This is a genomic window from Amycolatopsis sp. NPDC058986 (genome assembly GCF_042741125.1).
Classification (GTDB): domain Bacteria; phylum Actinomycetota; class Actinomycetes; order Mycobacteriales; family Pseudonocardiaceae; genus Amycolatopsis.
Genome location: NZ_JBHYJW010000059.1, coordinates 1 through 56658, shown reverse-complemented (window position 1 = coordinate 56658; position 56658 = coordinate 1). Strand labels below are relative to the sequence as shown.

51 protein-coding genes (1 of these 51 only partly in view) are annotated in these 56658 nt (G+C 70.6%); 28 read left to right on the top strand and 23 right to left on the bottom strand.

The genetic code is table 11. From position 1 onward, the window contains the following. Positions 1 to 982, bottom strand: partial view of an SGNH/GDSL hydrolase family protein gene (locus ACFW0G_RS36575; protein ID WP_378330072.1) — the 5' portion only. The gene continues 317 nt to the left of window position 1, outside the view; only the first 982 of its 1299 coding nucleotides appear in the window; its start codon is at positions 980 to 982; the stop codon falls past the left edge of the window. Positions 983 to 1259: 277 nt separating this feature from the next. Next, positions 1260 to 2054, bottom strand: a complete 795-nt coding sequence (locus ACFW0G_RS36570) for a hypothetical protein (protein ID WP_378330071.1) — start codon at positions 2052 to 2054, stop codon at positions 1260 to 1262. A gap of 101 nt (positions 2055 to 2155) precedes the next feature. Between ACFW0G_RS36570 and ACFW0G_RS36565 the strand changes: the two genes are divergently transcribed. Further along, on the top strand, positions 2156 to 5206 hold the full coding sequence (locus ACFW0G_RS36565) for a tetratricopeptide repeat protein (protein WP_378330070.1): 3051 nt from the start codon (positions 2156 to 2158) through the stop codon (positions 5204 to 5206). Positions 5207 to 5234: 28 nt separating this feature from the next. On the opposite strand, the gene ACFW0G_RS36560 is transcribed toward ACFW0G_RS36565, so the two are convergent. The 3 genes from ACFW0G_RS36560 to ACFW0G_RS36550 all read right to left on the bottom strand — a co-directional run bounded on the left by ACFW0G_RS36560 (position 5235) and on the right by ACFW0G_RS36550 (position 7481). Beyond that, positions 5235 to 6515 carry a helix-turn-helix domain-containing protein gene (locus tag ACFW0G_RS36560; RefSeq protein ID WP_378330069.1) on the bottom strand — a complete coding sequence of 427 codons (1281 nt, stop codon included), beginning with the start codon at positions 6513 to 6515 and terminating at the stop codon, positions 5235 to 5237. Positions 6516 to 6615: 100 nt separating this feature from the next. Beyond that, complete coding sequence (locus ACFW0G_RS36555; RefSeq protein ID WP_378330068.1) at positions 6616 to 6792, bottom strand: hypothetical protein; 177 nt, start codon at positions 6790 to 6792, stop codon at positions 6616 to 6618. Positions 6793 to 6914: 122 nt separating this feature from the next. Further along, positions 6915 to 7481 carry an NUDIX domain-containing protein gene (locus ACFW0G_RS36550; protein WP_378330067.1) on the bottom strand — a complete coding sequence of 189 codons (567 nt, stop codon included), beginning with the start codon at positions 7479 to 7481 and terminating at the stop codon, positions 6915 to 6917. 292 nt (positions 7482 to 7773) lie between these two features. On the opposite strand from ACFW0G_RS36550, the gene ACFW0G_RS36545 reads away from it, so the two are divergent. Genes ACFW0G_RS36545 through ACFW0G_RS36530 form a run of 4 tightly spaced genes read left to right on the top strand, consistent with a single transcriptional unit; the run spans position 7774 to position 12697 of the window. Next, positions 7774 to 8859, top strand: a complete 1086-nt coding sequence (locus ACFW0G_RS36545; RefSeq protein ID WP_378330066.1) for a toll/interleukin-1 receptor domain-containing protein — start codon at positions 7774 to 7776, stop codon at positions 8857 to 8859. Then, on the top strand, positions 8846 to 11137 hold the full coding sequence (locus tag ACFW0G_RS36540; RefSeq protein ID WP_378330065.1) for a hypothetical protein: 2292 nt from the start codon (positions 8846 to 8848) through the stop codon (positions 11135 to 11137). The genes ACFW0G_RS36545 and ACFW0G_RS36540 overlap by 14 nt, the downstream gene beginning before the upstream one ends. Beyond that, positions 11134 to 12171: a hypothetical protein gene (locus tag ACFW0G_RS36535; protein ID WP_378330064.1), complete on the top strand. Its 1038-nt coding sequence runs from the start codon at positions 11134 to 11136 to the stop codon at positions 12169 to 12171. Before ACFW0G_RS36540 ends, ACFW0G_RS36535 begins: the two co-directional genes overlap by 4 nt. Further along, complete coding sequence (locus ACFW0G_RS36530; RefSeq protein ID WP_378330063.1) at positions 12155 to 12697, top strand: hypothetical protein; 543 nt, start codon at positions 12155 to 12157, stop codon at positions 12695 to 12697. Before ACFW0G_RS36535 ends, ACFW0G_RS36530 begins: the two co-directional genes overlap by 17 nt. A gap of 87 nt (positions 12698 to 12784) precedes the next feature. On the opposite strand, the gene katG is transcribed toward ACFW0G_RS36530, so the two are convergent. Beyond that, positions 12785 to 15025 carry a catalase/peroxidase HPI gene (gene katG, locus ACFW0G_RS36525; protein ID WP_378330062.1) on the bottom strand — a complete coding sequence of 747 codons (2241 nt, stop codon included), beginning with the start codon at positions 15023 to 15025 and terminating at the stop codon, positions 12785 to 12787. A gap of 30 nt (positions 15026 to 15055) precedes the next feature. Next, entirely contained in the window at positions 15056 to 15487 is a 432-nt protein-coding gene (locus tag ACFW0G_RS36520) for a Fur family transcriptional regulator (protein WP_378330061.1), read from the bottom strand. 397 nt (positions 15488 to 15884) lie between these two features. On the opposite strand from ACFW0G_RS36520, the gene ACFW0G_RS36515 reads away from it, so the two are divergent. Beyond that, the gene (locus ACFW0G_RS36515) at positions 15885 to 17063 is read left to right on the top strand and encodes a hypothetical protein (RefSeq protein WP_378330060.1); all 1179 of its coding nucleotides are present in this window, start codon (positions 15885 to 15887) and stop codon (positions 17061 to 17063) included. Positions 17064 to 17067: 4 nt separating this feature from the next. On the opposite strand, the gene ACFW0G_RS36510 is transcribed toward ACFW0G_RS36515, so the two are convergent. Both ACFW0G_RS36510 and ACFW0G_RS36505 read right to left on the bottom strand, forming a co-directional pair. Beyond that, the gene (locus ACFW0G_RS36510) at positions 17068 to 17325 is read right to left on the bottom strand and encodes a hypothetical protein (protein WP_378330059.1); all 258 of its coding nucleotides are present in this window, start codon (positions 17323 to 17325) and stop codon (positions 17068 to 17070) included. Between the two features lie 53 nt (positions 17326 to 17378). Further along, the gene (locus ACFW0G_RS36505) at positions 17379 to 18794 is read right to left on the bottom strand and encodes a PLP-dependent aminotransferase family protein (RefSeq protein ID WP_378330058.1); all 1416 of its coding nucleotides are present in this window, start codon (positions 18792 to 18794) and stop codon (positions 17379 to 17381) included. 37 nt (positions 18795 to 18831) lie between these two features. Here ACFW0G_RS36505 and ACFW0G_RS36500 point away from each other — a divergent pair, with 37 nt between their 5' ends. Next, complete coding sequence (locus ACFW0G_RS36500) at positions 18832 to 19737, top strand: DMT family transporter (protein WP_378330057.1); 906 nt, start codon at positions 18832 to 18834, stop codon at positions 19735 to 19737. A 146-nt stretch (positions 19738 to 19883) separates the two neighbouring features. Further along, positions 19884 to 23294 (top strand): TM0106 family RecB-like putative nuclease, encoded by a 3411-nt coding sequence (locus ACFW0G_RS36495; RefSeq protein WP_378330056.1) that lies wholly within the window; start codon positions 19884 to 19886, stop codon positions 23292 to 23294. A gap of 39 nt (positions 23295 to 23333) precedes the next feature. Here the strand turns inward: ACFW0G_RS36495 and ACFW0G_RS36490 are convergent, their stop codons facing one another. From ACFW0G_RS36490 to ACFW0G_RS36480, 3 genes are all read right to left on the bottom strand, one after another. Continuing rightward, entirely contained in the window at positions 23334 to 23609 is a 276-nt protein-coding gene (locus ACFW0G_RS36490; protein ID WP_378330081.1) for a DUF2087 domain-containing protein, read from the bottom strand. A 68-nt stretch (positions 23610 to 23677) separates the two neighbouring features. Continuing rightward, complete coding sequence (locus tag ACFW0G_RS36485) at positions 23678 to 24328, bottom strand: peptide deformylase (protein ID WP_378330055.1); 651 nt, start codon at positions 24326 to 24328, stop codon at positions 23678 to 23680. Positions 24329 to 24383: 55 nt separating this feature from the next. After that, a complete protein-coding gene (locus tag ACFW0G_RS36480) occupies positions 24384 to 25652 on the bottom strand; it encodes a vanadium-dependent haloperoxidase (RefSeq protein ID WP_378330054.1) in 1269 nt (422 codons plus the stop codon). Between the two features lie 133 nt (positions 25653 to 25785). Between ACFW0G_RS36480 and ACFW0G_RS36475 the strand changes: the two genes are divergently transcribed. The 7 genes from ACFW0G_RS36475 to ACFW0G_RS36445 all read left to right on the top strand — a co-directional run bounded on the left by ACFW0G_RS36475 (position 25786) and on the right by ACFW0G_RS36445 (position 30708). Then, the gene (locus ACFW0G_RS36475) at positions 25786 to 26373 is read left to right on the top strand and encodes an RNA polymerase sigma factor (protein ID WP_378330053.1); all 588 of its coding nucleotides are present in this window, start codon (positions 25786 to 25788) and stop codon (positions 26371 to 26373) included. Further along, a complete protein-coding gene (locus tag ACFW0G_RS36470; protein ID WP_378330052.1) occupies positions 26370 to 27053 on the top strand; it encodes a ubiquinol-cytochrome c reductase iron-sulfur subunit in 684 nt (227 codons plus the stop codon). Before ACFW0G_RS36475 ends, ACFW0G_RS36470 begins: the two co-directional genes overlap by 4 nt. A 21-nt stretch (positions 27054 to 27074) precedes the next feature. Further along, positions 27075 to 27488: a plastocyanin/azurin family copper-binding protein gene (locus tag ACFW0G_RS36465; protein ID WP_378330051.1), complete on the top strand. Its 414-nt coding sequence runs from the start codon at positions 27075 to 27077 to the stop codon at positions 27486 to 27488. After that, a complete protein-coding gene (locus tag ACFW0G_RS36460; RefSeq protein ID WP_378330050.1) occupies positions 27485 to 28438 on the top strand; it encodes a metallophosphoesterase family protein in 954 nt (317 codons plus the stop codon). The genes ACFW0G_RS36465 and ACFW0G_RS36460 overlap by 4 nt, the downstream gene beginning before the upstream one ends. Further along, positions 28435 to 28821: a hypothetical protein gene (locus ACFW0G_RS36455; protein WP_378330049.1), complete on the top strand. Its 387-nt coding sequence runs from the start codon at positions 28435 to 28437 to the stop codon at positions 28819 to 28821. Before ACFW0G_RS36460 ends, ACFW0G_RS36455 begins: the two co-directional genes overlap by 4 nt. A gap of 38 nt (positions 28822 to 28859) precedes the next feature. Further along, the gene (locus ACFW0G_RS36450; protein WP_378330048.1) at positions 28860 to 29324 is read left to right on the top strand and encodes a hypothetical protein; all 465 of its coding nucleotides are present in this window, start codon (positions 28860 to 28862) and stop codon (positions 29322 to 29324) included. A 478-nt stretch (positions 29325 to 29802) separates the two neighbouring features. After that, on the top strand, positions 29803 to 30708 hold the full coding sequence (locus ACFW0G_RS36445; protein ID WP_378330047.1) for a S1 family peptidase: 906 nt from the start codon (positions 29803 to 29805) through the stop codon (positions 30706 to 30708). Positions 30709 to 30713: 5 nt separating this feature from the next. Here the strand turns inward: ACFW0G_RS36445 and ACFW0G_RS36440 are convergent, their stop codons facing one another. Then, on the bottom strand, positions 30714 to 31232 hold the full coding sequence (locus tag ACFW0G_RS36440) for a MarR family winged helix-turn-helix transcriptional regulator (protein WP_378330046.1): 519 nt from the start codon (positions 31230 to 31232) through the stop codon (positions 30714 to 30716). A gap of 39 nt (positions 31233 to 31271) precedes the next feature. Between ACFW0G_RS36440 and ACFW0G_RS36435 the strand changes: the two genes are divergently transcribed. Further along, on the top strand, positions 31272 to 32216 hold the full coding sequence (locus tag ACFW0G_RS36435; protein ID WP_378330045.1) for a DMT family transporter: 945 nt from the start codon (positions 31272 to 31274) through the stop codon (positions 32214 to 32216). Here ACFW0G_RS36435 and ACFW0G_RS36430 read toward each other — a convergent pair. The 3 genes from ACFW0G_RS36430 to ACFW0G_RS36420 all read right to left on the bottom strand — a co-directional run bounded on the left by ACFW0G_RS36430 (position 32173) and on the right by ACFW0G_RS36420 (position 34029). Next, positions 32173 to 32514 (bottom strand): cupin domain-containing protein, encoded by a 342-nt coding sequence (locus tag ACFW0G_RS36430; protein WP_378330044.1) that lies wholly within the window; start codon positions 32512 to 32514, stop codon positions 32173 to 32175. The genes ACFW0G_RS36435 and ACFW0G_RS36430 overlap by 44 nt on opposite strands. A gap of 145 nt (positions 32515 to 32659) precedes the next feature. Then, positions 32660 to 32944 carry a MoaD/ThiS family protein gene (locus tag ACFW0G_RS36425; protein WP_378330043.1) on the bottom strand — a complete coding sequence of 95 codons (285 nt, stop codon included), beginning with the start codon at positions 32942 to 32944 and terminating at the stop codon, positions 32660 to 32662. 2 nt (positions 32945 to 32946) lie between these two features. After that, the gene (locus ACFW0G_RS36420) at positions 32947 to 34029 is read right to left on the bottom strand and encodes a WD40/YVTN/BNR-like repeat-containing protein (RefSeq protein ID WP_378330042.1); all 1083 of its coding nucleotides are present in this window, start codon (positions 34027 to 34029) and stop codon (positions 32947 to 32949) included. Between the two features lie 169 nt (positions 34030 to 34198). Here ACFW0G_RS36420 and ACFW0G_RS36415 point away from each other — a divergent pair, with 169 nt between their 5' ends. After that, positions 34199 to 34465 (top strand): ANTAR domain-containing response regulator, encoded by a 267-nt coding sequence (locus ACFW0G_RS36415; RefSeq protein ID WP_378330041.1) that lies wholly within the window; start codon positions 34199 to 34201, stop codon positions 34463 to 34465. Positions 34466 to 34510: 45 nt separating this feature from the next. Then, on the top strand, positions 34511 to 34954 hold the full coding sequence (locus ACFW0G_RS36410; protein WP_378330040.1) for an SRPBCC domain-containing protein: 444 nt from the start codon (positions 34511 to 34513) through the stop codon (positions 34952 to 34954). 6 nt (positions 34955 to 34960) lie between these two features. On the opposite strand, the gene ACFW0G_RS36405 is transcribed toward ACFW0G_RS36410, so the two are convergent. Both ACFW0G_RS36405 and ACFW0G_RS36400 read right to left on the bottom strand, forming a co-directional pair. After that, the gene (locus tag ACFW0G_RS36405; protein ID WP_378330039.1) at positions 34961 to 35281 is read right to left on the bottom strand and encodes a hypothetical protein; all 321 of its coding nucleotides are present in this window, start codon (positions 35279 to 35281) and stop codon (positions 34961 to 34963) included. Between the two features lie 50 nt (positions 35282 to 35331). After that, complete coding sequence (locus ACFW0G_RS36400) at positions 35332 to 36012, bottom strand: TetR/AcrR family transcriptional regulator (RefSeq protein ID WP_378330038.1); 681 nt, start codon at positions 36010 to 36012, stop codon at positions 35332 to 35334. Positions 36013 to 36185: 173 nt separating this feature from the next. Between ACFW0G_RS36400 and ACFW0G_RS36395 the strand changes: the two genes are divergently transcribed. The 4 genes from ACFW0G_RS36395 to ACFW0G_RS36380 are packed head-to-tail and all read left to right on the top strand — an operon-like array spanning position 36186 to position 41400. Continuing rightward, the gene (locus ACFW0G_RS36395) at positions 36186 to 37406 is read left to right on the top strand and encodes an oxygenase MpaB family protein (RefSeq protein WP_378330037.1); all 1221 of its coding nucleotides are present in this window, start codon (positions 36186 to 36188) and stop codon (positions 37404 to 37406) included. 29 nt (positions 37407 to 37435) lie between these two features. After that, the gene (locus ACFW0G_RS36390; RefSeq protein WP_378330036.1) at positions 37436 to 38635 is read left to right on the top strand and encodes an oxygenase MpaB family protein; all 1200 of its coding nucleotides are present in this window, start codon (positions 37436 to 37438) and stop codon (positions 38633 to 38635) included. A 3-nt stretch (positions 38636 to 38638) separates the two neighbouring features. Beyond that, entirely contained in the window at positions 38639 to 40909 is a 2271-nt protein-coding gene (locus ACFW0G_RS36385) for a molybdopterin cofactor-binding domain-containing protein (protein WP_378330035.1), read from the top strand. A gap of 14 nt (positions 40910 to 40923) precedes the next feature. Next, complete coding sequence (locus tag ACFW0G_RS36380) at positions 40924 to 41400, top strand: (2Fe-2S)-binding protein (protein WP_378330034.1); 477 nt, start codon at positions 40924 to 40926, stop codon at positions 41398 to 41400. Here the strand turns inward: ACFW0G_RS36380 and ACFW0G_RS36375 are convergent. From ACFW0G_RS36375 to ACFW0G_RS36360, 4 genes are read right to left on the bottom strand one after another with little or no spacing between them, the layout of a single operon-like run. Next, entirely contained in the window at positions 41352 to 42314 is a 963-nt protein-coding gene (locus tag ACFW0G_RS36375) for a phosphoribosylaminoimidazolesuccinocarboxamide synthase (RefSeq protein ID WP_378330033.1), read from the bottom strand. The genes ACFW0G_RS36380 and ACFW0G_RS36375 overlap by 49 nt on opposite strands. Further along, entirely contained in the window at positions 42311 to 44008 is a 1698-nt protein-coding gene (locus tag ACFW0G_RS36370) for a cobalt chelatase (protein WP_378330032.1), read from the bottom strand. Before ACFW0G_RS36370 ends, ACFW0G_RS36375 begins: the two co-directional genes overlap by 4 nt. Before the next feature lie 3 nt (positions 44009 to 44011). Beyond that, positions 44012 to 44965 carry an AAA family ATPase gene (locus ACFW0G_RS36365; protein ID WP_378330031.1) on the bottom strand — a complete coding sequence of 318 codons (954 nt, stop codon included), beginning with the start codon at positions 44963 to 44965 and terminating at the stop codon, positions 44012 to 44014. Beyond that, positions 44962 to 45786, bottom strand: coding sequence for an IclR family transcriptional regulator (locus ACFW0G_RS36360; protein WP_378330030.1), 825 nt, complete (start codon positions 45784 to 45786; stop codon positions 44962 to 44964). Before ACFW0G_RS36360 ends, ACFW0G_RS36365 begins: the two co-directional genes overlap by 4 nt. Positions 45787 to 45974: 188 nt before the next feature. Between ACFW0G_RS36360 and xsc the strand changes: the two genes are divergently transcribed. From xsc to ACFW0G_RS36340, 4 genes are all read left to right on the top strand, one after another. Beyond that, a complete protein-coding gene (gene xsc, locus ACFW0G_RS36355) occupies positions 45975 to 47729 on the top strand; it encodes a sulfoacetaldehyde acetyltransferase (protein ID WP_378330080.1) in 1755 nt (584 codons plus the stop codon). 78 nt (positions 47730 to 47807) lie between these two features. Continuing rightward, complete coding sequence (locus ACFW0G_RS36350; RefSeq protein ID WP_378330029.1) at positions 47808 to 48812, top strand: phosphotransacetylase; 1005 nt, start codon at positions 47808 to 47810, stop codon at positions 48810 to 48812. Positions 48813 to 48976: 164 nt separating this feature from the next. Continuing rightward, a complete protein-coding gene (locus ACFW0G_RS36345; RefSeq protein ID WP_378330028.1) occupies positions 48977 to 49696 on the top strand; it encodes a TSUP family transporter in 720 nt (239 codons plus the stop codon). Between the two features lie 51 nt (positions 49697 to 49747). Next, positions 49748 to 50539 (top strand): IclR family transcriptional regulator, encoded by a 792-nt coding sequence (locus ACFW0G_RS36340; RefSeq protein WP_378330027.1) that lies wholly within the window; start codon positions 49748 to 49750, stop codon positions 50537 to 50539. Here the strand turns inward: ACFW0G_RS36340 and ACFW0G_RS36335 are convergent. Next, positions 50526 to 53399 carry an FAD-binding and (Fe-S)-binding domain-containing protein gene (locus tag ACFW0G_RS36335; RefSeq protein WP_378330026.1) on the bottom strand — a complete coding sequence of 958 codons (2874 nt, stop codon included), beginning with the start codon at positions 53397 to 53399 and terminating at the stop codon, positions 50526 to 50528. The genes ACFW0G_RS36340 and ACFW0G_RS36335 overlap by 14 nt on opposite strands. Positions 53400 to 53516: 117 nt before the next feature. On the opposite strand from ACFW0G_RS36335, the gene ACFW0G_RS36330 reads away from it, so the two are divergent. Both ACFW0G_RS36330 and ACFW0G_RS36325 read left to right on the top strand, forming a co-directional pair. Continuing rightward, positions 53517 to 54791: a hydroxyacid-oxoacid transhydrogenase gene (locus ACFW0G_RS36330; protein ID WP_378330025.1), complete on the top strand. Its 1275-nt coding sequence runs from the start codon at positions 53517 to 53519 to the stop codon at positions 54789 to 54791. 210 nt (positions 54792 to 55001) lie between these two features. Further along, the gene (locus ACFW0G_RS36325) at positions 55002 to 56360 is read left to right on the top strand and encodes an MFS transporter (RefSeq protein ID WP_378330024.1); all 1359 of its coding nucleotides are present in this window, start codon (positions 55002 to 55004) and stop codon (positions 56358 to 56360) included. Positions 56361 to 56658: the final 298 nt, after the last annotated feature.

The window sequence follows — 56658 nt, the reverse complement described above, 5'->3', positions numbered from 1 at the left end:
TGAGCTGTTCCGCGGTCAGTGGGCTGCCGGGATGTACGCCGTGTCCACCGCCGCCGAGGTCGTTCGTGCCTTCGAGGACGATCACGCTGCGGACGCCGGGCTGCGCGAGCGCGTCGCGGTCGAACCGGGCCAGTGCGTTGACGCCGAGATTGATCCTGCCCCCGCTGGCGAAACCGGCGTCGGTGAGGACGCGGTTGCCGCCGATACCCTCGTTGACCACGGTCAGCCGCTCGCGTGGGTGTCCGGCGGCGAGGCGGCGGGCGAGGACGTCCGGCCAGCGCCGGTTGGCGTCCTTGGTGGTCGCGCCGCCTTCGGTGATGGAATCGCCGAACGCGACGACCGTGCCGGTGGCCGAGGTGGTCGAGACGTCGAGGCCGGCCAGGAAGAACGCCGAGGTCGTGGTGTCGGGATAGGCGGTGGCCGCGTCCTCAGCGGCGTGATTCCCGGCGGTGGACAGGTAACTGGTCTGATTCGCCCAGCCGTGCCAGGTCGTGGGGCCGGTGGGGGTGGGAAGGTAGAGGCTGACCACGACGTCGGTGCCGGCCGCCACGCGGAGCGCGACGGGATCGCTGGTGGCCTGCCCGCCCGGCGGGATGGTGAGGTCCGGCTTGCCGTCGAAGGACACCGCGCGCCGGGTCCCCGGCACCGTGGCGGCGCCGTTCGCGCGGACCGCGACCACCGCCGACCCGATGTCCAGCGGCGTCGTTCCGTACACATTGGACAGTCTGATGCGGACGGTGCCGCCCCCGGCGCTGGTGTGGACCACCAGGCGCAGCGTCCGGTCGGCGAAGCCGGTCGCCGAGATCCCGGTGCTGCCCGGCGGTCCCATCGCGGCGGCCCAGCCGCCGACCCAGGTGCCGCGGCCGTGCGCCGCGGTCGCGGCCTCGTCCGCCGCGCCCGGCGGGCCGGTCAGGAACGCGGTGATCAGGCCGAGCAGGGCCACGGTCGCGGCAGGGCCGCGCAGTCGACGAATTCCGCGCATGGTGTCTCCTGAATCCCGGAGATACATCGGATGTCTAGTCCGGAAGACTACGAACTGACCCTAAGACCGTCAAGAGTCCAGCGGAGTGACCGGATTAGACATCCGATGAGTGCTCGGTGTGGTCTCGGTCGTCCGGGCGTTGCCGACGTCCCGTTCGACGGGAAACGGGAAACCCGTGGCCGACGGCATTCGCGCCCGGCACAGTCGAACCGTGCCCCGGAAAACCGGGGCCGCACCGAGAAAATCCGGGTCCGGAGGAGTGGTCATGCGCATAGTGCTAACCCCGAAGGCGATGTTCCGCATCGTGCTGTCGTCCGCGGTGATCGCGTGCCTCGTCGGTCTCGGACTCGGTACGCGCTCCCAGCCGGAACCCGCTCCGGCGCCGGGGCACGCCGCCATGGCGGCATTCGATCGACCGGTGTCCGGGTGACCCGGTTTCGAGCGCGGTGAACCCGGTGACCTGGCGGGGAAGATCGACGTCGCCGCTCCGGCCCGCCGCGACCACCGTGCTGGTGAGCGTGCTCGCGAAGGCGCGGACCGCTTCGCGCTGGCTCGCCTCGCCGGTGCTCAGGTACGCGCGGTGGGTGCCGATCCGGCCGATGGTGGCCCGGTCGGCGTCCCCGACGCCGAACGCGACGATTCTCGGCCGGGCGGGCCAGGCCCGGTCGGCGAGCCGGGCGTGGGCGGCGGGCCAGGCGTCCGCGTCGGTCGGCTGGCCGTCGGAGAGGAAGAACACCACGGGCCGGTAGACCACGCAGCATTCGGCCTGCAGCACCTCGACGTCACGCTGGATCGTCTCGCGCAGCAAGGAGAACACGACGCCGAAGTTCGTTTCCGTCCCGGTGCCCGGCCCTCGCCACGCGGGTTCGCCGTCCGGTGCGGAAAGCGGCGTCACGATCCGGGCCGTCCCGGAAAACCCGATCACGCAAAGGCGTGCGGTGCCCGCGACCACCGGATCGGTCAGCAACGCGCCGCGCAGCGCGCGCAGGCCGGTGCCGACGTCCTCCAGATGATCGGCCATCGAAGAGGATTCGTCACAGACCACGTAGCACGGCAGGATCCGATCCGGCATCCGATTCTCCTTCTCGTGGGGGGTGCCGCAGTTTCACACCGGCGCTTGGATCCGGCGTGGACCGGACCTTGACGCGCCGCTGGACGAGAGGTGGACCGAAGATGGACCGGGCCGATGCGCGCTCGGCGTCCGGCGGGCCGATGGGCTTGACTGGATCCCTGCTCACGACGTCCTGGGGAGGCGGTATGGAGGTGCTCCTGCTCGGCCCGTTCGAGCTCCGGTGCAACGGTGAGCCGGTCGACCTCGGTGATCCCCAGCAGCGGTACATCCTCGCCGTCCTCGTGCTGCACGCCAACCGCGCGGTGTCCACCGAACGGCTCATCGAGATCGTGTGGGCCGGGCAGGCCCGGCCGAAGACCAATCTCGTGCCCGGGTACATCGCCAAGCTGCGCAAGCTACTGCGCGACGGCGACGGCGGCGGCCAGGACGGCGGGATGGTCATCGACCGGACGCCGACGGGGTACGTGCTGCGGATCGACCCGCGGTGCATCGACGCCGTGCGGTTCGGCGAACTCTGGCAGGAGGCCGACGGCTGCGACGATCCCGCCCGGCGGCTCGCGCTGCTCACCGAGGCGGTCGGCCTCTGGCGCGGCCGGTACCTCGAGGATCTGGATCCCGATCGGGTCGGTGCCGCGGAGCTGATGTCCCCAGAGGAGGCGTTCCTCGACGCGCTGGGCGATCTGGCCGAACTGGAGCTCGCGCGGGGAAGACATCGCTGGGTCCGGGACCGGCTGCGGCCGGTGGTGCGCATGAACCGCACGCGGCATCGGCTGGCGGGGCTGCTGATGCGCGCGCTGGTGGCCAACGGCGACCGGGTCCCGGCGATGGAGGTCTACCACGAGACCAGGGCGGCGCTCGACGAGTTCGGTATGGAGGTCCCGACCGAACTGCGGCGGCTGGCCCGGTTCGCCCAGTTCGTCGAACCACCCGTCGCGCTGCCCGCGCCCTCGCACCGGTTCGGCGGCCGCGGGGACGAACTGGCGGTGATCGAGTCGCGGGTGCTGGCCGCGACGGCGGACCATCGCCCGGCGGCGGTGTGGATCAGCGGGATGCCCGGGGTCGGCAAGACGGCGCTGGCCGTCCAGGCCGCCCATCAGCTGCGCGAGAGGTTCCCGGACGGCCGCATTCTGGTGCAGCTGAACGGTTTCACGCCGCATGTCGCGCCGACACCGACGGCGGAGGCGCTCGGCACGCTGCTCGAAGGCCTCGGCGTGCCACCGGAACAGCATCCGCCCACGGTGAGCAGGCGGATCGCGCTGTACCAGTCCGCGCTCGCCGGTACGCGGAGCCTGGTGATCCTGGACAACGCGGCGTCGGAGGAGCAGGTCCGGAGCTTGCTTCCTGCCGCGCCCGGGTGCACCGCGCTGATCACCAGCCGCCAGGTCGGCGGTGTGGACGTCGCCGACGAAGTCCGCTTGCGTCCGTTGCGGCCGGAGGCCGCCGCGGCGTTGTTCGGTGATCTGGTCGGCGCGGAGCGGGTACGCGGGCGGCACGCGGTGGTCGACGAGATCGTCGCCCGGTGCGGATGTGTGCCGCTGTCGATCAGGATGGCGGCCGCGCAACTGCGGCTGCACCGGTCGTGGCCGGTCGAGCACCTGGCGCGGCTGCTGGAAGCGTCGAGCCCGTGGCGGGCCGGTGACGGGGCCGGTGCCGCGTGCGCCGTTTCCCATGCCCAGCTTCCGGAACCGCAGCGACTGCTCTTCCGGCTGATCGGACGGCTGCCCGGCGTCGACCTCGGGGTGTCCGCCGCGGCCGCGCTGATGGACCGGACGGTGTCCGAGGCCCGTGCCCTGCTCGAAGGACTGCACGGCGCGAGCCTGCTCGAAGAGGCCGAGCCCGAGCGCTATCTGATGCTCGACCCGCTCAGGGAATACGCCGCCGGTGTGCCGGATCCGGGGCCGCCCGGCGCGCGGGACGACGCGCTGGACCGGCTCCTGGACTTCTATCTGGTGAGCGTGGCCAACGCGGTGCGCGTCGCCTATCCCTTCGACCGTGACCGTCAGCCCGCGGTGAGCCGGGAAAGCCCGGTCGCGCTGACCTTCTCGGACTCGACGGCGGCGAGGGCCTGGCTCGCCGCGGAACGGACGAACCTGCTGGAGGCGATCAGATACGCGGCCGGGCACGATCGCCCGGAGCACACCTGGCAGCCCGCCGTCCTGCTCTGGCGGTGGTACTTCGCGGGCAGCCACGTGAACGAGTGGTCGGAAACCCTTGAGCTGGCGAGGAAAGCTCTTGAGAAGACCGGCGAGGACCGGCGTGGCCTGGCGTATGTGCTGCTGCGGTTGTCCGGTGCGCGACGGCAGGCCGGAGAACCGGCGCAGGCGCGCGAATTCGCCGAGAAGGCGCTTTCACTGTGGACCGGGCTGGGCGACGACCAGGGCCAGGCGAGCGCGTTGTGCGCGATCGCGGTCGTGACCATGGACCGCGGTGACGACCGGTCGGCCATCGCGTGTTTCGAGGCAGCGCTGGAAAAATACGAGACGAGCGGGGACGCCAGGGGCCAGGCGAACGCGCTGAGCAATCTCGGTCAGCTCAACGAGCTGTACGGCGATCTCGAACTCGCGGAGCGGCGGCATCTCGCGGCCGCGGCGCTCCTGAGGGAGCTGGGACACACCCAGGGGCTGGCCCACACGCTCGACAACCTCGGCGTGACGCGGCAGCGTCTGGGCAGGCCGGGCGAGGCGATGCGTGACCATCGCGAGGCCTATGAACTCGCGGTGGCGGTGGGAGATCGCTCCTGCGAGGCGTACGCGCTCAACAACCTCGGCGCGGTGCACCGGCTCACCGGGAAGCTCGACGAGGCGCTCGAATACCACGAACTGGCCAGGCGGGTGGCCGACGAGGCCCGCGAACCCGGGCTGCGGACCCAGCTGTACCTGGACCGCGCGGCGACCTACCTGGCGCGCGGGGAGCGGGACGAGGCGCGGAAGGCGTATTTCGCGGCGCTCGATCTGGCGCGCGGGACGGGGGACCGGGGCAGGCAGGCACACGCGCACCACGGCGCGGCGCGGGCGTTGCACGACGCCGGGGACCACCGCGTTGCCTTGGCGCACTGGCAATCCGCGCAGGCCGGGTTCGACGAGCTGGGGTGGAGCGAAGCCGAGCGGATCACGGACGAGCGCGCGAGGCTCACGTGTGCCTGTGCCGGATAGCGCACAGTCCTTTGCGGATGGAGCGGTGTCAGGCGCCGGAGCCCGGTTTCACCCGCAGCGCGGTGCCCAGTGCGAACCGCAGCTCACGGGCCGCGGGATGGGTGTGCCATCGGGCCAGGACCCTCGCCAGCTCGCGGAGATCGACGCGGACGGTCGCGGAGTCCACCCGCGCCGCGTCCGCCAGCACGGCCGGGGTCAGCTCGCAGGCGTGGTCGATTTCGCCGTTGCCCGCGTGGGCGAGCACCCGCCGGGCACTGAACCGGGCGCGGGCCCGCCGGGCGCCCTCGGCGATCCCGGGGATCTGCCGGTCCAGTGATTCGGCCGCCTCGGCCGGGCGGCCGAGGTCGTAGAGCGACCAGCCGTCGGCCAGCGCCACCTCGTCGCTGACGCTGGACGAGCCCAGCACCGGGACGGCCGGATCCTCCTCGGCCAGCAGTGCCGCCGCGCGGTCGAGTGCCTGCCGGTAGGCGCCGGGATCGCCGACCAGCGCGTGCCCCTGTGCCTCGCAGCGCGCCGCGAGACCGAGGATCCGCGGGCCAGCCGCCCGATCGGCCTGCGCCCGTGTCGCCAGCTCGATCGTCGTCAGGGGATCCTGGCGGTACATGGCGATCTCGGCCCGCCGGATCAGCGCGTAACTCGCGAAGTGCTTGTCCCCGCCCGCTTCGGCGAACGCGACCGCCCGATGCGTCCACCACAGCGCGGCGCGTTCGTCCCCGGCCTCCTGGCTCATCCAGCCGGCGTACTCGGCGGCCCGCGAAGCCAGGAGCAGCAGTTGCCGCCGCACGGGCTCGGGCTGGCTCGCCGCGGCCAGCGCGCGCAGGGTGTCGACGTGCGCGATGACCGGGCCGAGCACGGTGGCCGGGCTGCTCGTCGTGCCGAGCAGGCGGTACTGGGCGAACGTGGCGCGCAGACCGGCCAGCGTCGGCTCGTCGACGATCGCGCTCGCCCCGCCGGTCAGCGCGAATCCCGCCGCCGTGCCGACGCCGGTCAGCACCTCGCGGCGGGGGAACCGGTGAAACCGCCGCTCACCGTCGTCGCCCGGCACCATGACCCACACTTCGTCGTCCGCGCCGTCCTCGCCCGGCTCGCCGTCCGGCGGCTCGCCCTCGGCGACCATCGCGGAAAGGAATCCCGCGGTGCCGAAGAGGCTGTCACATCTTTTGGCGATATCGGCCGTCGGCGGTTTCAGGTCGTTTTCGATCTTGCTCAGATAACTCTTGCTGTAATTGATCTTCGCGGCGAGCTGGGCCAGTGAAAGACCGGATTCGTCGCGGATTCTCCGCAGATTCGCGCCGAACGAGCCGCCCAAGTCCGCCTCCCCGCGCTCGCGCCTGGTGTGAGTACAGCATCCGGCGGTGCGGAACGCAACGAACCGAGATCGCCCAGTGCGAGTGCCGGGGCGGCCGCCGTCAGTCGATCCAGGGATGGCCGTCCGGCGTGGCCGACGGTGGCACCGTGGTGGCCGGGCCGGTGTCCGCGACGAGGTACGTCGCCGGCGCGGCGGCGAAGACGGAGCCGCCGAGCACGGCGAGCATCGCCGTGGCGGTGAGGATTTTGGCCGTGGAAAGGAAAAGCGCCTTCGTCATGTGCACTCCTCGGAAGAACCGGATTGCCCGATGTGGTACCGGTGCTCCGAGGGTTCAATGCCGGGCCCGCCGCGACAATGTGGTGACTGTGCACTCCGCTGCCGGGCAACGGGAAACAGTGCTCAGCCGAGGCCGAGCGCGCGGGCCATGAGCAGCGCGTACGAACTCCCGGCGTGCGGCATGCGGCCGCCCACGACGAGCGACAGCGCCTGGTCGAAGGGGAGCGAGTGGACTTCGAGGTCGGCTTCGCCGGGTTCGAGGCTCGCGGTGCCGTACCGCAAACCGGTGGCGAAGAAGGCGTGATCGCGGTGATTGGTGAACGAATCGGCGCAGTTGATGGTGCCCAGGTGCCGCCACTCCCGTGCCGAGATCCCGGTCTCCTCGCGCAGTTCCCGGCGTGCCGCCACCTCGGGCAGCGGGTCCGCCGGCTCGATCCGGCCCGCGGGCAACCGCCACTGGGTGCCCTCGTGGGTGTAGATCCATTGCCGCGTCACCGCGACCGAACCCCGCGCGTCCAGCGCCACCACGGTGACCGAGCCGGAGGAGACCACGTGGTCGTACAGCGCGGTGGAGCCGTCCGGCCGGACGGCGGTGTCCCGCCGCGCGTCGAACCACGGCGAGCGGAACATGCTGGTCGTCGTGAGGCGGGACCAGAAGCCCGGCCTGGAGCCTGTCGCGTCGCGGATCACGATTCGAGTGAACCACAGCGGCGGCGTGTCCAGGATCGGCCGTCCGTGCCTTTCACGGAGCCGGGCACGCCGGCTTGCCCGTCCACAGTGGACGCGAGTGGCCGCTTCGGAGCGATATCCATTTCCGGTCCATGATCGTTCCATCGCCGTGGTCCACGCTGGACGCCGGATGGCACGAAACGGTGGTGGAGAATGCGCTGCGCGCGCCGGTGGAATGAGGAGTTGTAACGTGGGCGAGCGGTCGCGCGACGCTAGGGGCGTCCATCTCCCGAAACCTTCCCGAGGAGAGCGCATGGCCGGGTCCGCGGCGCAGGCCGGGCACTATGATTTCTGCTTGTCCTTCGCCTCGGAACAGCGATCCTATGTAGAAGAGGTCGCCAGGCTGCTCGGTGCCGCCGGGCTGCGCGTGTTCTACGACTCGCACGAGACGGCCGATCTGTGGGGAATCGATCTCTACACCCATCTCGACGAGATCTACAACCGGGGATCCCGGTATTGTGTCCTTTTCGCGTCCGAAGCGTATGCGCGGAAAATGTGGACCGGGCACGAGCGGATGTCGGCGCAGGACCGGGCGTTGCGGAGCCGCGCGGAATACGTCCTGCCGGTGCGATTCGACGACACGGAGATCCCCGGGCTCCGCGGCACCGTCGGTTACGTGGACGCGCGGACGACTTCGCCCGCCGCGCTCGTCCGGCTGCTCCTCGCGAAACTGAAGTCCGGCTCGTCGATGGCTACGATTCCCGCGTCAATTCTGGTGCTGTCAGCCGATATTCGTACCGATCTTGGGGGAATCGCGCGCGAGGCGCTGGCGCGGTGCCGGGCGGCGGTGCCGCCGGGCCTGATTACCGAGTCGGCCACCCGCACCGTCGTGGTCGTGCCGGAGTCGGCGCTCCCGGTCGTGGACGTGCTCGCGGAACTGATGCCCGAGATCGAGCGGCTCGCGAGGGCGCGGCAGCACCTGCGGCTCAGGATCTCGGTACATCGCGGCGAGGTGCCCGTCGAGCATCTCGACGGATGCGTCGACGTGACCACGGCCGTCGAGGCGGCGCTTTCCGCGGCGGTGTCCGAAGTGTTCGATCGCGCGCCGAAGGCCCGGTGCGCGATCGTGGTCACCCAGCGCGTGTACGACACCGTGGTCCGGCCGGGCCGCGGCGGGAGCAATCCGAGCCTGTACCAGCTGGTCACCACGGCCGACGGTACCGGCCTGCACGTCCGCGTCCCCGGCTATCCCCGGTTGCCGGGCCGTACGCCACCCGGCGCCCCGCCGCCGATGCCGTCGATCGGCGTGGTGGGCAAGCTGAACCACTTCGCCGGGGACACCCACGCCGAGCAGATCGGCGACCGCTACTACCACGGGACCGGCGATGACCGACACTGATCAGGCCGAGCCGGACGAGGACACGAGCACCGACCCCACCCCTGAACCGGATCCCGAACCCGATTCCGAGCCCGCGCAGCCGGAATCGGGTACGGAGGAGAAGGAAACCGGGGCGAAGGAAGCCGAGGACAAGCCGGAGAAGGACGAAGAGGGCGGCATCCGGCAGGCGCAGGAACAGGCTGTCGACCCGGAGAACGCCCGGGAATGGGCGCAGTTCGCCTCCCAGATGGACACGGCGATGAAGGCCATGCTCGGCCTCGGCGCCGGTGGTTTCGTCGGGACGGGCGGAACCGCGAACTTCTTCCTCGGGGACACCTCGGTCGGTCAGGTCGGCGACCGGCAGCTGGGCGGGCACGGGCGTTCCGTCGACATGCGGGTGCGCAGCGGGGTGGTCGCGGCCGAAGTACTCGAACAGATCGAACAGTCCTATGTGGAGCCCGCGGGCTACCGGGAACTGAAATACCTCCTCGAACAGCGGCAGCTGGTGTTCATCCAGGCACGCAGCGGCACCGGTCGCACGATGACCGCGCTGCACCTGCTGGCGGGCGTGTGCGCCGAAGGCGTGCACAAACTCGATCCCGACGTCGAGCTGAAAACCCTCTCCGCCAAGACGTTCAAACCGGCACACGGCTATCTGCTGGAATCGCTGGACCCCGCGCAGGCCGCGGAGTTCAAGGCGTTCCACGCGGAGCGGCTCGGCCAGCTCATGCGGGACAACGGCAGCATGATGGTGGTCATCGTCGACGAGTCCGTCCGGCTGCCCGTGCACGAGATCGGGGATCTCGTCGTGACGGACTTCGGCAAGGTGAAGCCGGAGCTGCTCCTGCGCCGGCATGTCGAATGGGGACTGAGCGATTCGGGTGATTCCGCGGGACAGGACGTCCTGTCCCGGCCGGAGGTCAAGGAGATCGTCGCGCAGCTGACCGAGGAGGTCCCGCCGAGGGAACTCGCCAAACTCGGTGAGCTGCTGGTGGAAGTGGCGAACGAACGGCTCAGCCTCGACGTCGTCCGTGAACGCTATTCCCGGGCGAGCGAAGCCGGGATCGCGGAATGGTTCGACGCGCAGCAGGACTGTGAGCAGCGCGCGTTCGTCATCGCGCTCGCGGTGTTCAACGACGAGCCGGTGCAGCTGGTGTCCACCGCCGCGACACTGCTGGCCGACCGGTTCCGGGAACTCGAAATCCCGGACCCCGCCGATCGCACCCGCGACGTGTTCGCCGTTCAGCTTTCCTGGCGGGTGGAGCAGGCACGGGCCGAGCTGGTGTCCGAAATGGAGGACACCGGCTTCGGGCAGGTGCGGGTCCGGAAGGCGCGGTTCCGCGACGACCGCTTTCCCCGGCTCGTGCTGGAACAGGTTCGTGCGCAGTACACCGAGGCACTGGACGTCGTGACGGACTGGCTGCTCGCCCTCGGCGGAATCGATGTGCCGCAGGTCCGTATCCGCGCCGGGGTGGCGGCCGGAATGCTGGCCCAGTACGACTTCGTCAGCGTCTACAACAGGATCATCCTGCGCTGGGCCTATTCCGGCGACAAGTACGAACGCCGTGCGGTGGTCGCCGCGCTGCAGGTGCTCGGCAGCCTGCCCGGATTCGACCGGGTGGTCGCGAAGCTGCTGCGCGAATGGGTGCAGCGGCGCAAGGATCCCCGGCTCCGGGCGACCGCGGCCCGCGCGCTGGGCAGCACCACCTCGATGAGTCCCGCCACCGCGCTGAGCCTGCTGCGGACCGCCTCCCGCGAGGCGCTGCGGGACACTTCCTGGCTCGCCACCTCGAACACCATGTACTGCGTGGGGGAGAGCGTGAGCGATCTGTTCGTCCGCGCGGAGCCCGGTCAGGTGCTGCGGGCGCTGGAGCGCTGGTCCCGGGACAAGGAATATCCCGAGCGCCGGGAGACCGCGCTGCTCGCCCTGCTGATGACCTCACGCTATGTCGAGGTGACGGTGGACACCAGCGCGGAACCGTGGCCCGTGCTGCTCTGGCTGGCCGAGCACGACGAGGAGCACCGCGAGCTGATCGTCGTGCTGTTCTCCAGAATGCTGCTCACCGCCGACTTCATGCAGCGCGGTTACCGGGAGATGTCCACCTGGGTGCGGAGGGCGCGGCGCGAGCCGACGATCGTCGAACCGCTCGCCCGGCTGCTGCGCGAGATCGGCGAGCATTCCGGCGAGTTCGACAGTATTCATTTCTACCTCCGGAAATGGGCGGGTGATCGCGAAGGACCCGCCGCGGCTTCGCGCGCCGTGCTCGAGCGGTTCGAAGAGAAAGAGGGACAGCCGTGACCACTGAATCACCCGGCGAGGCGCCTTCAGCCGAGGCACCAGGGGAGATCGTGCGGGCGCTGGAGGTGAGCCGGGCGGCGCTGCGCAAGAACAATCCGGCGACGTCCGGGCACACCGCGGTCGTCTACGTGACCAAAAGCGGGGAATACCGGCTCGGTGCGGGCAGGCTCACCATGGGCGAGCTGGTGCTGGCCACGCCGAAGGAGATGTACCTCGTCGACCGGACGCCACACGAGGAAACGTATTCCCTGCAGCTGCCCGCGCAGGAGGAGGCGTTCTGCTTCGCCGCGAGCGTGCGCGTCACGTGGCGGATCAGCGACCCCGTCGCGGCGGTGAAGGCGGGCAGGATGGAGCCGCGGGAGACGATCGGCCGGTTCCTGGAGGAACGGCTGCGCGAGGTGACCCGGCAGTTCGGCGTGGAGCGGAGCGCGGACGCCGAACGCCGGATCGCGCACCAGTACGGGGATCGGATCGTGCCGATCTCCGACGCGGTGGAGGTGACGCGCTGCACCGCGGTGCTCGATCTCGACGACCTCACCCGCGAGCACATCGCGGGGCGGACGAAGTTCAAACGCGATTCGGAAACCGAACTGAGCACGCAGCAGCTGCGGATGATGCGTGCCGAGCACGCCAGGGAACTGCAGGAGCTCAAGGAAAAGCACGAGCTCGCCATGAAGCAGGAACGTATGAAGGTCTACGCCGAGGCCCTGCGCGGCGACGACGTCAACGTGCTGGCGCTGCGGCTGGCGGGGCACAACGAGGACGTCAAGGACGTGATCAACCTGCTCATGGAGCAGAAGCGCCTCGGCCTCTCGAACGCCAACGCGGTGCTGAACTCCTTGCTGGAGCACAAACTGGTCAACCGCAAGGACGTGGCGGCGTTGATGGCCGACGCCAGCGACACGTTGCTCGGCCTGCCGCAGAAACGGCACGACGCGCCACCGCAGGATCCGCCGCCGGTGGAGGCGAAGTCGGAGCGGGTCGAGCTGGGCGACGAAGAGGACGAGGACGAGGACGATGTCGGCGAACGGTGAGGTGCTCAGCCCGGTGGCGGCCGTCCCGGTGCTCGGCGACGTCGTCGGCTTCCTCGACGGCGCGGCCCGTCAGGTCGGCTTGCCGTTCGCGTTCCGCGCGTTCCTGGAACTGGTCGTGGCGGGGGTGTTCGCCTATCTGCTGCTGCGCCTGGTGACCGCGCGCCTGCTGCCATGGGCGGGGGAGGCGCTGGTGCTCCCGGTGACCATGCTCACGCGCGGTGCGCTGGTCCTGCTTTTGCTGCCGGACCTGGGAATCAGCAGTCTGGTGCGGCGGTTCGGACGGACTCCGCCGGAGTTCGTCTACGGCTACGGCGCGGCGGTCGTGGCCGTCGTGGAAGCGGTGGAAGACCTGGTGCGGCGGGCGCTGCCGAAGCTCGCCTTCACCCGCGCGATGCGGCCGTGGCTGCTCATCGTCCTGCTCGCGGCCGGATTCCTGCTGTGGAACAACCAGAACTGCGTGCCGGGCAAGGCGCAGTGCGTCAGCCCGGTCCAGATCTGGGTCGCCTCCTTCGGCACTCCACAGTAGACGTCCACAGTGGACATACAAGGAGGCTGTTCCGTGGTCCGGGCCTGCCGGCGCGCGGCAGGCCCGGACAGCGGGATCAGCGGGGGATCAGACGAGGTCGAACCGGTCGAGGTTCATGACCTTGTCCCACGCGGCGACGAAGTCCCGCACGAACTTCTCCTTCGCGTCGTCGCTCGCGTAGACCTCGGCGAGCGCGCGCAGTTCGGAGTTCGAGCCGAAGACGAGGTCGGCACGGGTGCCGGTCCACTTGACCTCGCCGGTCGCGGCGTCGCGGCCCTCGAAGGTCTCCGGGTCGGACTCCTGGGTCGTCGCCGACCACTTCGTGCCCATGTCGAGCAGGTTCACGAAGAAGTCGTTGGTCAGCGACCCCGGCCGCTGGGTGAGCACGCCCAGCGGGGACTGCTGGTGGTTCGCACCCAGCACGCGCAGCCCGCCCACCAGGACGGTCAGCTCCGGCGCGCTCAGGTTCAGCAGGTTCGCGCGGTCGACGAGGAGGTACTCCGACGGCAGCCGGTTGCCCTTGCCACGGTAGTTGCGGAACCCGTCGGCGGCGGGCTCGAGCGGGGCGAAGGACTCCGCGTCGGTCTGCTCCTGCGAGGCGTCCGTCCGGCCCGGGGTGAACGGCACCGTGACCTCGACGCCGCCGTCCTTGGCGGCCTTCTCGACGGCGGCGGCGCCGGCGAGCACGATGAGGTCGGCCAGCGAGATCTTCTTGCCCCCGGTCTGGGCGCTGTTGAAGGACTCCTGGATCCCTTCGAGGGTACGCAGCACCTGCGCCAGCTCGTCGGGCTCGTTGACCGCCCAGCCCCGCTGCGGCTCGAGACGGATGCGCGCGCCGTTCGCGCCGCCGCGCTTGTCACTGCCGCGGAACGTCGAGGCCGAGGCCCATGCCGTCGAAACCAGCCGCGAGACCGACAGGCCCGAGTCCAGGACCTTGGCCTTGAGCTCGGCGACGTCGGCGTCGGAGACCAGCTCGTGGTCCACCGGCGGCACGCGGTCCTGCCAGATCAGCTCCTCCTGCGGGACCAGCGGCCCGAGGTAGCGCTGGATCGGGCCCATGTCGCGGTGGGTCAGCTTGAACCACGCGCGGGCGAAGGCGTCCGCGAACTCGTCCGGGTTCTCGTAGAAGCGCCGGGAGATCTGCTCGTAGACCGGGTCGAACCGCAGCGCCAGGTCGGTGGTGAGCATCGCGGGCGCGCGGTTGAGCTTGCCGTCCTCCGGGTCCGGCACGGTGTTCTTGGCCTTGCCGTCCTTCGGCGTCCACTGGTTGGCGCCCGCCGGGCTCTGGGTCAGCTCCCACTCGTACTCGAACAGGTTGTGGAAGAACCAGTTGCTCCACTGGGTCGGCGTCGGGGTCCAGGTGACCTCAAGGCCGCTGGTGATCGCGTCGCGGCCCTTGCCGGAGCCGAAGCTGTTCTTCCAGCCGAGACCCTGCTCCTCCAGCGGGGCGCCTTCGGGCTCCGGGCCGACGTACTTGTCGGCGTCGGCCGCGCCGTGGGTCTTGCCGAACGAGTGCCCGCCCGCGATGAGCGCGACGGTCTCCTCGTCGTTCATCGCCATGCGGCCGAAGGTCTCGCGGATGTCCCGTGCCGCGGCGAGCGGGTCCGGGTTGCCGTTCGGGCCCTCGGGGTTGACGTAGATGAGTCCCATCTGGACCGCGGCGAGCGGGTTCTCCAGGTTCCGGTCACCGCTGTAACGCTCGTCGCCCAGCCAGGTGCGCTCGGGGCCCCAGTAGACGTCCTCGTCGGGCTCCCAGACGTCGGCGCGGCCACCGGCGAAGCCGAAGGTCTTGAAGCCCATCGTCTCCAGTGCGCGGTTGCCCGCGAAGATCATCAGGTCGGCCCACGAGATCTTGCGGCCGTACTTCCGCTTGACCGGCCAGAGCAGCCTGCGGGCCTTGTCGAGGCTCGCGTTGTCGGGCCAGCTGTTCAGCGGCGCGAACCGCTGCATGCCGGCGCCCGCGCCCCCGCGGCCGTCGTCGATGCGGTAGGTACCGGCGCTGTGCCACGCCATCCGGATGAACAGGGGGCCGTAGTTGCCGAAGTCGGCGGGCCACCAGTCCTGCGAGTCCGTCATCACGGCGTCGACGTCGCGGGCCAGGGCGTCGAGGTCGAGGGACTTGAACTCGGCGGCGTAGTCGAAGTCCTCGCCCATGGGGTTGGCCACGGCCGGGTGCTTGCGGAGGATCTTCAGGTTGAGCTGGTTCGGCCACCATTCACGGTTGCTCCCGCCCTCGGTCGGGTGCTTGAAGCGCCCGGCGGAGACCGGGCAGCCGCCCGCGCTCTCCTCGTTCATCTCGCCAACAACGGCGTCAGGGCTGTCAGACACGGGAATCCTTCCAGGATCGGGAGCGGGTGCTCAGGAACTGACTGTGGTGGAACAGGCGGGGCACAGGCCCCAGTAGATGACCTCGGCCTCGTCGATCGTGAAGCCGTGGTCGTCGTCGGCGGTCAGGCAGGGCGCGGAGCCCACGGCGCAATCGACGTCCTCGATGGCACCACAAGACCGGCACACGACATGGTGGTGGTTGTCCCCGACTCGCGACTCGTACCGTGCTACCGAGCCCGCGGGCTGGATACGGCGCACCAGACCCGCGGTGGTCAGCGCGCGGAGCACGTCGTAGATGGCTTGGTGCGAAACCTCGCCGAGGTCCGCGCGCACGGCACCGATGATCGAATCGGTGTCGGCGTGCGGGTTGCCGTACACCGCGGTCAGCACCGCCACGCGAGGACGCGTCACGCGCAGCGCGGCTCCGCGCAGCAAGTGTTCGAAGTCCGAAGTCGTGGGCACGGCCGAAGCGTGGCCCATTTTCTTGAATCAGTCAAGTTCGGCGCGCCGACGAGCCGATCATGGCTGTCCGCTTCGCCGGGTTTCGGCCGAGTCCACTGTCGACGTCCTCTGTCGACGGTGGACTCGCGGCCGGATCGCCGCACCGCCCGGTTGGTCAATCCCGGACGGCGCCGGTTCCCGGCGGGACACGGAATTGTCACCCCGCGACGGGATCGAGCGGCTGTTTCCGTCGTTTTCGGAAGCGGACGCGGTTTCCGGCGCCGTTTTCCCCGCCGGGTCCGCTTTCGTGAATCACGGACGAACTCGTTGGCGGGTAAGGAAGTCGTGGCCGGGTAACGGGAAACGGGAGAACGTCGACAGCACTGCGGGAAAACCGCGGATTCGTTCAGGAGTGGATGTGCATCACGTCTTGCAGATTTTCGTGCTCGGGTTCTTCCTGCTGGCCTTTCTGCTGCAAGGGGAACCGCCACCCCGGCTGGGGACGCGGCAGCGGTACACCCTCGGCGTCGTCGCCGCCGGGCCGCTCGCCATCCTGATCGGATCCCAGGCGATGCCGTTGCCGATGGTGTTGCTGCTGGAGTCCGAGCGCGCCCGGCTGGCAGGCAACTGGCCGCACATCCTGTTGCTGCTCGTGTCCCCGGTGGTCGCCTACGGCCTGGTGCGCCTGCTCGGTCCGCCGCGGCTGAAGAAGCGGCACGGGATCATGGTGCTTCGTGCCGCGGGCCTGCTCGTGGCGGTCGTCGCGGCCGAGCGGCTGGCGCTGGGGGACGGGGTGCCGGTGCTGTCCGTCGGCGGCCCGATCGGCGTCGTCGCGCTGCTGGTGACCGCGTCCTACCTCGCCTGCCTGCGGACCGCGGATCAGGGGTACTGGCCGCTGCCGCTGGTACGCGACGGAATCCAGAACGCGGCGCTCCTGGCCCTCATCGGCTGGTGGATCGTGGCGGTCGACGGCACCTTGGTGCCGGACCCGCGATCCGCGCCGGGAATGGCGCTGGCGGTGGCGCTGACGTTCTGGGCGGTGGCGGCGGTCGATCTCACCGAGCTGGCCGTCGGCGGCTGGCGGCTGCAGCGGTGGCTGCGGCACGGGCCACCCGAACGGCCGGGCCCGCCGGGCGTGCTCAACTGGCCACCCGCCTCCGGCGAGGTCTGGAGTGTCCTGCTCACCCACGACACCGGTAACTACAAGGACCGTCCCGTCCTGGTACTGGAACGCACGCCGACCCACGCGAACGTGCTCATCATGACCAGCAGGGACAAATCCGGCTCGCGCTTCCACCAGGCGCTCGATCTGGCCGACTGGCGGGGCGTGCTGGACAAGGCGGGCTACCTGTCGCTGGAAACCACCCCGGTGCCGTTCGCCGACTTCCGGCTGTATCGCGGGGAATGCACCGACCGCTTCTGGCATCGCCTGCTCGCCGACTCCCGGATACGGGAACGGCGGAACAGCGACCGCCCGGCACCGGGATTCGCCTTCCGGCACCGGTTCGCCTCCGCCCGCAACAGACACGTCGGGGTCAACGAAGGCGCGCGGCAACCGGCCGGACGGCGCCAGGGCACGCGGGCGGGACGTCGGTGACGCCTCACGACGGCCCGTGTTTCGTCCGGCGGACCGCCCGCGAAACAAGCCAAGCGAGGTAGGCGGCCGTCAGGACGAAGCCGATGGCGTACGGCGGGAACAATGCCGCGTCGAACCGGAACAGGGAATGGATCACCACGCCCAGCACGAGCGTGCCGGTGACCAGGGTGAGCAGCCCGCCGAACACCCACGAGAGGATCCTGGCCGGTGGCCACCCCTTCGGTGATCCGGTGGGTCGCGATCGATCGGGACGTCGGTTCATCCGGCGCAGCCTAGGTACCGCGCCCGGGACCGGTCCGCGGCGCGGCTTCCCGGTCAGCGTCGTTCGCGCTCGAGGGCCCGGCCGAGTGCCCGTGCCACGTCGGGGAAGGCGCCGGGATGCGGGCCGGCGTAGCTGAGCCGGAGGAACTGCCCGGCCGGTTCCGCCGGGAACCACTCGTCTCCCGCGCCGACGACGACCCCGGCCGACCGGCACTCCCGGACGATCCGGCCCAGGTCCACCGTGTCCGGCAGCCGGGCCCAGAGGTTCAGCCCGCCCCGCGGTATCGCTTCCAGCCGCGCGTCCGGCGCGTACTCGCGGAGGCTCGCGACGAGCAGATCGCGGCGGGTCTTGAGCTGGTGGCGGAGCCTGCGCAGGTGGGTGCGCCACGCGGGCTGCGTGACGACGTCGAGCGCGACCGCTTGCAGCACACCGCTGACGTACATGGATTCCGCCTGGCTGTCCGCGAGGATCCGGTTGCGTGCCGGGCCGCGCGCGATCAGCCCGGCGACCCGGACCGCGAGGGAGACGCTCTTGCTCAGCGAGCGGATGTAGACCACGTGCCCGCCGTCGTCCCTGGCGGCGACCGGATGGGGTTCCGCGGTCATCCCGAAGTCGTGCGCCGAGTCGTCCTCGATCAGGAACGCGCCGTGCCGCCGGACGGTGTCCATGACCTGCTCGACCAGCTCCGGTGTCCACTGTGCACCGGTCGGGCTGGCGAAGTTCGGCTGGGCGTAGAACGCGCGTGCGCCGGTCTGCTCGAACGCGCGTGCCAGCGCGCCCGGATCGGGACCGTCGGGGCCGCTCGGCACCGGGACGACCTCCACACCGGTCTGGGCGGCGGCGAGGATCGCGCCCCAGTAGGTCGGGGACTCCACGAGCAGCGGCCGCCCGGTCCCGACCAGCGCGCGGAACGCGGTCAGCAACCCGCTCTGGCTGCCGGGGATGATCACGACGTCGCCGGCCGCAGCGGGGGTGAAGTCGGACGGGGTCGCCGAAGCGAGTTCCGCGGCGAACCAGGACTGCAGTTCCGGGAGCCCGGCGGCAGGCGGCCTGGTGACCAGCGCGTCGGTGCGGGTCACCCTGGTGAAGGCCGCGCGGACGAGCCGCTCCGGCACCAGTTCCCGGTCGGGATAGCCCGAGTGCAGGGCGATCACGTCGTTCGAGACGGGCTGCAGCGCCGCGGGCAGCTGCGGGAGCCGGTGGTTCGGCGAGCCGAGGGCCGCGGTCTGCCAGCCGTAGTCGTTCGGCCGGGCGACCCGGACGGCGCGGACGAACGTGCCCACGCCCGGCCTGCTCTCGACGATCCCTTGCGCGGCAAGCGATCGGAGCGCCTTCTGCACCGTGACCGGGCTCGCGCCGTGCTGCGCGACCAGGGAACGCGTCGACGGCAGCTGGGCGCCCGGCGGGGCCGTCGCGATCCACTGCCGTAGCGCCGCGGCGATCTTCGTCGAGCTGCTATCGTCGGACATGACACAGAAGAGTAGCGCTACTCTCGCGCCGCGCCCAGTGCTATCCCCGTCCCGCGCCGGTCTCCGGTGGGGCCTGCTCGGGGTCGCGGCGTTCTCCTTCACCGTCCCGTTCACCCGCGTCGCCGTCCAGGGCGGCGGGATGTCGCCGCTGTTCGTCGGCTCGGCGCGAGCCGTCGTGGCGGCCCTGCTGGCGGCCGCGGCGCTGGCGATCACGAAGCAGCGCCTGCCCCGGAGTGTCCAATGGGGACGGTTGGCGATCGTCGCCGGTGGGGTGGTGGTGGGCTTTCCCGTGCTGACCTCCTTCGCGCTGACCACCGCGCCCGCCAGCCACGGCGCCGTCGTGGTCGCCGTCCTGCCCGCCGCGACCGCGATGACGGCCGTGCTCCGCGGGCGCGAACGACCCCCGGCGTCGTTCTGGGTCATGGCCATCGCTGGCGCGGCCGTCGCCGTCGGGTTCGCCGCGTTGCAGGGTGGCGGGCTCAACGGGCTGCACTGGTCCGACCTGCTGTTGTTCGGCGCCGTCGTCGCGGCCGCTATCGGCTACGCGGAGGGCGGGCTCCTCGCGCGGGAACTCGGTGCCTGGCAGACCGTGTCGTGGGCGCTCGTGCTCGCCGCGCCGCTGATGATCGTCCTCACCGGGGTCGCGATGGCCCAGCACCCGATCGGCGCGACGCCGGTCGAATGGGCCGCGTTCGCCTATCTGGCCGTGGTGAGCATGTTCCTCGGCTTCTTCGCCTGGTACCGCGGTCTCGCGATCGGCCCGATGGCGCAGGTGAGCCAGGTCCAGCTCGTGCAACCCGTGCTGAGTATCGGCTGGGCGGCGTTGTTCCTGCGTGAGGAGCTCACCTGGCCCACCGTTCTCGGCGGCGTCGCCGTGATCGCCTGCGCCGGGGTCGCCGTCCGCACCCGGCTCGGTCAGGAGCGAGGGGACGGACCGAGCTGAAGGACGCTTTCAGTGCGTCCAGTGCACTGAAAGCGTCCTTCAGCGCGCCCAACGCATCGAAGGCGCCCTTCAGCACATTCGGCGCCCGGCGTGTCGGGGGCGCACCTCGGCGAAACGGCGCCCCGGCCGTGCCAGAATCCGCTGCGATGCACCACACCCCGTCCGACCTGGCCGATCTGCTGGAATGCGAGCATCGGAGCGTCCTGAAGCAGGCGTGGGCGGCCGGGCTGCCCGGTGCTCCCGCGCCGAAGGGCGCCGGGGAGTCCCTCGCGGTCAAGCACGGCCGGGCCCACGAACAGGCCACCTTGACGCGGCTGCGTGGCGAGCGCCACGAAGTCGTCGAGATCGACCACCGCGACCCCGAGGTGGCGGCACGGGAGACCGCGGACGCCGTGCGCGCGGGCGCGCCGGTGATCTACCAGGCGGTGTTCCACGAGGAAGGCGAGTTCTCCGGCCGCGCGGACTTCCTGATGCGCGACGATCAGGGCCGCTACGAGGTGTACGACACCAAACTGGCCCGGCACGCGACCCCGGCCGCGGTGGTGCAGCTGACCGCCTACGCCGACGCGATGCGCCGCGCCGGCTGGCCCGCCGGGCCGCGGATGCATCTGCTGCTCGGCGACGGCGGCACGCACACCCTGCGGGTCCAGGACTTCCTCCCGCTGCTGCGGCGGCTGCGCACCCGGTTGCGCGGCCGCGCGCCGCGGCTGCCCGACCGGCTGTGGGGCGAGGAGCGTCCCGCCTGCGGCGGCTGCGGTTTCGCCGAGCACTGTGGGAGTGCCCGCAAGGCCGACCGGGACCTGTCCCTGGTCGCCGGCATCCGGGGCGATCAGCGCCGCAAACTCGCCGCGGCCGGGCTCGGCACCATCGACGCGCTGGCACTGGCCGCCGCGGAGGACCGGCCACGCGACCTGTCCGCGAGGTCGTTCGAGAACCTGCGCGCGCAGGCGGCCATCCAGCTCCGTCAGGACAGCACGGGCGAGGTCACCTACGAGGTGGTCGAGTCCGACGCGCTGGCGACGCTTCCGCCACCGGCACCCGGCGACGTCTTCTTCGACATGGAGGGTGACCCGTACGCACTGGCGGGCGAAGGGCTGGAGTATCTGTTCGGCGCGATCACCGCCGACGAAGAGGAGCCGCGGTTCACGGCGTTCTGGGCACACACGCGAGCCCAGGAGAAGCAGGCCTTCGAGCAGTTCGTCGACTTCGCCACCGCTCGCCTCGCCGAACACCCCGGCTCGCACATCTACCACTACGCGCCCTATGAGAACACGGCGATCAAGCGGCTGGCCGCGGTCCACGGCACCCGCGAGGACGCGGTCGACGCGCTGCTGCGCGCGGGCGCGCTGGTCGACCTCTACGCCGTGGTGCGCAAGGCGATGCGGGTGTCGCAGCCGTCGTACTCGATCAAGTATCTCGAACCGTTGTACATGCCGGACGCCCGCGAAGGCGAAGTGAAGACGGCGGCGTCGAGCATCGAGGCCTACGAGGACTACCTGACGCTGACACACCAGGGAGACGCCGAGCGCGCCGACGAGGTGCTTCGCGGCATCAGCGACTACAACGAATACGACTGCGTCTCCACGCTTCGGTTGTTCGAGTTCCTCCACCGGGTTCGCGCCGACGCCGGGATCGAGCTCGCGGAAAACCCCGCGGAGTCCGAAGAGGACGCGCTGATCCGCACCGCCGCCGAGGACGTCGCAGAGCAGAAACGCGCCGAGCGGGCCGCGCAGCTGGCGGCGCTGGTGGATCCGCTGCTGGACGGCCTGCCCGACGACCCCGCCGACTTCACCGCCGCGGATCGGGCCCGCGCGCTGCTCGCCGCCTCGGTCGGCTACCACCGGCGCGAGACCACGCCCGCCTGGTGGGAGTACTTCCGGCAGCTCGCCGCGCCGCTCGGCGATCTCGAGGTCGACACCACCTGCATGGTCCCGGTGTCGGTGGACGCGGGGGAGTGGGTGCCGCCGAAGGGCCGGGTGCGGACCGCCAAGCGCACCGTGGTCCTGCGGTGCGATCCGGACCGGCCGCATCCCTTCACCCCCGGCGACCAGGTCCGGCTGCGCTACGGCGCCGACGCCCGCGATGCGAAGGTGCTCGACGCCACCGCCTCGGACGTCACCCTGCAGGAGAGCTGCGCACCGGACCGGACCGACGCCGCGCGGCCGAGCGCGGTCCTGCCGGGCAGCCCCGTGCGTCCCGCACCCAAGGACGAGGCGGTCGCCGACCTGGCCCGGCTGGTCGTGGACGCGCTGCCCGGACTGCCCGCGCATCCCGGCGTCGACCTGCTGTGCCGCACCCCGCCCCGGCTGCGTGGCCGGGATACCCTGCCCGAGGCAGGGGACGACGTCGTCGGCGCGGTGATCGCCGCCGTCGAAGCGCTCGACAGTTCCACCCTCGCCGTCCAAGGACCGCCAGGGGCAGGAAAGACCTATCTGGCAGGAAAACTGATCGCCCGGCTTGTCCACTCAGGACGGACGGTGGCGGTCACCTCGACCAGTCACAAGGCCGTCGAGAACGTCCTGGCCGCCACCATGAAGAACGCATCGACGCTGCCGTGCGCCAAGCGCGCCAAGAAGGCGCCGGATCCGGACGTGCCGTGGGAACAGCCGCCGACCAACGACGCGCTCGTCCGGTGGCGTGCGGAACACACCGGCGGGCACCTGGTCGGCGGAACGGCGTGGACGTTCGCGAACGCCGCGGTCCGCGACGAGCCGTTCGACCTCGTCGTGATCGACGAGGCGGGCCAGTTCGCGCTCGCCGACGCGCTCGCGGTGTCGATGTGCGCCCGCAACGTGCTGCTCCTCGGTGACCCGCAACAGCTGCCGCAGGTCGTGCAGGGCACTCACCCGGCGGGCGCGGGCGCCTCCGCGCTGGGACACCTGATCGGCGAGCACGACATCATCCCGCCCGAGCTGGGCTACTTCCTCGACCAGACCCGCCGCATGCACCCGGCCGTGTGCGACCCGGTTTCCCGGCTGTCCTACGCCGGGCAGCTGCACGCACACCCCACCGCCGCCGAACGTGGCGTCGAGGGTGTGCCCTCTGGCCTCTATCTGTCCGAAGTGGACCACCACGGCAATACCACGCGCTCGGTGGAAGAAGCCGCCGCGGTCACCGAGATCGTGTCCGCCTTGCACGGTCGTGTGTGGACCGGCCATGGGACGGCGCGGCCGCTGGGCGACGAGGACATTCTCGTGGTCGCGCCGTACAACTTCCAGGCTCGCGAGGTCACCCGCGCGCTGGAGCGAGCCGGGTTCGGCGGCGTGCGCGTCGGTACCGTCGACCGGTTCCAGGGGCAGGAGGCGCCGGTGGTGATCACCACGATGACCTCGTCGTCCACAGTGGACCTGCCGCGCGGGCTGGATTTCCTGTTGTCCCGCAACCGGCTCAACGTCGCGCTCTCCCGCGCGCAGGCGGTGACGATCCTGGTCTGCTCACCCCGGCTGGCCGAGGCCGACGTCCGCACGGTCGAGGACATGCGCCTCATCTCCGGTCTCCTCGGGCTGACCGCCCAGGCGAAACCCTGGCAGGGAGTCGGGGCCGTGGTCACGCCGTGAAGGACTCCTTACCGGCGCTCAGCGCCGGTAAGGAGTCCTTCACGGACTTGCGTCGGAGCGCGATTCGGCGGGGCGTCCGTAGGTGCCGCCGTCCCGGCTGCGCTGCAGCAGGCCCTCGTCGACAAGGTGGCGACGGAGCGCGGCATGGTCGTCGTGCATCGGGGCGAGCCGCTCGCGGACGTCCTGCTCCGTGTAGAGCACGCCCGGCTCGAACTCTTCGGCGAGCCGGACGAGCAGGGCGCGCCGGAGCTTGCCCCGGCGCGGAATCGTGACGAGCCTTCCGTGCCTGAACAACGCTTCGAGCGGGTCGGCCATACCGCCGACGGTACCCCGCGCCGTACCGGTCCGTGAACCGGTTTTCCGACCGTCCGAAAAGGACCGGATCAGGCCTGCGGCAACGGGAAGCCGAGTGCGCGCGACGCGTTCTCCGGCGTCGGGTCCGCCCAGCGGCCGAGTACGTGCGCGCTGGTGGACAGCGACCGGATCTCCGCGCGGTCGAGGTAGAGCATGCCGTCGAGGTGGTCGGTCTCGTGCTGGACGATACGGGCGGGCCAGCCCTCGACCTCTTCGTCGAGTTCGCGGCCCGTCTCGTCCTGGCCGCGCAGCCGGATCCGCTCGTGCCGTGCCGTCACCGCCTGCCACCCCGGAACGCTCAGGCAGCCCTCGTAGAAGGCGGCGACGCCAGGGCCCACCGCCTCGTAGCGCGGGTTGACCAGAACCCGGAACGGCTGGGGAACACGGCGGCGGGCGTGGAGCGTCTCGGCGGGAACGTTCCGCAGAATCTCGGCGCGGTCCTCGAGAACCGCTATGCGGAGCGGAATCCCGATCTGGGGCGCCGCGAGGCCGACACCGGGCGCCTCGCGCATCGTGGTGCGCATCAACCCGAGGAGACCGTCGAGCCGTTCGTCGCCGAGCTGGCCTTCGTACGGCTCGCCCCGCCGCCTGAGCACGGGGTCACCCGCGGTCACGATCGGGGCGGGGGAGGGGCCGGCCAGCAACGCGTCGACGAGGTCGAGCAGTGGTGTGGTGGGCAAACCGGTCCCTTCGGGTCGAGGCGGGCTCACCGAGTCTAGCGTCGGCGCACCGCGGCTACGCGTCGAGAACGGCGTGGGCGACGTCGTGCCCGAGACGTCGCCCGGTGTTGTGATCGAGCCGGGTGTGGACGCCCGCGAAGAGGCGGCTGGTGCCCGCTTCGTCGGAGATGTCCTGGAAGGAGCCGAAGGTGCGGACGGTGCCGGGCAGTACCTCCGACGTGACGGTCACGTCGCGGCACGGCCCGTATTCGTGGCGCAGGATCTCGGCTCCGGCCTGCGCGATGACGCTGTGCGCCCCGGGGTAGGCGGGATCGGCGGGGGTCACGCCGAGGCTGGTCCAGTTCGGGTCGCCGATGGTCGCCGGGTTGCCGTCGGTGTCCGCGAGGCGGATCGCGGTGATCGGACGCCAGATCCGGTAGTGGTATTTGGCGTCGTAGAAGGCGATCACGGCGTCGGCGAAGGCGAGGTTGAGTTCCGCGAAGACACGCGCGGCGGTGGGCAGGCCGCTTCGCGCGCCGAGGACGACGCTCTGGGCGATCTCGTTCCAGTAGTTCCAGATCGGGGCGGCCCAGAACCGGGCCTGGACGGTCTGGTCCGCGGTGCGGGCGGTGCTGGTGTCCTGGCCCAGTCGCGCGACTTCGTTGACCGCTTCGGCGTAGGCGGCGCTGGTGAGCGGCGGGTACGGGCCGGGCCGGAACCGGTCGGCGCGGTCGAGCACGAACGGGGTCACGGCCGCCCAGTGGGTGAACACGGCGGGGGCGAACGCCGGGGGAGTGGGCCGGTACCGGCCGGGCTCGGTGCCGGGCGGCAGGACCGGCGGGATCGCGCCCGACCCGTCGTTCGCGCGGCGCGCGGCGATCAGCCGCGCGATCCGTTGCCCCGTCAGGACACCGGACGTCTTCGCCCGCCCGTCGGGCACGGTCGCCAGGTCGGTCGCCAGCTGGGCGTCCAGCGCACCGGCGAACGCCGGGTACAGCCCGGTCAGGACGTCGTGGGCGGCCTGTGCCGCCGCCGCGACCGGTGAGGCGGACCGCGGCGCGTCGACGGCGAGCAGGGCGGGACGGCCGGTCCTGCCCGCGGCGACCACCGCGTCGTGGACGGCGGTGTGCAGCATGGCGAAACTCCGGGTGGGATGCACGGTCGAGGGCTGCGCTCCCGGGGTCCGCAGGATCCGGAGCAGGGTCCGGTTCCACGCGGCGACGAGATCGGCGCCGCCTTGCCCCGAACCGGCGGCCACGGCGGGCGCGCCGCCGCCGAGAGCGAGGGCCGCGGCGGTCGCGCCACCGGCGACGAGCAGGCGTCTGCGTGAGAGTGGACTGGTCACTTCTTCGGCTCCCGTCGTTGCGAAACGTGGTCGTCCGTGAGTACGGCGCCTGGTTACGCGGGGCCGGTGTAACCGGCGTGCGTATTACTCGGACGGCGGGGTTCGACGAGGACGGTAGGCCGGATGGTGACCGGTGGGAAGACGTTTCGGGACACGGCGTAAGACGGCCCGAGAGGGAGAAACGGAAGCGGAGCCGGAAGGGCCCGCGCGGCTGCGGGTGGTCGGTACCGATGCCTACCCGGATTGGGAGGCGGTGTACCGCGACAACGTCGAGCGGGTTTACCGGCTGATGTTCGCGAAGGTCGGCAACCGGCCGGACGCCGAGGACCTCACGACCGAGGTCTTCCTGGTCGCGCTCAAGCCGTTGCGTGTTTCGGCGAGCGTCGGCGAGGTGCGGGCGTATCTGCTGGCGACCGCGCGCACGGTGCTGGCGACGCACTGGCGGCGCACGCTCGGCCGGGAGATCACCGTGCTGGACGACGAGCGGGACATCGCGGTTCTCGAGACCGGGATGGAGGATCCCGGGAAGCTGGCGCGGGCGGAGGCGATCCTGGCGGAGCTGCCCGACCGCTACCGGCGGATCCTGCGGCTGCGGTTCCTGGAAGCCTGTTCGCTCAAGGAGGCCGCGGCCGAGCTGGACATCACCGTGGGCAACGCGAAGGTGCTGCAGCACCGGGCGTTGCGTCAGGCCGCGGCGGTGGCGGAGAGGATGGGAACGTGAGCAGTCGCGGAGTCCGCCGGTTCGTCAAAGACCTGCTGCGGCAACGACGTCCACGTCGGTTCGACGCCGGTGCCGGCGACGAGGCGGAGCTGCGCGTGGCCGTCCAGCTGCGCGCGGCCCGCCCCGGGAGCGGCGCACCCACCGAGGAGTTCGTCGCCGGGCTGCACCGGCGGCTGGCCGTCGAACTCGGCGACGCGCCACCGGCCAGGGGCGGCAGCCGGCGGCGGTTCGTCCGGCTGACGTCGACCGCCGCGGCGGCGGCCGTGCTCGGCGCGGGCGTCGACCATCTGGCGACCAGCGGTGGCGAGGAAGCCGCTTCGCCGCCGCCACCGGATCGGACGCTTCGGCCGGAACACGGGGAATGGCGGGCGGTGGTGGCCGGAAAGGATCTTCCCGAGGGCGGAGTGCGGCCGTTCGACTTCGGGTCCGTCGCGGGTTTCGTCGAGCGCGCGGACGGACAGGTGCGGGCGGTGTCGGCGACGTGCACGCATCTGGGCTGCCGGCTGGCGCTGGACGCCCCGGCCCGGCGGCTGAACTGCCCGTGCCACCGCACGGCGTTCGCCGTCGACGGCGCCGTGCTGTTCCATCAGCTGCCGGTCAAGCCGCCACCGCTGCCCCGGCTGGTGGTCCGGGAGTCCGCCGGGGTGGTGGAAGTGCTCGTCCCTCCACAAGAGACGTAACCAGGGCGCGTACGTCATGGCATGACGAAAACCCTCGGACCGACCATCCTGCTGATCGCCGCCGCGCTGGGACTCGCGGCCTGCTCCGCGCCGCCCGCCGCCACACCCGCCAAGGCACCGTCGTCCGCCATGCCGGACATGCCGGGCATGACGGCGTCCTCCGGCGGCCCCGCTGTCGCCACCGACGCGGTGTCCATAAAGGACTTCGCGTTCGCGCCGGGTGACGTCACGGTCAAGGCGGGCGCCACCGTAACGTGGCGGAACGAGGACCAGGACCCGCACACCGTGACCAGCACAGGGAACGCGGGGCCGCTGCGCTCGCCGACACTGAACAAAGGAGACACCTACCGGTACGTCTTCGCCACCCCGGGCCGGTACGAATACCTGTGCACCATCCACCCGTTCATGACCGCGACCGTGACGGTGACGCCGTGACCGCGCGGGACGGGGCGGCGGAAGAGCACGGGCCCGAAGGCATGACCCGGCGGCAGCTGCTGCGCCACACCGCGTGGTTCGGCGCCGCCGTGGTGCTCACCGTTTCGGGCGGGGAAGTCCTCAGCCACGTCACCGGGCCGGCGGAGGCCGCGCCGGAAGACGATCCGCACGCGCTGCGGTTCGTCCAGGTCAGCGACAGCCATCTCGGGTTCAAGGGCTCCGCCAACACCGCCGTCGAGGATTCCTTTTCCCGTGCCATCAACCAGATCAACGCGCTGCCGTACCGCCCGGCGTTCGTGATGCACACCGGCGACCTCACCCACCTCGCCACCCCGGCGCAGTTCGACCAGGTCAAGCAGATGATGAGCGGCCTGCACACCGCACAGGTGCTGACCGTGCCCGGCGAGCACGATTCGATCGACGACACCGGCCAGAAGTACCGCAAGGTGTTCGGGGCCGGAACCGCGGGCGACGGCTGGTACAGCTTCGATGTCCAGGGCGTGCACTTCCTGTCGCTGGTGAACACGCTGAGCCTGGAGAAGCTGGGGCACCTCGGCAACGATCAGCTGGAGTTCGTCCGCAAGGACGTCGCGAAACTCTCCTCGGATACCCCGATCGTGGTCTTCAGCCACATCCCGCTGTTCGCGATGTACCCGGCCTGGGGCTGGGGCACCGACGACGCCACGCAGGCGCTGTCCTATCTGCGCCGGTTCTCCTCGGTCACCTGCCTCAACGGGCATGTGCACCAGTTGTTCACCAAAACCGAGGGAAATGTGACCTTCCACAGCGCCACCACCACCGCGTATCCGTTGCCCCAGCCGGGAACCCGGCCCGCGCCGACCCCGGTGACCCTGCCCGCGGGCAAACTCGGCGACGCGCTGGGCATCCGCGAGGTGGCCTATCGGCCCGGGGATCCGGGCCTGGCCGTCAAGGACGTGAGGCTCGCGTGAGCGGGCGAGTGCTGCGGCTCGGCATCGCCGTGTGTCTCGCCGCCGGCGGTTACGTCCACGCCGAACTCTATCTCCACGGCTACCGGGTGATCCCGTTCGTCGGCCCGGCCTTTCTGGTGCAGGCCAGTGGGTCCTTCGCGATCGCGGTCCTGCTGGTGTTCAGCGGTTCGGTGGTGCTGCGGCTCGCCGCGGCCGGGCTGGCGCTCGGCGCGCTGGGCGGATTCGTGCTGTCCCGGACGATCGGTGTCTTCGGCTTCGTCGAGTACGGGCTGCAGCCGGCACCGGAAGCGCTCGTCAGCTTGCTCACCGAGGCGGCGGTTCTGGCGTTGCTGCTGGTCTCCCACGTGCTGGTCCGGCGCCGTAACCCGCGCGCGTATTCGTAGGTGAAGGTTCGGAAAGCCTTTCAGGGGAAGGAAACACGATGCGAAGAGCCATCACGGCGGCTGTGCTTGCCATGGCAGGTCTCGGCTTGGCCGGTGGGGTGGTCACCGGTCCGGCGGCCCAGGCGAGCGGACGCCGGTGCGGACCCGCGGTCTCGACGGCGGGAACCGGCACACTGGGTACCGCGTGGACGCTCAAGTCGGCCTATGACGACGACGGCCCGGTACCGGGGAAACTGGTCGTCGGCGAGGAGTTCCAGATCAACACCCAGGTTGCCGGCCAGCACTGGACGGTCACCTTCGCCGACAACGGGACGGTGTTCTTCAGCAATCCCGACGACGTGTCCACAGTGGACGGTATCAGGGAGGTGCACATGAACCCGGCCGTGCACCACACGCCGCAGCACATGACCGCGCACGCGGTCCGGCACGAGACCGGCGAAGTCATCGACGGGGCGGTCGATCTGCCCCCGGCGCCGGACGGGTGCGGTCCCCTCTCCCCGTGACCGCACCGAACGCGGGGCGTGCCCGGCGGTGCCGGATACCGGCGGGCACGCCTCGCCCCACTGTCGGTTTCTCGCTAAGGGTTCTGGGGCCGTGGGTGCCGCCGGAGGTGCTGTAGAACGCTTGGGGTGCGCTGGCCTGAGGTGCGACAAGGGCGTCCCTGGGTGCGGTGGATGCACCCAGGGCGTCCCTGGGACTTCTCTGGGACTTGCCTGCGCTCGCCGACTCCGTTCGCGACACGCGCCCCGGGCCCGCCGCATGCTGTGAAGGCCTCCTTACCGGCGCCCAACGCCGCAAAGGACCCCTTCACCACACCACCAAGCCCCCGGGAAAGCACCCACCAGCAAAGCCGCACCCCGCACCTACCGAGAAAACCTCACTGTGGGAACGACCACGTCAGATCGGGAAAGTTTCGTGCACGGAGGTGCACCGGCGGCGGCGCGGCGGAACCGCATGGGGCGGTCATGCGTGCTCTAGGACATGAGGACGAATACGGGACGGTTGTCGACCCGGCGGCTCTGGGCGCTCTCGGCCGCCGTGCTGGCGGGCGTCGGCGGCGCCTTCGCCAGTGTCACCACCGGTGAGACGAAGGCGACGACCCGGGCCGACCATTTTCTTCAGGCGAGGGCCGCGCCGACGACGGCCATGCCACCCACGGCGACGGCCTCGGTGACGACCGAGTCCCCGGTGACGACCGCCGGCCGCCCGGTGGTGAGCCCGGTCCTGCCGTTCAACGCGAAGCTGACGTCGTCGGACATCCCGGTACGCGGTGGCGGCGTGCGAAGCGGAGCGTGCAGTGGTTCCCTGATCGCCCCCGAGTGGATCATCACGGCCGGACACTGCTTCCACGACATCAACGGCGCGTGGGTGGGCGGCAAGCCCCGCTACCACATGACGGTGACCGTCGGGAAGCTGAAGGACGGCGACCCCGGCGGGCACACGGCGCAGGTGGTGGACGTCCGGCAGTCCCCGGTCAACGACCTCGCGGTGGCGAAGCTGAGCACCGCGATCGACGACGTCGTCCCGTTGACCTTGCCGGACAAGGCGCCCGAAGTGGGCCAGCGGCTGCGGTTCGCGGGCTGGGGTTCCACCTCGGCCACCGTCGTCGCCCCGTCCGACCACCTCAAACGCGGGGAGTTCTCCGTCGCGAAGATCGCGCCGACCACTCTCGAAGCACTGCCGGTGGTGCCGCGCACGGTCGAGAACAGCCCGTGCGCCGACGACTCCGGCTCGCCGTACTTCGTTTCCGGCGACAACCGGACCGGGAACCTGGTCGCCATCGAGAACAGCGGCCCGCCGTGCCCCCAGCCCGGCCGCGAGATCATCGCGCGGGTGGACATCCTGACCGACTGGATCCGCACGCAGACCGGGGACACCGCGCGGTAGCCCGGCTACCGCGGGCGGGGCGGGCGAGGTGCTTCGAGCCGCGCGAGCCAGTCCGTGAGCAGGTGCTCCAGCCGGGTGGCCTCGGCCGGGGTGAGGTCGTCCAGCAGCCGCCGCTCGTTGCGCATGTGCTCGGTGAACGCCTCGTCGAACAGGTCCCGCCCCGCCGGGGTCAGTGCGACCACCCGGCCGCGCCCGTCGGTCGTGCTGGGGCGGCGCGCGACCAGACCGGCGCGTTCCAGCCGGTCGAGCCGTTTGGTCATGGCCCCGGTGGTGACCATGGTGAACGCGGCCAGTTCCCCTGGCGCCCGCTCGAAGGGATCGCCCGCCCGGCGGAGCGCGGCCAGGACGTCGAACTCGCCCTCGCTGAGCCCATAGCGGTGATACACCAGGCAGAGCTGGTCGGTCAGCAGCGCGGCCACCCGGTGCAGGCGGCCGATCACGCCCTGGGGGCTCACATCGAGATCGGGACGCTCGCGCGCCCATTCGGCCTGGATGCGGGCGACGTGGTCCAGCGGTTCGGTCACCCTTCCATAATAGCTTCCCAGGAAGCTATTGTACCTTCCATGGAAGGTACTCTGCGGTGGAGCCTGGTCACCGCTGTCGCGCCGATCGCCTGGGGCACCAACTACTTCGTCACCCACGAGCACCTGCCCGCGGGAGTGCCGTTGTACGGGGCGATCCTCCGTGCGCTCCCGGCCGGGCTGCTCCTGCTCGCGGTGTGCCGGCGGCGGCCGCGCGGATCGTGGTGGGGGAAGTCGCTGGTGCTCGGCGCGCTGAACACCAGCGCGTTCTTCACCCTGATCTATGTCGCGGCGCACCGGCTGCCGACCAGCCTGGCCTCGATGATCATGGCCACCTCGCCGGTGGTGCTGATGCTGCTGGCCTGGCTGCTGGCCGCCGAACGGCCGGCGGTCCGCGCGCTGGCGGGCGCCGCGATCGGCATCACCGGGGCGTGCCTGATGCTGCTGACCGCGGCGGTGCGGGTGGACGCGCTCGGCGTGACCGCTTCGGTGGGCGCCATGGTGTTGTCGTCGGTCGGGTACATCCTCGCGAAGCGGTGGGCGGGGGAGGTCGACGTCCTCGCTTCGACCTCGTGGCAGCTCATCGCGGGCAGCGTCCTCCTGATCCCGCCCGCGCTCGTGGTCGAGGGCGCCCCGCCGGCACTGGACGGGGACATGCTGTTCGGCTTCGCGTACGTCACCGTCGTCGCGACCGCACTCGCCTTCACCGCGTGGTTCGCGGGCCTCAAGCACCTGCCCGCCGCGTCCGTGGGACTCATCGGACTGCTCAATCCCGTCACCGGTGTCCTGCTCGGCACCATGCTGGCCGGGGACACGCTCACCGTGCGGCAGCTGCTCGGCATCGCGCTGGTGCTGGCCGGGCTGCTGCTCGGCCAGCCGCTCTTCCGCCGGTTCCGCCGTCGCGCCCCGGACCCGGTAGTCCTGAGTGGACAGTGCGTTCCGGCTACCGGCCGAGCGTCCGCGCGAGATCGGGGGCCGGTGCCTTGAATTCCAGCCACCGGCTGTCGGCCACCGCCTCGACGGAATGCGGGACTCCTCGCGGATGCAGCAGCGACTCCCCGGGGAGCAGCTGCACGGTATGGCCGGAGAGCGTGCCGGTGAGGCGGCCGGAGAGGAGATGGACGAAGCTGTCGTGCTCGTGCGCGTGGACCGGCGAGCCCACGCCCGCGGGGTATTCGATCTCCAGCAGCACGCCGTGGTCCGTCCGGAGGGGAACCCGGACCCGCCCGTGGCCGCCCAGCAGTTCCAGCCCTTCGACATGGGTCAGTGGTGCCCATTCGCTCATGCGATCGCCTCGCTCCGCGAGACTGTGTTCGATCCCTTTTGGCGCATGATTCGCTCGCAAGCTTCGCTCATGCCTTTGCCTCCCGCCGATCGTCCCGGCGACGACACGTGGCGCCGGGGCGGGGGTCCCCGAAATCCTTACCTGATCAGCCTCCTGCCACCGACGGGATGATCTGGACCTCGGCGGCCTCCCGGAGCGGGGTGGCGGAGCCGCCGGAGCGACGGCATTCCTCGCCGTCCACGAAGAAGTTGACGTAGCGGCGCAACCCGGCCTGCTCGTCGCGCAGCCGCCGCTCCAGCGCCGGGTGCTCCTTGGCCAGCACATCGAGCAGGGAGCCCAAGGTGGCGGGCTCATCGACCTCGACGACGAGGCGGCCCTGCCCGCCCGCCTTCTCGCGCAGCACTCCCGGAAGCAACACGATGACCCGCATCGTCACACCGTCGCGGCCCGGACGCACAGCACATCCGGCAGATGCGACGCGACGAGCCGCCAGCTGTCGCCCTCGTCGCGGCTGGCGTAGACGTCACCGGTCCGCGAGCCGAAGTAGACCCCGGCGGGCTCGGCGTCGTCGGCGCACATCGCGTCACGCATGACCCCCGCCCAGAACTCGTCCGGCAGCCCGGCGCCCAGCGCCTCCCAGGACTCACCGGCGTCCTCACTGCGGTACACCCGGCATCGGGCCTCCGGCGGGAAACGTCGCATGTCGGCCACCAGCGGGAAGGTGTAGATCACCTCGGGCCGCCGCGGGTGGACCACCATCGGGAAGCCGAAGTCGCTGGGCAGCCCGTCGGCGATGGACCGCCAGCTGGCCGCGTCGTCGTCGCTGCGGTAGACGCCGTGGTGCACCTGCGCGTAGAAGCGTTCCGGCGCTTGGGGATGCGTGGCGACCTTGTGCACGCAGTGGCCGTACTCCGGGTACGGATCGGGGACGTGCACGGCCTTGATGCCGGTGTTGCGTGCCTGCCACGAAGCGCCGCCGTCCTCCGTGCGGTAGACGCCGCCGGTCGACATCGCGACGGTGATCCGGCCCGGCGTCGCCGGATGCGGGATCACCGTGTGGATGGCCTTGCCGCCGCCTCCCGGTGTCCAGTGCTCCCGGTGCGGGTGGTCCCACAGACCGCGGACCAGCTCGTAGGTCCGGCCTCCGTCGGCGGAGCGGAACAGCGCCGACGGCTCGACCCCGGCGTAGACCACGGCGGGCTCGCTCGCCGGGCCGGGCGTCAGCTGCCACACCCTGGCGAGCGACTCCCCGGTGTCCTCCGGGAAGGCGATCGGGGCGTGATCGGGCTCCTGCCAGCTCGCGCCCAGATCATCGCTCGTCGCCACGCTGGGCCCGTAGTGCTCGCTGGTGACGCCGGCCAGGAGTCTTGGCTTGCCCCTGCGGACGTCGATGCCGACCGCGTAGACCTCCGTCATCGGGTGCTGGGGTCCGCTCAGCTCCCAGCTCGCCCGCCCATCCGTGCTGGTGGCCAGCCACAGCCCCTTGCGGGTACCGATCGCGAGTAGTACAGCCATCCGACGCCTTCCCTTCAGTGATGTGCATCACAGGAGGGAACGCTACCCCGCACCACCGACAAAACCGGTTTCCGCCTTGCCGGGGTAGTTACGTCCGCCCCCGTTCGGGTATGCATGGAACTGGCAGACCAGGTCATCGGTCACTTCCGCGCCGGGGAAGAGAGACGACATGGTTTCGGGGTACGGATCCGACACCGGAAACGAAGAGCTCGCCGAGCTGGCCCGCCTGCGCGGGCTCGTCACCCAGCTGCAGACCGCGCTGGACACCAGGATCGTGATCGAACAAGCCAAGGGAGTGCTCGCCGAGCGGTACCAGATCACCTTGCACGAAGCGTTCACCCGCCTCCGCAAGCGCGCACGCGATCAGCGGCTGCGGCTGCACACCGTGGCCGGGTCGGTGGTCGGCACCCTGCCCGACGCCAGAGCCGGCCGGTGAAAATCCGGTCGGCACCGGACCTCGGCGGGGCTATCGTCGTGCTCCATGACGCAGGGTTCGCTGATCCGGACCGTGGTGGACGTCGCGGCGCCGCCCGAGGCGGTGTGGCGGGTTCTTGTCGACTTCGGTCGTTATTCCCGTTGGCATCCCACGATGGTCGTCGATGATCCGGTGCCCGAAGCGGTTCCGGGGGCGAAGCTGAAGCTGAGGGTGTCCGGCGGCGTCGCCGGTGACCAGTCGTTCACCGCCGAGATCGTCGAGGCGCTCCCGCAGCGGCGGCTGGTGTGGCTGGGCGGCGTGCCCGACGTTCTGCTGGGGCGGCACAGCTTCGAGGTCGAGCCGCTGGCGAGCGGCAGAAGTCGTTACACGGACACGGAAACGTGGTCCGGTTCCCTGGTCGCGACCGTGATCGCCGAGCAGTACGAGGCGATCAAGGCGGAGTACGAACGGGTCGTGCGGGCACTGAAAACCGCGGTGGAAGCCGGCTGAGTCCGGTCAGGCCGGTGCGGGGTGTTCGATATGGGCGGCGACCTTCGTGCCGTCCGCCGTCAGCCAGCCCTTCCGCGCCGCGTACGCGATCATCGCGTCCCAACGCCCGGGCCAGTCCGCGCCGACGGAACCACGCGATGCGTTCTCGCGCAGGGATTCGACCGAAAGCCAGGCGCTGTCCGGTTCGTCGGCCGGGCCGCCGAAACCGGCGTCGCGCAACGCTTGGCCCGTGGCCGCCGAATCCAGCTCGGTGGCGACGTGAAGCCGGGTGCAGTCGTCGCCTTCCTCGACCCGGACCGCGCCGTCACCGCCGACGTGAACGAACACCGCGCCCTCCCCGGATAGACCTGCGCCAGCGAGGGTACGCGCCGAACGGGTCAGCGTGATTTTCCGGGCGGCCGCAGCATCGGGACGAGGAACTGCCGGGCCACCTCGGCCACCTGCTCGTCGTCGTCGAGGTCGATGAGGTGACTGGGAATGGCCAGGAACGAGGCCGAGACGCGGACCATCAGCTCGGCGACGCGATCGGCGTCCACCGCGCGGTCCACCGTGCCGGCGCGTTGTTCGTGGCGGAGCTGGCCCGCGACGAACTGCCGCACGGTGGCGAGTGTCCGGCCGCCGTCGTTGGTCATCGACGACACGAACAGGTCCGGCTCCGCGGCGATCAGGCCGCCGATCAGCGGGTTGCCGCGGATGGCGCGCAACGAGCTCACGAAACCCAGCACGACCCGGTCGGCGACGGTTTCGGCACGCTCGATGTCGATGAGGAACTGGTCGAAATATCGGCGGAACTCCCGCCGCACCACGTGTTCGACCAGGGTGTCCTTCGTGGCGAACCGGCGGTAGACGGTGATCCGCGAGACAGCCGCCCGCCGGGCCACATCCTCCATTGTGGACCGTTGGATGCCCATGCGGCAGAACTGCTCGTACGCCGCGTCGAGGATGCGCGTGCGGGTGTCGTCCCTGTCGTCGACCCGTTCGACAGCCTCGGAATACGCGCGTTCCAGCATCGATTCCGAGCCTGACGTCGCCCCGAGGGCGGACAGCGCAGGTTCCACGATCACCTCCTGAGACGACCGATTCTGCCTCAAGTTCTGCCTCGACCGCCGAACTCCGTCCTCGCGACAGGTCTTGTGATGGCCGACACGCTGTGCTCTCATGGTGATACGCGGATGCGCATCGTGTTTCATCGTATCAGGCGCTCGCGACCTCAAGGAGGAGGAGCGAAGGCATGGACAGTCTCAGCAGGCGCAACGTGTTGAAGGCGGGCGGGGCGTTGGGCGCGCTTGGCGCGCTGACCGCCGCGACACCCGCGTGGGCGTCGACGTGGACGTGGTCGCCCCGGGGCTCGGTCGCGGGCGCCGGCGAAGGCGCCGACCCGCGCTGGGTCTGGGACCCGGAAGCCGATCCGCTGGTCGCCTCGCTGCTCGACCGCGGTGACGTGCCCAGGGTCAACGCGCTGTTGCGGACCTGGACCAGGAACGACCAGCCGCTACCGGACGGGCTGCCCGCCGATCTGCGGGACTTCATGGAGCGCGCCCGCCGCCTGCCTCCGTGGGCGGACCGGGGAAAGCTGGCCACCGCGGTGAAGTTCAACGAAAAGCGCGGGCTGTACCTCGGCGTGCTGTACGGGCTGGCCAGCGGCATGATGAGCACGGTCATTCCCCACGAGGCACGCGCGGTCTACTACTCCAAGGGCGGCGCGGACATGAAGGACCGCATCTCCAAGACCGCCAAACTGGGTTACGACATCGGCTCGCGCAACGCCTATCAGCCCGACGGCGAAATGATCGTGACGTGCGTCAAGACCCGGCTGGTGCACGCCGCGGTGCGGCATCTGCTGCCGAAGTCGCCGCACTGGCCGGACGTCTCCGGCGAGAAGATCCCGATCAGCCAGGCGGACATGATGGTCACCTGGCACAGCCTGCCCACGACCGTGATGCAGAAGCTCACCGCGTGGCAGGTGCCGATCCCGGCCGCCGAGTCCGAGGCCTTCCTGCACTCGTGGCAGATCGGCGCGCACATGCTCGGCATCATGGACGAGTACATTCCCGCGTCGTGGAGCGCGGCCGACGCGCAGGCCAAGCAGGTGCTGGACCCGGTGCTGGCGCCGACCCGCGAGGGTGTCGAACTCGCCGATATCCTGCTCGATCTCGGTTCGCCGGTCGACGGTGGCGTGCTGAGCAAGCACATCCTCGGCGCGTTCACCCGCTTCCTGCTCGGCGACCGGATCGCCGACTGGCTGGCGATCGCCAGGGAACCGGTCTGGGATCCGCTGCTGAAGGCGAGCTGGGGCCCGTTCATCGCCGTTCGCGAAGGGTTGCTTCCCTTCCCTGGCGCGCCGCAGGCCTATTGGCTCTTCGACGAGTTCCTGCGCAAGGCGGCCCTGCTCTACCTGTCCGAGGCGCGTCCGATCAGCATCGAAATCCCCGAGATCAACCGCCCGTCCTGATGGGCCGGACCCGAGGAGGAGTTCACGGTATGGCGGAACTCAGCAGGCGCAAGATGTTGATCTCGGGTGGCGCCCTTGGCGCGCTCGGTGCGCTGGGGGTCGCGTCCCCGGCCTGGGCATGGGCGGCGAGCGGGTCCGTCGCGGGTTCGGGGGCAGGGGCCGATCCGCGGTGGGTGTGGGACGAGGAGGCGGACCCGCTGGTGGCGTCGCTGCTCGATCGCGGCGCGGTGCCCGAGGTCAACCGCCTGCTGGCGGAGTGGACGCGCAACGACCAGCCGCCGCCCGCCGGGCTGCCCGCCGACCTTCGGTCCTTTATGGACAGAGCACGTCAGCTGCCTTCGTGGGCGGACCGTGGAAAGCTCGAAACCGCCGCCGAATTCACCAAATCCCGCGGGCTGTATCTCAACCTGCTCAACGGCGTCGGCGGCGGCATGCTGAGCACCGCCATCCCCAAGGAGGCGCGCGCGGTCTACTACTCCAAGGGCGGCGCGGACATGGAGGATCGCGTCGCCAAGACCAGCATCCTCGGATTCGCCGTCGGCGCCTTGAACGCGTACCGACCCGACGGCTCGTGTGTGGTCAACGCCGTGAAGACGCGGCTGGTGCACGCGGCGGTCCGGCATCTGCTGAAGCAGTCTCCGCACTGGACCGGCGACATCCCGATCAGCCAGAACGACATGCTCGTCACCTGGCACACCCTGCCGACGTTCGCGATGCGCAGGATGCGCGAATGGAAGGTCCCGATCAGTACCGCCGAATCCACGGCTTATCTGCACGTGTGGCAGGTGACCGCGCACATGCTCGGCATCAGGGACGAGTACATCCCCGCCACCTGGGACGCGGCGAACGCCCAGTCGGCACAGGTCCTGCCGCCCGCCATGGGGCCGACCCGCGAGGGTGTCGAGCTGACCGACATCCTGCTCGGCCAGCTCGCCGAGCAGACCAGCCCCGGCAGCATCAGCAGGCCGCTGTGCAACGCGCTCGCCCGGTACCTGGTCGGCGACCAGGTGGCCGACTGGGACGCCATTCCCCGCGAGCCGATCTGGGGACCGGCGATCGCCGCCGCGTGGCCCGCGCTGGTGGCCTTCCGCGAAGGCCTCCTCCCGCTGCCGCTGGTGCCCGAGGCCGCCTGGGTCCTCGACGAAGCCGCGCGGCAGTACATCCTCTTCTACCTCACCAAGGGCAAGGGGACGAGGATCGAAATCCCCGAGACCAACCGGCCGGGCTGAGCGATGGGGGAGTCCATCGGGCGGCGAAGGTTCCTCGGCTACGTTCTCGCGGCGCCGATCCTCGTGACGGCGGCCGAGTTCGGGCCGAGACCCGCGGCCGGCGCCGAGCTGCCTTCGCCGGATCTGACGAAACTGGTCGACCTCAACGACATGCTGACCGCGGCGGCGTTGCCGACGTCGGGCCTGATCTCCGTCGAGGTCGAACCGGACGGCACGGTGTCGTTCGCGTTGCCTCGCGCCGAGGTCGGGCAGGGCATCACCACCTCCTCGGCCATGCTCATCGCCGAGGAGCTGACAGTGCCGCTGGACCGGGTGCGGGTCGCGCTGGCCGACGCCCGGCCGGAGCTGTTGTTCAACCAGCTCACCGGCGCGTCGAACACGACCGTCGCGACCTACACCCCGATCCGGGTCGCCGCCGCGATCGCCCGGCGCCGGTTGCTGGACGCCGCCGCGGCCGAACTCGGCTCGCCGGCGAGTGCCCTGACGTTGAAGGGCGGGGTCGTCTCCGATCGCTCCGGCCGCCGTGTCGAGATCGGTGCTCTCGCGGAGAAAGCGGCGAGCACGCGAACCCGCCAGGTGCCCGTGGAACTGACCGCACGCGAGAACTTCACCGTGATCGGCAAGCCGCACAACCGGATCGACGCGCTGGCCGCGGTGACCGGGCGCAAGGTGTTCGCGATGGACCTCGACGTCCCGGGTGCGAAACCGGCGATGGTGTGCCGTCCGCCGACGGTCAACGGGCGGGTCGGCTCGGTGGCCAATCTCGCCGAGGTCCGCGGCCTGCCGGGAGTCACCGACGTCTGCGTGATCTCCACCGGGGTCGCGGTGCGCGCCGAGACCTTCGGCCAGTGCGTCGACGCCGTGCGCGCGCTGCGCGTGTCGTGGAAACCCGGCACCGCGGAAGGGAAATCCGACGAAAGCGTGCTGAAGGAGCTGGCCGCCGCGGAGCTGCCGATCGGGCCGCCGCCGCTGGTTCCCTGTGTCGAAGGCAAGTTCACTTTTTCCTTTCGTGGCAACAGCGCGCTCGAACCCAACTGTGCCGTCGCCGACGTGCGGCCCGGCAGGGCCGAGATCTGGTCGGCGCTGAAGGCCCCGATCGTCGCCAAACAGGCCATCGCCGCGAAACTCGGGCTGCCGCCCGGCAGCGTTACCGTGCATGTCGTCGAGGGCGGAGGGTCCTTCGGGCGCAAGCTGTTCCACGACGCGGCAGCGGAGGCGGCCGAGGTCTCCCAGAAGATCGGCAAACCGGTCAAGCTCATGTGGCACCGGGCCGACGACTCCCGCCAGGGCCGAACCCACCCGATGGCCACCTCGCGCGTGCGCGCGTCGTATCTCGGTGGCACCGTGCTCGGTTACCAGCAGCGGCACACCAGCGTGTCCACCGATCTCGGCCACGGGCTCGGCGAGGTCATCACCGCCATGGCCGCGCGGCTCCCGGTGGGGGACATCGGGTTCTCCGAAACCTTCTTCCAGCTCAGCCAGTCGATGCCGTACGACTTCGGCTTCAGCACGCAGTTGCTCAGCGAGACCGGCAAGAGCTTCAACACCGGCAGCATGCGCAACGTCTACTCGCCCGACGTCGCCTGTGCCCGGGAACTCGTCGTCGACCAGCTCGCCGGGAAGGTCGGCAAGGACCCGTACCGATTCCGGGACGGCTTCCTTCGCGACGACCGCTCCCGGGCGGTGCTGCGCAAGGCCGCCGAGGACGGCGAGTGGGGACGGCGGATGCCCGAGGGGACCGCGCAGGGCATCGCGTTCCACGGCGAATACAAGGCCGTCAGCGCGGCGCTGGTGGAGATCGACTGCCGCCCCGAAACTGTTGGCAGGCCCATCCGCGACGGCGTGTCCGGGCCCCGCGTCACGAAGGTCGTCTTCGCCGTGGACGTCGGCCTCGTGGTCAACCCGCGCGGACTGGAGGCCCAGATGATGGGCTGCGTGATGGACGGCATCGCGCTGGCCCTGACGTCCAGCCTGCACCTGCGCGACGGATATTTCCTCGAAGCGAGCTGGGACAACTACTTCTACACGCGCCAGTGGAACACCCCGCCCGAACTCCGGATCGTCGTCATGCCGAGCACCTCGGACGAGCCGGGCGGGGCGGGAGAGCTGGGCGTCGCCGCCTCGATGGCCGCGGTCGCCTGCGCGTACGGCCGCGCGACCGGGACGATGCCGACGCGTTTCCCGATCAACCACGGCACGCTCTCCTTCGAGCCCAAACCGACCGTCCCGCCGATTCCACCGTCCCCTGTGGACGGTCTGCGGTACGCCCGCTGAAGAGGGGAGTTTCGGTGCCCGAACACACTTTCCGCGTCAACGGTGCGCAGGTCACCGTGAACGTCGCCGACGACGTGCGCCTGCTGTGGGTGCTGCGCGACATCCTCGGCGTCACCGGGCCGAAATACGGCTGCGGTATCAACGTCTGCAAGGCCTGCACCAGCCACCTCAACGGCAAGGCGGTGAACCCCTGCGCGATCCCCGTCAAGGATCTCCGGCCGTCCGACGAGGTCACCACCATCGAAGGACTTCCGGCCACCGTGGGCAAGGAGCTGCACCCGATGCAGGAGGCGTGGCTGGAACACGACGTGGCGCAGTGTGGTTACTGCCAGCCGGGTCAGATCATGGCCGCCGTCGCGCTGGTCCGGCGCGTCGCCGCCGAAGGCCGGGAGATCACCGACGCCGACCTCGACGGCCTCCGCAACGTCTGCCGCTGCGGTACCTATCCCCGCATCCGCGCCGCGATCAGAACCGGCGCCGAGAACATGTGAGGCGGCTTCAAAGCGTGCTGAAGGGCGCTTTCCTCGCATGCCATGCGACGAAAGCGCCCTTCAGCGCATCCTACGAGACGACAGTCCCCTTCAGCCCGGTGAGGCGGTGGTAGACCTCGGCGTAGCGGGAGCGGACGGCGGCGACGACCGTCGGGGGGCACCGGCGGGCCGGGCGGGTGTTTGTCCCAGCCGGTCGAGACGGCCCAGTCGCGGACGAACTGCTTGTCGAGGCTGTGCTGTGCGCGGCCGGGCTGCCAGGAATCGGCGGACCAGAAGCGGGAGGAGTCCGGGGTGAGGAGTTCGTCGCCGAGGTACAGATCGCCGGAGGCGTCGTGGCCGAACTCCAGTTTCGTGTCGGCGAGGAGAATTCCTTGCCGTTCGGTGATTTCCGCGGCGGCGCGGTAGACGTCGAGGGTCAGCTCGCGCAGCCGGGCGGCGGTTTCGGCGCCGACGAGGCCGGCGACTTCGGCGAAGGTGATCGGGCGGTCGTGCTGACCGGCCGGGGCTTTCCAGGACGGAGTGAAGATCGGCTCGGGCAGCCGGGAACCGTCCGTCAGCCCGGCGGGGAGCGGGACTCCGGAAACCGCGCCGGTGGCGCGGTACTCGGCCAGGCCACCGCCGGTGAGGTAGCCGCGGGCCACGCATTCGACCGGGAGCATCGCCAGGCCGCGGCAGCGGACGGCGCGGCCGGCGAACTCGGGCGGCACGTCCACGGCCGGGAGGACGTGGTGCGGGACGACGTCGGCGAGGCGTCCGAACCACCACAGCGACAGCGCGGTGAGGATCTTTCCCTTGTCCGGTACGGGAGTGGGGAGAACGACGTCGAACATCGACAGCCGGTCGGTGGCCACGAGGACGGTGTCGCCGCGGTCGGTGTAGACGTCGCGGACCTTGCCGCGGTGCACGAGTTTCACCGGCCGGCCCCGAGTGCCGCGATGATTTCGTCCACCATGGACTGATCGGCCCGGTCCTGGGCGGGGAGCACGAGGGACCGTGCGAAGAAGTGACCGAGGTCGACGCCAAGGCTCAGCGCGTGGACCTCGGATCCGCGGGTTTCGGCCTCGTGGACGGCGCGGAGCAGGTCGGTCTCCAAGAAGCCATCGGGGTTCTGCGCGGCGGTTGCGCTGTCGGCGGGGCCTCCGTCGGAGAACACCACGACGAGGCCGCGGCGGGCGCCGAGGGCACGGGAGCGCTCGGCAGCCCAGCGCACCGCCTCGCCGCCGAGGCCTTCGCGGAAGAGGTCCGCTTTGAACAGCCCGGCGATGCCGAGGCGCGATCGCCGCCACGAGTCGTCGGCGTTCTTGAAGACGAGGTGCAGGCGATCGTTGAGCCGCCCGGGTTCGGCGGGGCGACCGGCCCTTGCCCAGTCCCGTCGCGCGCGGCCGCCGTTCCAGCCGTCGGTGGAGAAGCCCAGAACCTCGGTGGTGACACCGAGTTCGTCCAGCACGCGGGTCAGGGTGTCGACGAGTACCGAGGTCAGCGGGACGTGCTGTTTCATGGAACCCGAGCAGTCGAGCAGGAAGGTGACGGAGACGTCGGCCTTCCTGGTGACGGCCTCGGCCCGGAAGACCCGCGTCTCGCTGGGCGAGGTGATCAGGGTGGCGAGGCGGCGACCGTCGACGTGGCCACTTTCGAGGCCGTGTTCCCAGCCGTCGGCAGCCGGGATCGCGAGCGCGGCGGCGAGGTCGCGCAGCATCTTGGCGCGGTTCAGCCGGGCGTGGCGGACGAGATCGTCGAGCCGGTGCCGGAACTCCTTCTGCTGCGCGGGACGGACGAGGCCGGTCGCGTCGCGCTGCCGGTCGTGGGCGGTCGTGAAGATCCGGTATCCGTCCACTTCGGACAGATGGCGCGGGTCACCCGCGACCGGGACACCGGCGTCCTCGGGCCCGGAGCCGCGGAGGAGGTCGGCGAGCGCGCGTTGTCCGGCGGACAGCGCGCGGCGTGGTCGTCCGCTGGGGGCGCCCAGCAGGTCCGCGACGCCGACGGCGAACTCCGTTGCCAGGGGAGCGAAGCGTTCTTGCTCGCCGCGCACCTTGCCGAGCCGGGCGATCCGGGGACCGAACTCGGGCGCGAGGGCGGCCCGCATCGGCTCGATGACCTCCTCCACGAGGGCGGGCACCGGGAACCCGGTGAGATGCGACCAGGCCATGGCTGCCACGGTGTGCAGGAGCAGGCCCGAATTCGTCTGAGTGATCCCGTCGGCGTCGGCGGTGACCAGCCAGTGCTCGACCCGGTGCCGGACGTTCGCCGCCGCACCGGGAAACCACGGTGGCACAACGGATTCGACGCGGAACTGTTCGAGCTGGTCGAACACCAGGCCGCCGATGTCGCCGTCCGGCCGGTGTTTCCTGTGCGGTACGGGGTCGGTGTACCGCATCCGCAGTGCGAGCCCGTCGGCGGCGCCGCGCAGGCATCGCGGGTCGTCGTCCGCAGTGGCACGCAAGTGCGGCGCCAGCATCGTCAGCCTGCTCGCACCCCGATACGGCTCCCCGGCTCGGAACCGTACCTCGCGGTCCCTGCCGATCGCCCGGACCGTGGTGCCGCGCAGGAGGTCGAGCCGGTGCGCCGCGCGGGCGGCGGCGCGGTCGGCGAGGGCGTCGTGGATCATCGCTCAGGCGCTCGCGCGCAGTTCGCGCGGTTCCGGGTCGCGGTCGAAACACCGCTGGAAGTACTCGTCGACGATCTCCCGTTCGAACTCCGCGCACTTGTTGGTGAACGTCATGCGCAGCGCGAGCGCGGGATCGCCGAGATAGCCGGTGTTCTCCGCCCAGGTCACGACGGTCCGGGTGGACATCAGCGTGGCGAGGTCGCCGGATTCGTGGCCCTGGCGGGTGAGCCGGGCGAGCGCGACCATGGCCGCCGCGGTCCGCTCGTCCACAGTGGACACCTGGCCGCGGACGATGCCGACCTCGGTCTCGGCGGGCAGGTAGTCGAGTTTGGCGACGACGTTCCAGCGGTCCAGCTGGGCGTGGTTGATCCGCTGCACGCCGTGGTAGAGCCCGTCGTGGTCGCCGAGGCCGCTGGTGTTGGCGGTGGCGAAGAGCCGGAAACCCGGGTGCGAGTGGAGGACCTCGTTGCGTTCGAGGAGGGTGAACCGGCCTTCCTTTTCGAGCAGCCGCTGGATGACGAACATGACGTCGGGGCGCCCGGCGTCGTATTCGTCCAGTACCAGCGCGACCGGGCGCCGGACCGCCCACGGCAGGATCCCCTCGCGGAATTCGGTGACCTGCTTGCCTTCCCGCAGGGTCACCGCGTCGCGGCCGACGAGTTCGAGCCGTCCGACGTGGCCGTCGAGGTTCACGCGCAGACAACCCCAGTTGAGCCGGGCGGCGATCTGCTCGACGTGCGTGGACTTGCCCGAGCCGTGCCGGCCGTGTACCAGCACCCGCCGGTTGTGCGCGAAGCCGAGCAGCAGGGCGAGGGTCACTTCGGGATCGAAGCGGTAGGCGTCGTCGCGCGCGGGGACGTGCTCGTCGGGCTCGGCGAACGCGGGGACCTTGAGGTCGACGTCGAGGCCGAACAGCTCCCGCGCGTCCACTGTGGCGTCCGGCATCCGGGTCGTCACGGCTGCTCCTCTCCCGACGCGGCGTCGGTGGTGGCGGCGGTGATCTCGTGACGGCTCATGGCTTCGGCGGCGGCGCGCAGCGCGGGCAGCGTCGTGGTGACGTCGTCGAGCGACAGGCGCATGACCGGGGCCTGGACCGCGACGCCAAGAATCGGCTGCCCGCCGTCCTCGCGGGGCACCGTCACCGCGACGCAGACCAGCCCAGGGAGGAACTCCTCGTCGTCGACGGCGTAACCCTGTTCGGAGATCCGGTCGAGCTCGGCCTCCAGGGCGTCGGGCTCGGTGATCGTCTTGTCGGTGTAGCGCTTGAGCGGGGCGTGCCCGATGAGCTTGCGGCGCTGCTGCTTGGGCATCTGGGCGAGGAACAGCTTGCCGCTCGCCGAGCAGTGGACCGGGACCCGGGAGCCGGGCCGCAGGTAGAACCGCAGCGGCTCCGGCGTCTCCACGCGGTCGAGGTAGACCACCTCGCCGCGGGACAGTGCGGTGATGTTGCAGCTTTCGCCGAGTTCCTCGACCAGGTGCTGCAGGATCACGTGCCGCCCGCCGTTGCGGGAGTCGTTGAGCAGCAGGTTCTCCGCGAGCCGGTGCAGTCGCGCGCCGGTGGTGTAGCTGCGGCCGTCGGCTTCTCGCAGCAGCAGGCCCGCCGACTCCAGCTGCTGGAGCATGCGGTGCAGGGTCGGCTTGGGCAGGCCGGTCTCCGCGACGAGCGCCGGCAGCGAGACCTGGTGGTCGCTGGCCGCGATGAGTTCGAGCAGGGCGAACAGCCGCAGCGCCGGGGTGTCGCCGGACAGCGGTCCGTCCGGCTCTTGGATCAGTTCCACACCGTCTCCCTCGTGTCTCGGAAAACAGTACACCGCGTCTCGGACTTGAAGACAACCCGTTGACTTGGGTGGGTCGCGCCGCCTACAGTCCGAGCAAATCCAAGTTTTCGGAATCTTTCGTTCCAGATTTTGCGACGACGACGTTCAGGGAGCAGGCAGTGAGCGAGCGAGCAACGGGGCCGCAGAAGATGACCCCCTCGGAGGCCTTCGTCGAGACGTTGGCGGCCAACGGCGTGACCGAGATCTTCGGCATCATGGGCTCGGCCTTCATGGACGCCATGGACATCTTCGCGCCGGCGGGCATCAAGCTGATCCCGGTCGTGCACGAGCAGGGCGCGGCGCACATGGCCGACGGCTACGCGCGCGCCAGCGGCCGGCACGGCGTGGTGATCGGCCAGAACGGCCCTGGCATCAGCAACTGCGTCACGGCGATCGCGGCCGCGTTCTGGGCGCACAGCCCGGTGGTCATGATCACGCCGGAGACCGGGACGATGGGGATCGGCCTCGGCGGCTTCCAGGAGGCCAACCAGCTGCCCATGTTCCAGGAGTTCACGAAGTACCAGGCACACGTGAACAACCCGAACCGGATGGCGGAGTTCACCGGCCGGGCCTTCGACCGCGCGATGTCGGAGATGGGGCCGACCCAGCTCAACATCCCGCGCGACCACTTCTACGGCGAGATCGAGGCCGAGATCCCGGTGCCGCAGCGGCTCGACCGCGGTCCCGGCGGCACCCGCAGCCTCGACGAGGCGGCCGATCTGCTCGCCGGGGCGGAGTTCCCGGTGATCGTCGCGGGCGGCGGCGTCGTCTTCTCCGGCGGTGTCGGGGAATGCCGCGAACTCGCCGAGCGGCTCGGCGCGCCGGTGGTGAACAGCTACCAGCACAACGACTCGTTCCCGGCGAGCCACCCGCAGTGGTGCGGCCCGCTCGGCTACCAGGGTTCGAAGGCCGCCATGCGGCTCATCTCCAAGGCGGACGTCGTCCTCGCGCTCGGCACCCGGCTCGGCCCGTTCGGCACGCTCCCGCAGCACGGCATGGACTACTGGCCCAAGAACGCGAAGATCATCCAGGTCGACGCCGACAACAAGATGCTGGGCCTGGTCAAGAAGATCGACGTCGGCATCTGCGGTGACGCCAGGGAATCCGCCGCGGCGCTCACCGAGCGGCTGCGCAAGCGGACGCTCGCCTGCGACGCGACCCGCGGCCAGCGTGCCGACGAGATCCGCGAGGAGAAGGAGACGTGGGAGCGGGAGCTCAGCGCCTGGATCCACGAGACCGACCCGTACAGCCTCGACATGATCGCCGAGCAGGAGAAGGAGGAGCACAACTGGCTGCACCCCCGCCAGGTCCTCCGCGAACTCGAAAAGGCGATGCCCGAGCACGTGATGGTGTCCACCGACATCGGCAACATCAACTCCGTCGCGCACAGCTACCTGCGGTTCGAGGAGCCGCGCAGCTTCTTCGCGCCGATGAGCTTCGGCAACTGCGGGTACGCGCTGCCGACCATCATCGGCGCCAAGGCCGCGTGCCCCGACCGGCCCGCGATCGCCTACGCCGGTGACGGCGCGTGGGGGATGAGCATGGTCGAGATCATGACCGCGGTGCGGCACGACATCCCGGTCACCGCCGTGGTCTTCCACAACCGGCAGTGGGGTGCGGAGAAGAAGAACCAGGTCGACTTCTACAACCGCCGGTTCGTCGCGGGCGAGCTGGAGAGCGAGAGCTTCGCCGGGATCGCGCAGGCGATGGGGGCCGAGGGCATCGTGGTCGACTCGCTCGACGAGGTCGGTCCCGCGCTGCGCAAGGCCGTCGACGCGCAGATGAACGAGGGCCGTACCACGGTCATCGAGGTCATGTGCTCGCGTGAGCTGGGCGACCCGTTCCGCCGCGACGCGCTGCGCAAGCCGGTGCGGCTGCTGGACAAGTACCGCGACTACGTCTGATCCGCCCCACCCCGGCAGGTTCCGGCGGGCGCGGGACCGCGTCGGAACCCTGCCGCCGACTCCCGAAAGCGGTAGCCCGTGACCTTCCCCCTGCACGATCGATGGCGCGAGGTGCTGGCCGACATCCGGCCCGCGGTCGCGCTGGCCGACGGCGACGACCCGCGCGTCGTCCAGGCGGCGGCGCTGCTGCACGACGAAGACGGCGTAGCGCCGCGGCTCGTCGGCGATCCGGCCTCGATCCGCCGGGCCTGCCGCGAGGCGGGCGTCCGGCTGTCCGGCGAGTCCATTGTGGACACGCGGGATCTCGCCGCGGACGCGGCGATCCACGGCCTGATCACGACCCGCCTCGCGAAGAAGCCCGACCGGATCCCGGACGCGCTGGGCGATCCTGTCAGCACCGCTGTCGCGGGCGTCGCCACCGGAACGTTCGACGCGTGTGTCGCGGGCGCGAACCGGCCGACCGCCGACGTGCTGCGGGCGTGCCTGCGGTATGTCGGGCTCGTCCCGGACAGCACGACGTTGAGCAGCTGCTTCCTGCTCGTCCTGCCGGACGAGCGATGCCTGACCTTCGCCGACTGCGCCGTGGTTCCCGACCCGTCGGCCGAGGAACTGGTCGAGATCGCGCTGGCCTCCGCCCGCACCCACCAGGCGTTGACGGGCGAGGAGCCGGTGATCGCGATGCTGTCGTTCTCCACGCTGGGCAGCGCCACGCACGAACGCGTCGAGCGGGTCCGCCGCGCCACCGAACTGCTGCGCAAGCGCGACTCGGGGTACCAGGTGGACGGCGAGCTGCAGTTCGACACCGCGGTCGAGTCGAGTGTCGGACTGCGCAAGGCCCCCGGCTCCCAGGTCGCGGGCAGGGCCAACGTCCTCGTCTTCCCGAATCTCGACGCGGGCAACATCGGGTACAAGATCGCCGAACGGCTCGGCAGGGCCCGCGCGTTCGGCCCGATCCTGCAAGGGCTCGCCGCGCCGGTCAACGATCTGTCCCGCGGCTGCGGCGTCGGCGACGTCCGGGCGACCGCGCTGCTCACCGCGGTCCAGGCCGTGCGGAGCAGGACCGCGGTGAGTGACGGACACTAGTGTCCACCGCCGGAAATTGGTCACACATCTCGACGGCCCAGCTTCCCGCTGGCGGCGTTGCCGGTCCGCCCGAGTACGATCCAGTACGAGGGCGAACCGGCGCCTTGCCAGCAGAAACCTGGATCCGCCGATATGCGCAACGGATTTCCGGCGGAGGACACTAGATGGACCTCGTCCTCGCCGCCCTGGCGGTGGCCGCGTCCTCGCTCATCGGCGGCGCGACCGGCTTCGCGACCTCGCTGCTGTCCACCCCGGGGTTGCTGCTGCTCGGCTACGACGTGCCCTTCGTGGTGACGGTCAACCTCGCGGCGACGCTGGTTTCCCGGATCCTCGTCGTGTGCCGGTCGTGGCGGGCGATCGAACCGAAACGCATCGCCCTGCTCGTCGCGGGCAGCGCCCCGGGCGCGGTGCTGGGCGCGGTGACCGTGGGCGCGGTCCCGGTCCATGTGCTGCGGATCTTCGCCGGTGTCGTGGTGGCGTTGCTGGGCCTTCTCCTTCTCCTGCCGACCACGGACAAAGCGGGACCGGGCCGCGCCGGGCACGTGGCCACCGGGCTGGCCAGCGGCTACCTCGCCACCTCGGTGTCGCTGAACGGCCCGCCGGTCGCGGCCCTGCTCAGTGCGGCGAACCTGCCGGTGCGCGCGTTCATCGCGAACCTGGCCTGCTACTTCATCTCGACGAACCTGATCTCCCTCGGCGCGCTGGCCGTGACCGGCGGGATCCCGCGCCACGGGCTGCTGCCGGTGCTCCCGGTCCTGCTCGGGGCGGCGATCGTGGGCAACCAGCTCGGCACGGCGGTGTCGTCGCGGGTGCCCCGGAAGGTGTTCAAGTACGTCGTCGCGGGGCTTGTCGTCGTGTCCGGGGTGGTGACGGCGGTTTCCTGACCGGCTGCGTTAGCCTTGCCGGGTCAGCGATCGCCAGGACGACGGAAGCCCGTGAACCACACAGGAGCCCAGCCACCAGCCGGAACCCAGGCCATCCGACGCGCGCTCGGGGTGCTGCGGCTGCTCATGGACGAGGGCGGGGAGCTGTCCCTGTCCGCCATCGCCCGGCGTCTCGACCTCACGCCGGGCACCACGCACCGCGTCGTCGGGGCGTTGAGCGTCGACGGCCTGGTGGCCCACAACCCGCACACCGACTGCTACCACCTGGGCGCCGGGGCGATCCTGCTCGGCCAGGCCGCGCAGCGGGTCCACGGCCTGGAGCGGGCGTTGCCGGTGATCCGGCAGGTCAACGAGGAGACCGAGGAATCGGTCAACATCGCGATCCGCGACGGCCGCGAGTCCGTGGTGCTGCTGCGGGCCCAGTCCACTCTGCCACTGCGGTTCGAACAGCACCCCGGGGCCCGTTTTCCCTTGTACGCCACCGCTTCCGGCAAGGCGATCCTCGCGCACTCGCTCGACGTCGAGGCGTACCTGGCGAGCCTGCCGGAGCAGTTGCCCGCGCTGACCACGCACACGCTGGCGAGCCGCGAGGAACTGGCGCTCGAGCTGACCGAGACCCGCGACCGCGGTTACAGCATCGACGACGAGGAGAACGTCGCCGGAGTGCGCTGCGTGGGCGCCGGGGTCCTGGACGACCAGGGCCTGGCGAAGGCCGCGGTGGTCATCCAGGTGCCCACGGTCCGGCTGCCCGACGAGCGCATCCCCGAGCTGGGCGCGCGGGCCATCGAGGCCGCGCGGGAGGTCGCGCAGTTCCTGCCGCCGGACCGGTTCAGCCAGCGCTGACGCCGAGTGCCCGTGCGGTCAGCGAGGCGAGGTGCGTCGGCTGGTGTTCGGAAAGCTGGCGGATCTGCGTCCGGCAGCTGAAGCCGTCGGCGTGGACCATCGTCCCCGGAGCCGCTTCACGCAACGCGGGCAGGAGCTGGTGTTCGGCGACCTGGACCGAGACGTCGTAGTGCCCACGCTCGAACCCGAAGTTGCCCGCCAGGCCGCAACAGCCTTCGCGCAACACCCGCACCTCGCCGGTCACGCGGCCGAGCAGCCGGGCGTCGGCGTCATAGCCCAGATCCGCGTGCTGGTGGCAGTGCACCTGGGTGAGGACGCGCTCCTCGACCGCCTTGATCTCCGGGAGTTCGGCCTCGCCCACGTGCTCGGCGAAGGTGCGGACGGCTTTGCCGAGCAGTTCCACTCTCGGGTCGCCGGGCAGCAGTTCGGCGGCGTCCTTGCGCAACATGGCCGTGCAGCTCGGTTCCAGCCCGATCACCGGCACTCCGCGTTCCAGCCACGGCTGGAGGACGTCGAGGGAACGACGCAGCACGCCGCGCGCCGTGTCGAGCTGTCCGGTGCTGTGCCAGGTCAGTCCACAACAGACGGTGCGGGCGGGGAGGTGTACCTCGTGACCGAGGGCTTCCAGCACGGCGACGGCGTCGCGGCCGACCGCCGGGTCGAAGAAGTTGGTGAAGGTGTCCGGCCACAGCACGACCGGTGTCCGCTCATCCGTCCACTGTGGAGGCTTACGGCGGGCGAACCACTTCCGGAACGTCGGTGCGGCCAGCGCGGGTAGTTCGCGCTCGGCGGCGATCCCGCCGAACCGGTTGAGCACCCGGCGCAGCGGGCTCGCCGCGACGGCGTTGATCACCTTGGCCATCGGTGCGCCCAGTCGCAGCCAGCGCGGTAACGCGCCCATGGTGTGGTGCGCCATCGGGCGTTTGCGGTGTTCGTAGTGCCTGCTCAGGAACTCCGAGCGGTAGGAGGCCATGTCGACGCCCACGGGGCAGTCGGATTTGCAGGCCTTGCAGCCCAGGCAGAGGTCGAGCGCGTCACGGACCTCGGTGGACTGCCAGCCGTCGGTGATGACGTCGCCGGCGAGCATTTCGAACAGCAGCCGTGCGCGGCCGCGGGTGGAGTGTTCCTCTTCGCCGGTCGCGCGGTAGCTGGGGCACATCACGCCGCCGGAGGCGGACACGCATTTCCCGACGCCGACACAGCGGCGTGACGCCGCGCCGAGGTCCCCGCCGTCCGCGTGCAGCGCGAGCCGGGCGCGGGTGGGCAGGACCGGCGGGGCGATGACGGTGCGCAGGTCGGCGTCGAGCGGGGCGGGATCGACGACCCGGTGCGGGTTCATCCCGTTCCCGGGATCGAAGGCGGCCTTGAACTCCGCGAAGGCGTCCATCAGCCGCGGCGGGAACATGAGGGGGAGCAGCTCCGCACGGGCCTGCCCGTCGCCGTGCTCGCCGGACAGCGAACCACCGTGGGCGACGACCAGCTCGGCGGCGTCGGTGAGGAAGTCGCGGTAGGCCTGTTTCGCTTCCGGTGCGGCGAGCGGGAAGTCGATGCGCACGTGCAGGCAGCCGTCGCCGAAATGGCCGTACACCAGGCCTTTGCGACCGTGCTTGGACATCAGCAGTTCGAACTCGCGCAGGTACTGCCCGAGATTTTCCGGTGGCACCGCGGCGTCCTCCCAGCCGGACCACGCCTCGGAGCCGTCCGCGAGCCGGGTGGCCAGGCCCGCGCCCTCCTCCCGGATCCGCCAGAGTTTCCGTTGCGCCACCGGGTCTTCCACCACCAGCAGGCTGGCGCCGACCAGGTCCGCGCGCTCGGCCACCCGCCGCGCGTTTTCCCGGGCCCCGGCCGCCGACGCGCCGCCGGTTTCGAGATACAGCCACGCGTTCCCTGGCGGGAGTTCGCTGCGATCGCCGGGTTTCCGCGCGTCGAGTGCCTGGACGAGCCCGGTTTCGATGCCCTCCATGGTCAACACGGGCAGGTCGAGCAGAGCGGGGACGGCGTCGGCGGCCTCGACGCTGCTGCCGAACCCGAACACCACGAGCGCCCGCGACGACGGCGCCTCCGCGAGATCGACCGTCGCGCTCAGGATCGTCGCGCAGGTCCCCTCGGTACCGACGAGTGCCTTGGCGACGTCGAAACCGTTCTCCGGCAACAGGTATTCGAGGTTGTAGCCGGACACGCGCCGCGGCAGTTTCGGGAACCCGAGACGAATGTCGGAGAGGTATTCGTCGCGCACCGCGCGTAGTGACCGGTAGAGCTGCCCCACGGAATCCTTACGTGCGCATAACGATTCCAGCTCCTCAGGCGAGGTCCGGCCGACTTCCAGCCGGGTGCCGTCGCGCAGCGCGATCTCCAGTGACCGGACATTGTCGACGGTCTTGCCCCACGCGACCGAATGCGAGCCGCACGCGTTGTTGCCGATCATGCCGCCGATCGTGCAGCGGCTGTGTGTCGAAGGATCGGGCCCGAAGGTGAGCCCGTGCGCGGCGGCCTGCTCGCGCAGCCGGTCGAGCACCAGGCCGGGCTCGACGCGCGCGGTGCGTGCCTCGGTGTCGATCGCCAGAACGCGGTCGAGATGGCGCGTGAAGTCGAGGATCACCGCCTCATTGATGGCCTGGCCGCCGATGCTCGTCGCCGCGCCGCGCGGGAGGACCGGCGCGTCGTGCTCCGCGCACACCCGCAGGACGGCCACCACCTCGTCGGCCGACCGGGGACGCACGACCAGCAGCGGGACGTGCCGGTAGTTCGACGCGTCGGTGGAGTGCGTCGCGAGTGTCGCCGGGTCGCCGGCCACCTCGCAGGACACCGCGGCTCGCAGCGCTCCCTCCAGCGTGGCTCGCGAAAGTGCAGGTGACGACATGACATCTCCAGGGAACTCGGGGGTTCACAACGACTGGACGCGGAGCTATGGTGTGCTCGCCACATAGTGGATATACCTTCCACATTTTGTCAATGTCGACGTGAGGAGTGGTCACCCGTGCCCGAACTGCACCGCAACGAGAGTGTGTTCACCTGGGCCGCACCGCCGCTGAAGTTCGGAGCCGGTGCCCTCGACGAACTCGGCGCCGAGGTCGCGGCCCGGCAGGCGAAGTCGTGCCTGATCCTCACCGACCCCGGGGTCCGGGGGACCGGGATCCCGGACCGCGCGCTCGACTCGATCCGCGCCGCGGGCGTGAAGAGCGAGATCTTCGACGGCGTGGGCGTCGAGCCCACCGACGCGAGCATCGACGACGCCGTAGCCTTTGCGCGGCAACAGGATTGGGACTGCTTCGTCGCGATCGGCGGCGGCTCGGCGATCGACACAGCCAAGGCCGTCAACCTGCTCACCACCCACCCCGGCGAACTATTGGACTTCGTCACGCCGCCGATCGGCGCGGGCAAGGCGCCGTGGCTGCCGCTCAAACCGCTGATCGCGGTGCCGACGACCGCGGGCACCGGGTCGGAGTCCACCACCATCTGCGTGGTCGACCTGCTCGGCCTGCACCTCAAGGCCGGGGTGAGCCATCCGTCGCTGCGCCCGTCGCTGGCCGTCGTCGACCCCCGGACCACCGTCTCCTTGCCGTCCGAGGTGACCGCGGCAAGCGGGATGGACGTGCTTTCACACGCGCTGGAGAGCTACACCAGCGTGGCCTTCGACGCGAAGCCCGCGCCGGAGGACCCGATGCGCCGCCCCGCGTTCTGCGGGTCGAACCCGATCAGTGACGTCTGGTGCGAGATGGCGCTTTCCCTGGTGGGCAAGCATCTTCGTGGCGCCGTCCTCAATGGACGCGACCTGACCGCGCGGACGCAGATGGCCTTGGCGTCCACCTACGCCGGCACCGGATTCGGCAACGCCGGTACGCACCTGCCGCACGCCAACGCGTATCCGATCGCCGGCGCCGTCAAGGATTACCGTGCCGAGGGCTACCCCGAGATGCCGATGGTGCCGCACGGCCAAGCGGTGTCGGCCACCGCGGCCGCCGTGTTCCGCTGGACCTACCCGTCGGCCCCCGAACGTCACCTGCGCGCGGCCCGTCTCCTGTCCGGCGGGCAGACCTTCACCGCGACCGACGGGGCCGAGGCCCTGCCGCACGTGCTCGGCGAGCTGATGGCCGACATCGGGATGCCGAAGGGGCTGCACGCCTTCGGCTACGGTGAATCCGACATCGACACGCTCGTGGACGGCACCCTCAAGCAGACCCGCCAGCTCGCCGTCGTGCCCCGCCCGGTCACCCGGCCCGCTCTCGTAGACATCTTCCGCCGCTCCCTCTAGAGAGTGCTGCAGAGCGGCTTGCGTAGCGGTGCGGGTAGCGGAACCTCAGACGCCCTCTCGCTCCGGGATCGCCTCCTCATGAATGCCAAACCACGTCGACGCTGTCCTCGCGAGAGGGCGTCTGAGAACCCGCAGCGGTGCGAGCTGCTGGCCCACAGCAAGCGGCTTCGCCGCTTAGGAAACAGAATCTAGAAGGAAACGGAGTTATCAATGGAGACAACTCCTTCCCGGCCTGGCGAGGAAACCAGGGGCAGTTCCGACGTCCGCCTCGTCGTGGCGTCCAGTGTCTTCGGCACGACCGTCGAGTGGTACGACTTCTTCCTCTACGGCACGGCCGCGGGCATCGTGTTCAACAAGCTCTACTTCCCCGGCAGTGATCCGCTCGTCGCCACGGTCCTGTCGTTCGCGACCTTCGCGCTGGGCTTCCTCGCCCGGCCTGTCGGCGGATTCCTTTTCGGACACCTCGGCGACCGCGTCGGCCGTAAGAAGACCCTGGTCGCGACGATGCTCATCATGGGCGTCGCGACCTGCCTCATCGGCCTGCTGCCCGACTACGCGATGATCGGCCCGGCCGCGCCGATCCTGCTCATCGTGCTCCGGCTGGCGCAGGGCGTCGCCGTCGGCGGCGAGTGGGGCGGCGCCGTGCTCATGGCGACGGAGTACGCGCCTGCCGGGAAACGGGGCCTCTACGGGAGTTTCCCGCAGATCGGGCTCGCGATCGGGCTCACCCTCGGCACCGGCGTGCTCGCGGCGCTCAACGCCGTCACGACGGAGGCGGCGTTCCTCGCCTGGGGCTGGCGCATCGGGTTCCTGCTCTCGGCGGTGCTCGTGGTCGTCGGTCTGCTCATCCGCGTGAAGATCGTGGAGACGCCCGCCTTCCGCAAAATGGCCGAGCAGGAGGGCGAATCGACCGTCCCGGCGCTCGAACTGGTCCGCGACCGGGTTTCCCGGCGGCATCTGCTGCTCGGCATGGGCAGCAGGCTGACCGAGGGTGTGGCCTTCAATGCCTGGGCCGTGTTCGTGATCTCGTACGGCAGCGGGACCCTGCACCTGAACCGGCAGCCATTGCTGCAGGCGGTGATGATCGCCGCGGCCGTGATGGTCGTGTTCATCCCGATCTTCGGCCGGGTGTCCGACCGGGTCGGCCGCCGCCGCGCCTTCGCCGTCGGCGCCGTGACGACATTGGTGCTGGCGATACCCGCGCTGGCCGCGCTGCACGCGGGCAACACGGTCCTGATCACCGTGTCGCTCGTCGCCGTCCTGGGCATCAGCTACCCGCTGATGTACGGGCCGCAAGCGGCCTTCTACGCCGAACTGTTCCCGGTGTCCCGCCGCTGCACCGGGATCTCGGTCGTCTACCAGCTCTCCGGCGTGGTGGCCTCCGGGCTCACCCCGCTGATCCTGGCTTACCTGGCCGGCCGCACCGGCACGAACGGCGTGCTCGTCTACCTCGCGGTGACCACCGCGATCAGCGTCGTGTGCACACTGGCCATCCGCGACCGCGACATGTTCGCCGACGACGTCCGCGCCCCGGTGCCCGCGGCCGTCGTCAGCCCCGGAAACCCCTGACCGGGGCTGCAGGGGTGGTGGGTGCTTCTCGCACCCACCACCCTTTTTTGCGCTCTGGCAACGAAACCTTCCCGTTGTTGCCGCGGAGTTCGCCCGCGCTCCGCGGTTCTCGCGTGCCCGCCGGGCAGGGAACCACCCGGATCGGCAGACGGCCGACCCTCCCGTCGCGAACGGAGCGTTCGCGACGTTCAACCTGGATCCACCGGTGTTTTTGTGGTGGTGGGCTGTGTCGTAGAGGGGCAGATGCCCTCTGACTTGGGATGATTGTTCTTGTCTAGGGAACAAATCTATCTGAGTG

Bases quoted from the DNA above. Each gene is read 5' to 3' on its own strand.
- ACFW0G_RS36570 (WP_378330071.1), bottom strand. From the start codon at position 2,054: ATGCCGGATCGGATCCTGCCGTGCTACGTGGTCTGTGACGAATCCTCT.
- ACFW0G_RS36565 (WP_378330070.1), top strand. From the start codon at position 2,156: ATGGACCGGGCCGATGCGCGCTCGGCGTCCGGCGGGCCGATGGGCTTG.
- ACFW0G_RS36555 (WP_378330068.1), bottom strand. From the start codon at position 6,792: ATGACGAAGGCGCTTTTCCTTTCCACGGCCAAAATCCTCACCGCCACG.
- ACFW0G_RS36545 (WP_378330066.1), top strand. From the start codon at position 7,774: ATGGCCGGGTCCGCGGCGCAGGCCGGGCACTATGATTTCTGCTTGTCC.
- ACFW0G_RS36540 (WP_378330065.1), top strand. From the start codon at position 8,846: ATGACCGACACTGATCAGGCCGAGCCGGACGAGGACACGAGCACCGAC.
- ACFW0G_RS36530 (WP_378330063.1), top strand. From the start codon at position 12,155: ATGTCGGCGAACGGTGAGGTGCTCAGCCCGGTGGCGGCCGTCCCGGTG.
- ACFW0G_RS36510 (WP_378330059.1), bottom strand. From the start codon at position 17,325: ATGAACCGACGTCCCGATCGATCGCGACCCACCGGATCACCGAAGGGG.
- ACFW0G_RS36505 (WP_378330058.1), bottom strand. From the start codon at position 18,794: ATGTCCGACGATAGCAGCTCGACGAAGATCGCCGCGGCGCTACGGCAG.
- ACFW0G_RS36495 (WP_378330056.1), top strand. From the start codon at position 19,884: ATGCACCACACCCCGTCCGACCTGGCCGATCTGCTGGAATGCGAGCAT.
- ACFW0G_RS36490 (WP_378330081.1), bottom strand. From the start codon at position 23,609: ATGGCCGACCCGCTCGAAGCGTTGTTCAGGCACGGAAGGCTCGTCACG.
- ACFW0G_RS36465 (WP_378330051.1), top strand. From the start codon at position 27,075: ATGACGAAAACCCTCGGACCGACCATCCTGCTGATCGCCGCCGCGCTG.
- ACFW0G_RS36450 (WP_378330048.1), top strand. From the start codon at position 28,860: ATGCGAAGAGCCATCACGGCGGCTGTGCTTGCCATGGCAGGTCTCGGC.
- ACFW0G_RS36445 (WP_378330047.1), top strand. From the start codon at position 29,803: ATGAGGACGAATACGGGACGGTTGTCGACCCGGCGGCTCTGGGCGCTC.
- ACFW0G_RS36435 (WP_378330045.1), top strand. From the start codon at position 31,272: ATGGAAGGTACTCTGCGGTGGAGCCTGGTCACCGCTGTCGCGCCGATC.
- ACFW0G_RS36430 (WP_378330044.1), bottom strand. From the start codon at position 32,514: ATGAGCGAATGGGCACCACTGACCCATGTCGAAGGGCTGGAACTGCTG.
- ACFW0G_RS36425 (WP_378330043.1), bottom strand. From the start codon at position 32,944: ATGCGGGTCATCGTGTTGCTTCCGGGAGTGCTGCGCGAGAAGGCGGGC.
- ACFW0G_RS36420 (WP_378330042.1), bottom strand. From the start codon at position 34,029: ATGGCTGTACTACTCGCGATCGGTACCCGCAAGGGGCTGTGGCTGGCC.
- ACFW0G_RS36415 (WP_378330041.1), top strand. From the start codon at position 34,199: ATGGTTTCGGGGTACGGATCCGACACCGGAAACGAAGAGCTCGCCGAG.
- ACFW0G_RS36410 (WP_378330040.1), top strand. From the start codon at position 34,511: ATGACGCAGGGTTCGCTGATCCGGACCGTGGTGGACGTCGCGGCGCCG.
- ACFW0G_RS36395 (WP_378330037.1), top strand. From the start codon at position 36,186: ATGGACAGTCTCAGCAGGCGCAACGTGTTGAAGGCGGGCGGGGCGTTG.
- ACFW0G_RS36390 (WP_378330036.1), top strand. From the start codon at position 37,436: ATGGCGGAACTCAGCAGGCGCAAGATGTTGATCTCGGGTGGCGCCCTT.
- ACFW0G_RS36385 (WP_378330035.1), top strand. From the start codon at position 38,639: ATGGGGGAGTCCATCGGGCGGCGAAGGTTCCTCGGCTACGTTCTCGCG.
- ACFW0G_RS36370 (WP_378330032.1), bottom strand. From the start codon at position 44,008: ATGATCCACGACGCCCTCGCCGACCGCGCCGCCGCCCGCGCGGCGCAC.
- xsc (WP_378330080.1), top strand. From the start codon at position 45,975: ATGACCCCCTCGGAGGCCTTCGTCGAGACGTTGGCGGCCAACGGCGTG.
- ACFW0G_RS36345 (WP_378330028.1), top strand. From the start codon at position 48,977: ATGGACCTCGTCCTCGCCGCCCTGGCGGTGGCCGCGTCCTCGCTCATC.
- ACFW0G_RS36335 (WP_378330026.1), bottom strand. From the start codon at position 53,399: ATGTCGTCACCTGCACTTTCGCGAGCCACGCTGGAGGGAGCGCTGCGA.
- ACFW0G_RS36325 (WP_378330024.1), top strand. From the start codon at position 55,002: ATGGAGACAACTCCTTCCCGGCCTGGCGAGGAAACCAGGGGCAGTTCC.